The 41,231-nt window shown below is 59.7% G+C and carries 46 protein-coding genes and 1 pseudogene; 11 read left to right on the plus strand and 36 right to left on the minus strand.

Annotation, left to right across the window (positions count from 1 at the left end; genetic code table 11):
* Positions 1-114 precede the first annotated feature (114 nt).
* Complete coding sequence (locus tag FB009_RS24030; protein ID WP_011975935.1) at positions 115-774, plus strand: dihydrofolate reductase family protein; 660 nt, start codon at positions 115-117, stop codon at positions 772-774.
* Positions 775-885: 111 nt separating this feature from the next.
* Here FB009_RS24030 and FB009_RS24035 read toward each other — a convergent pair whose 3' ends face one another.
* Positions 886-1,149, minus strand: coding sequence for a hypothetical protein (locus FB009_RS24035; RefSeq protein ID WP_018012378.1), 264 nt, complete (start codon positions 1,147-1,149; stop codon positions 886-888).
* Between the two features lie 316 nt (positions 1,150-1,465).
* On the opposite strand from FB009_RS24035, the gene FB009_RS24040 reads away from it, so the two are divergent.
* On the plus strand, positions 1,466-2,104 hold the full coding sequence (locus FB009_RS24040; protein WP_011975937.1) for a TerC family protein: 639 nt from the start codon (positions 1,466-1,468) through the stop codon (positions 2,102-2,104).
* A gap of 145 nt (positions 2,105-2,249) precedes the next feature.
* Here the strand turns inward: FB009_RS24040 and FB009_RS24045 are convergent, their stop codons facing one another.
* The 4 genes from FB009_RS24045 to FB009_RS24060 all read right to left on the minus strand — a co-directional run bounded on the left by FB009_RS24045 (position 2,250) and on the right by FB009_RS24060 (position 8,095).
* Positions 2,250-4,829, minus strand: coding sequence for a mechanosensitive ion channel family protein (locus FB009_RS24045; RefSeq protein ID WP_011975938.1), 2,580 nt, complete (start codon positions 4,827-4,829; stop codon positions 2,250-2,252).
* Between the two features lie 129 nt (positions 4,830-4,958).
* On the minus strand, positions 4,959-5,420 hold the full coding sequence (locus FB009_RS24050) for a GFA family protein (protein WP_011975939.1): 462 nt from the start codon (positions 5,418-5,420) through the stop codon (positions 4,959-4,961).
* Between the two features lie 193 nt (positions 5,421-5,613).
* Complete coding sequence (locus tag FB009_RS24055) at positions 5,614-6,177, minus strand: DUF924 family protein (RefSeq protein WP_011975940.1); 564 nt, start codon at positions 6,175-6,177, stop codon at positions 5,614-5,616.
* A 142-nt stretch (positions 6,178-6,319) separates the two neighbouring features.
* Positions 6,320-8,095, minus strand: a complete 1,776-nt coding sequence (locus tag FB009_RS24060) for an SLC13 family permease (protein ID WP_145161997.1) — start codon at positions 8,093-8,095, stop codon at positions 6,320-6,322.
* A gap of 532 nt (positions 8,096-8,627) precedes the next feature.
* Here FB009_RS24060 and FB009_RS24065 point away from each other — a divergent pair.
* Both FB009_RS24065 and FB009_RS24070 read left to right on the plus strand, forming a co-directional pair.
* The gene (locus FB009_RS24065; RefSeq protein ID WP_011975942.1) at positions 8,628-8,909 is read left to right on the plus strand and encodes a membrane protein; all 282 of its coding nucleotides are present in this window, start codon (positions 8,628-8,630) and stop codon (positions 8,907-8,909) included.
* A gap of 37 nt (positions 8,910-8,946) precedes the next feature.
* Positions 8,947-9,231, plus strand: a complete 285-nt coding sequence (locus FB009_RS24070) for a membrane protein (RefSeq protein WP_011975943.1) — start codon at positions 8,947-8,949, stop codon at positions 9,229-9,231.
* 110 nt (positions 9,232-9,341) lie between these two features.
* On the opposite strand, the gene FB009_RS24075 is transcribed toward FB009_RS24070, so the two are convergent.
* From FB009_RS24075 to FB009_RS24095, 5 genes are all read right to left on the minus strand, one after another.
* A complete protein-coding gene (locus tag FB009_RS24075) occupies positions 9,342-9,680 on the minus strand; it encodes a DUF1515 family protein (RefSeq protein WP_018012371.1) in 339 nt (112 codons plus the stop codon).
* Positions 9,673-9,924 carry a hypothetical protein gene (locus FB009_RS24080; protein WP_024311624.1) on the minus strand — a complete coding sequence of 84 codons (252 nt, stop codon included), beginning with the start codon at positions 9,922-9,924 and terminating at the stop codon, positions 9,673-9,675. The genes FB009_RS24075 and FB009_RS24080 overlap by 8 nt, the downstream gene beginning before the upstream one ends.
* A 119-nt stretch (positions 9,925-10,043) precedes the next feature.
* Entirely contained in the window at positions 10,044-10,853 is an 810-nt protein-coding gene (locus FB009_RS24085; protein WP_024311625.1) for a lysozyme family protein, read from the minus strand.
* A gap of 362 nt (positions 10,854-11,215) precedes the next feature.
* Positions 11,216-11,917, minus strand: a complete 702-nt coding sequence (locus FB009_RS24090) for an FkbM family methyltransferase (RefSeq protein ID WP_011975947.1) — start codon at positions 11,915-11,917, stop codon at positions 11,216-11,218.
* Between the two features lie 79 nt (positions 11,918-11,996).
* Entirely contained in the window at positions 11,997-12,389 is a 393-nt protein-coding gene (locus tag FB009_RS24095) for an acyltransferase (RefSeq protein ID WP_018012368.1), read from the minus strand.
* 498 nt (positions 12,390-12,887) lie between these two features.
* On the opposite strand from FB009_RS24095, the gene FB009_RS24105 reads away from it, so the two are divergent.
* On the plus strand, positions 12,888-13,757 hold the full coding sequence (locus FB009_RS24105) for a capsular polysaccharide synthesis protein (RefSeq protein WP_153423751.1): 870 nt from the start codon (positions 12,888-12,890) through the stop codon (positions 13,755-13,757).
* Here FB009_RS24105 and FB009_RS24110 read toward each other — a convergent pair.
* The 12 genes from FB009_RS24110 to FB009_RS32825 form a co-directional block, all read right to left on the minus strand.
* Entirely contained in the window at positions 13,746-14,261 is a 516-nt protein-coding gene (locus FB009_RS24110) for a hypothetical protein (protein ID WP_011975951.1), read from the minus strand. The two genes, FB009_RS24105 and FB009_RS24110, sit on opposite strands and share 12 nt — an antisense overlap.
* Entirely contained in the window at positions 14,262-15,761 is a 1,500-nt protein-coding gene (locus tag FB009_RS24115) for a hypothetical protein (RefSeq protein WP_145162003.1), read from the minus strand.
* Positions 15,762-15,841: 80 nt separating this feature from the next.
* Positions 15,842-16,948 carry a hypothetical protein gene (locus tag FB009_RS24120; RefSeq protein ID WP_011975953.1) on the minus strand — a complete coding sequence of 369 codons (1,107 nt, stop codon included), beginning with the start codon at positions 16,946-16,948 and terminating at the stop codon, positions 15,842-15,844.
* Positions 16,948-17,301 carry a hypothetical protein gene (locus tag FB009_RS24125; protein WP_011975954.1) on the minus strand — a complete coding sequence of 118 codons (354 nt, stop codon included), beginning with the start codon at positions 17,299-17,301 and terminating at the stop codon, positions 16,948-16,950. The genes FB009_RS24120 and FB009_RS24125 overlap by 1 nt, the downstream gene beginning before the upstream one ends.
* A complete protein-coding gene (locus tag FB009_RS24130; RefSeq protein WP_011975955.1) occupies positions 17,298-18,896 on the minus strand; it encodes a tail fiber domain-containing protein in 1,599 nt (532 codons plus the stop codon). Before FB009_RS24130 ends, FB009_RS24125 begins: the two co-directional genes overlap by 4 nt.
* Before the next feature lie 3 nt (positions 18,897-18,899).
* Positions 18,900-19,361: a hypothetical protein gene (locus FB009_RS24135; protein ID WP_018208176.1), complete on the minus strand. Its 462-nt coding sequence runs from the start codon at positions 19,359-19,361 to the stop codon at positions 18,900-18,902.
* A complete protein-coding gene (locus FB009_RS24140; RefSeq protein WP_011975957.1) occupies positions 19,361-20,977 on the minus strand; it encodes a hypothetical protein in 1,617 nt (538 codons plus the stop codon). Before FB009_RS24140 ends, FB009_RS24135 begins: the two co-directional genes overlap by 1 nt.
* Positions 20,974-21,576: a phage adaptor protein gene (locus FB009_RS24145; RefSeq protein WP_011975958.1), complete on the minus strand. Its 603-nt coding sequence runs from the start codon at positions 21,574-21,576 to the stop codon at positions 20,974-20,976. Before FB009_RS24145 ends, FB009_RS24140 begins: the two co-directional genes overlap by 4 nt.
* On the minus strand, positions 21,573-22,934 hold the full coding sequence (locus FB009_RS24150) for a hypothetical protein (protein WP_011975959.1): 1,362 nt from the start codon (positions 22,932-22,934) through the stop codon (positions 21,573-21,575). The genes FB009_RS24145 and FB009_RS24150 overlap by 4 nt, the downstream gene beginning before the upstream one ends.
* Positions 22,931-23,533, minus strand: a complete 603-nt coding sequence (locus tag FB009_RS24155; RefSeq protein WP_011975960.1) for a phage adaptor protein — start codon at positions 23,531-23,533, stop codon at positions 22,931-22,933. The genes FB009_RS24150 and FB009_RS24155 overlap by 4 nt, the downstream gene beginning before the upstream one ends.
* On the minus strand, positions 23,530-23,853 hold the full coding sequence (locus tag FB009_RS24160; protein WP_011975961.1) for a hypothetical protein: 324 nt from the start codon (positions 23,851-23,853) through the stop codon (positions 23,530-23,532). Before FB009_RS24160 ends, FB009_RS24155 begins: the two co-directional genes overlap by 4 nt.
* The gene (locus tag FB009_RS32825) at positions 23,850-24,026 is read right to left on the minus strand and encodes a hypothetical protein (protein ID WP_164497527.1); all 177 of its coding nucleotides are present in this window, start codon (positions 24,024-24,026) and stop codon (positions 23,850-23,852) included. The genes FB009_RS24160 and FB009_RS32825 overlap by 4 nt, the downstream gene beginning before the upstream one ends.
* A 272-nt stretch (positions 24,027-24,298) precedes the next feature.
* Between FB009_RS32825 and FB009_RS24170 the strand changes: the two genes are divergently transcribed.
* Positions 24,299-25,042 (plus strand): hypothetical protein, encoded by a 744-nt coding sequence (locus tag FB009_RS24170; protein ID WP_011975963.1) that lies wholly within the window; start codon positions 24,299-24,301, stop codon positions 25,040-25,042.
* A 593-nt stretch (positions 25,043-25,635) separates the two neighbouring features.
* A complete protein-coding gene (locus FB009_RS24175; RefSeq protein WP_162304059.1) occupies positions 25,636-25,980 on the plus strand; it encodes a hypothetical protein in 345 nt (114 codons plus the stop codon).
* A 66-nt stretch (positions 25,981-26,046) separates the two neighbouring features.
* Here FB009_RS24175 and FB009_RS24180 read toward each other — a convergent pair whose 3' ends face one another.
* From FB009_RS24180 to FB009_RS24205, 6 genes are all read right to left on the minus strand, one after another.
* A complete protein-coding gene (locus FB009_RS24180) occupies positions 26,047-26,733 on the minus strand; it encodes a hypothetical protein (protein WP_011975965.1) in 687 nt (228 codons plus the stop codon).
* A gap of 137 nt (positions 26,734-26,870) precedes the next feature.
* A complete protein-coding gene (locus tag FB009_RS24185) occupies positions 26,871-27,530 on the minus strand; it encodes a L,D-transpeptidase family protein (protein ID WP_011975966.1) in 660 nt (219 codons plus the stop codon).
* Positions 27,531-27,817: 287 nt separating this feature from the next.
* Positions 27,818-28,531, minus strand: coding sequence for a hypothetical protein (locus tag FB009_RS24190; protein WP_011975967.1), 714 nt, complete (start codon positions 28,529-28,531; stop codon positions 27,818-27,820).
* 265 nt (positions 28,532-28,796) lie between these two features.
* A complete protein-coding gene (locus FB009_RS24195) occupies positions 28,797-29,792 on the minus strand; it encodes a DUF5309 domain-containing protein (protein WP_011975968.1) in 996 nt (331 codons plus the stop codon).
* An 84-nt stretch (positions 29,793-29,876) separates the two neighbouring features.
* Positions 29,877-30,845, minus strand: a complete 969-nt coding sequence (locus FB009_RS24200; RefSeq protein WP_127581740.1) for a hypothetical protein — start codon at positions 30,843-30,845, stop codon at positions 29,877-29,879.
* 124 nt (positions 30,846-30,969) lie between these two features.
* Complete coding sequence (locus FB009_RS24205; protein ID WP_011975970.1) at positions 30,970-31,209, minus strand: hypothetical protein; 240 nt, start codon at positions 31,207-31,209, stop codon at positions 30,970-30,972.
* A 146-nt stretch (positions 31,210-31,355) separates the two neighbouring features.
* On the opposite strand from FB009_RS24205, the gene FB009_RS32830 reads away from it, so the two are divergent.
* The gene (locus FB009_RS32830; protein ID WP_018208164.1) at positions 31,356-31,583 is read left to right on the plus strand and encodes a hypothetical protein; all 228 of its coding nucleotides are present in this window, start codon (positions 31,356-31,358) and stop codon (positions 31,581-31,583) included.
* 102 nt (positions 31,584-31,685) lie between these two features.
* Here the strand turns inward: FB009_RS32830 and FB009_RS24215 are convergent, their stop codons facing one another.
* The 5 genes and pseudogenes from FB009_RS24215 to FB009_RS24240 form a co-directional block, all read right to left on the minus strand.
* Positions 31,686-32,117 carry a hypothetical protein gene (locus tag FB009_RS24215; protein WP_011975972.1) on the minus strand — a complete coding sequence of 144 codons (432 nt, stop codon included), beginning with the start codon at positions 32,115-32,117 and terminating at the stop codon, positions 31,686-31,688.
* A complete protein-coding gene (locus tag FB009_RS24220; RefSeq protein WP_011975973.1) occupies positions 32,114-32,806 on the minus strand; it encodes a DUF6973 domain-containing protein in 693 nt (230 codons plus the stop codon). The genes FB009_RS24215 and FB009_RS24220 overlap by 4 nt, the downstream gene beginning before the upstream one ends.
* 844 nt (positions 32,807-33,650) lie before the next feature.
* The gene (locus FB009_RS24230; protein ID WP_011975975.1) at positions 33,651-34,280 is read right to left on the minus strand and encodes a hypothetical protein; all 630 of its coding nucleotides are present in this window, start codon (positions 34,278-34,280) and stop codon (positions 33,651-33,653) included.
* Positions 34,277-36,328 carry a portal protein gene (locus tag FB009_RS24235; protein WP_102045529.1) on the minus strand — a complete coding sequence of 684 codons (2,052 nt, stop codon included), beginning with the start codon at positions 36,326-36,328 and terminating at the stop codon, positions 34,277-34,279. The genes FB009_RS24230 and FB009_RS24235 overlap by 4 nt, the downstream gene beginning before the upstream one ends.
* Positions 36,328-37,761, minus strand: a pseudogene (locus tag FB009_RS24240) (terminase large subunit domain-containing protein). Before FB009_RS24240 ends, FB009_RS24235 begins: the two are co-directional and overlap by 1 nt.
* Positions 37,762-37,903: 142 nt before the next feature.
* On the opposite strand from FB009_RS24240, the gene FB009_RS24245 reads away from it, so the two are divergent.
* Entirely contained in the window at positions 37,904-38,245 is a 342-nt protein-coding gene (locus FB009_RS24245; protein ID WP_011975978.1) for a GFA family protein, read from the plus strand.
* Positions 38,246-38,272: 27 nt separating this feature from the next.
* On the opposite strand, the gene FB009_RS24250 is transcribed toward FB009_RS24245, so the two are convergent.
* Complete coding sequence (locus FB009_RS24250; RefSeq protein ID WP_010969642.1) at positions 38,273-38,428, minus strand: DUF3309 family protein; 156 nt, start codon at positions 38,426-38,428, stop codon at positions 38,273-38,275.
* 336 nt (positions 38,429-38,764) lie between these two features.
* On the opposite strand from FB009_RS24250, the gene FB009_RS24255 reads away from it, so the two are divergent.
* A complete protein-coding gene (locus FB009_RS24255; RefSeq protein WP_024311637.1) occupies positions 38,765-39,169 on the plus strand; it encodes a hypothetical protein in 405 nt (134 codons plus the stop codon).
* A 2-nt stretch (positions 39,170-39,171) separates the two neighbouring features.
* On the opposite strand, the gene FB009_RS24260 is transcribed toward FB009_RS24255, so the two are convergent.
* The gene (locus FB009_RS24260) at positions 39,172-39,531 is read right to left on the minus strand and encodes a hypothetical protein (protein ID WP_024311638.1); all 360 of its coding nucleotides are present in this window, start codon (positions 39,529-39,531) and stop codon (positions 39,172-39,174) included.
* Between the two features lie 195 nt (positions 39,532-39,726).
* Between FB009_RS24260 and FB009_RS24265 the strand changes: the two genes are divergently transcribed.
* Positions 39,727-40,164, plus strand: coding sequence for a hypothetical protein (locus tag FB009_RS24265; RefSeq protein ID WP_011975981.1), 438 nt, complete (start codon positions 39,727-39,729; stop codon positions 40,162-40,164).
* A 171-nt stretch (positions 40,165-40,335) separates the two neighbouring features.
* On the opposite strand, the gene FB009_RS24270 is transcribed toward FB009_RS24265, so the two are convergent.
* Complete coding sequence (locus FB009_RS24270; RefSeq protein ID WP_011975982.1) at positions 40,336-40,911, minus strand: hypothetical protein; 576 nt, start codon at positions 40,909-40,911, stop codon at positions 40,336-40,338.
* Positions 40,912-41,231 lie beyond the last annotated feature (320 nt).

Here is a 41,231-nt window from a genome sequence, read left to right on the forward strand (position 1 = left end):
CCGCTGAACGTTGTCCCTTTGGAGCAGCTTGGCGCCTGCGAGTCTTACGCCCGATGTCGGAACCGGCCCGACTGCTGCGTCCTAGGCTGGGTAACACAATCGAGGAGAACCCGAATGAGAAAGATCATCGTTGGCGCATTCATAAGCCTCGACGGCATCATGCAGGCACCCGGCGGACCGCACGAGGATCCCGTCGGCGGCTTCTACCATGGCGGCTGGGCAGCCCCGTATTTTGACGAGACCATGGGACAGGCGGTGGGCGAGATGTTTTCGAACCCGTTCGATCTACTGCTTGGACGGAAGACCTATGACATCTTCGCCGCACATTGGCCCTATGCGGGCTCCGGCGATCCGATCGGACCGCTCTTTGACCGGATCACCAAATATGTCGCAACGCGCAACCCCAGTCTGAAACTCGATTGGCAGAATAGCCGCCCTCTCGGCTCCGATACGGTTGCAGCGCTCGGTGAGTTGAAAAGTGAGGAAGGCGCCGACCTGTTGACGCAGGGATCGACCGATTTCCTGCAGACCTTGTTTCGCAATGATCTCGTAGACGAGCTGCACATCTCATGCTTTCCGATCGTGCTCGGAAAGGGCAAGCGGCTCTTCGGTGATGGCGCCGTGCCGATGGCTTTGAAACTCGTGGGCTCGAAAGTCTCCGGGACCGGCGTCACGATCAGCAAATACGTCCGCAACGGCCCGGTCGTTACGGGATCGTTTGAGTTCGAGCAGCCGACCGCGGCGGAACTGGAGCGGCGAAGAAAATTGACCTGATCTGGCCACTCCGCCGTGCGGTCGCGGATCGTCGACGCGGGGCTTCGGCCCCGCGGTCTTGCGGCACGGCTCAAGCTCGTCCGACTGACGCAAACGCCTTTCCGGGCGAAGCTATTTCACGACGACGGAGCCCTCGACAATTTCCACTGTCTCGTCGCCTTGAAGGCCAACCCGGTCGCCGCTTGGAGTGGTGAGGAAGCAGCCGCTCAGGCAGAACGTTTCCGTCGCGCCCGCATTGAGTGCCATCTCTACTCGGCTGTCCCCTTCGACGATCACCAGAACAGCAGCCTCGCCGTCCTTGTTTGTCACGGTCGCCGAATTGGCGCCGCCGGCTGACAGCACGGCGGACGCAATAATGATAGCAGATGTTTTCATTGCATTTCGGCGCGCAAGCGCGCCGTCCCCATTTTGGCCGGCCGCCTTCCATTCACGTGAAGACGCCAGCCACCCCTCTAGCCGCAACCAGCCTACCGCAGAAATTCGCGAGGCGTAAACCTCACGGGGAAAAACAATGCAGAGCCCCGATCCGCTTCAGAGGGCACGCGACAGAGCGTAATCGATCCTATGTGTTGCGATGTGCTGCCTGTGCGAAAAACCTATTAGTTGTCCCGGCCCACTTGATCCGTCGATTGTTCACGGTCTATGCGTTTTCGACGCCGCCGGCGTCTCGGTACAAAAAGGGTTACCAGATATGGAGATTTTCACTTCCGCCGGCCTGACGGCGTTGCTGCAGGTCATTGTGATCGACCTGGTGCTCGCCGGCGACAATGCGGTCGTCATCGGCCTTGCCGCAGCCGGCTTGCCGCTGGAGCAACGCAAGAAGGCCATTCTCGTCGGCATTCTCGCCGCCACCGTGCTTCGCATTGTGCTCGCCATCTTCACGGTCCAGCTTCTTGCAATCATCGGACTTCTGCTTGCCGGTGGCCTCCTTCTGCTTTGGGTCTGCTGGAAGATGTGGCGCGAGCTTCGCTCAGGCGGGCACGAACTTGGCGACCTCGAGAACGCGGACAATTCGGGCCCTAGAAAGACTTTCAGACAGGCGGCAACCCAGATCGTCATCGCAGATGTCTCCATGTCGCTCGACAACGTTCTTGCCGTCGCCGGGGCCGCCCGCGAGCATCCAACCGTGCTCGTCTTTGGTCTTGCGCTCTCCATCGCAATGATGGGTATCGCCGCGAGCTTCATCGCGCGTCTGCTCGGCCGCTATCACTGGATCGCTTATATCGGTCTGGCGATCATTCTCTACGTCGCTCTTGATATGATCTACCGCGGCGCGCTGGAGGTCTGGCCACATGTCGTGCCGGTGGCGCAGGCGCTGGCTGGTCTCTAGATCACGTCTGTAAGCTGAGCCGCGTGCAAACAAGAGGCGGCTGGCCGGATCCAGGCCGGATGTGCAGGGAGAAGCGGCATTACCGCTCCTCCCTCACTCTATTGAGCAGTCGAAGTTTCGGGGCGCTGGCGTCCTGCGCTTCGCTTCAGCCAGATCGGACCTTCTCTTCGTCGACAACCGAAGGTTCTTCGTTCGCGCCTTCGACTTCTTCTTCAGGCGTAATGTCCTCGATCTTCATCGGGAACGGCGCCCCTATACCCTCGTCGCGAAAGCGCTCGTAGATCGAGACACGAAGATCGTTGCGCACGCCACCGGCCGTCAGCACGTCAGCGACATAGATGCGCAACTCAAACGTCATTCGATCGTCGCCGAAGGCGGTGAAGCCGACATTCGGGGCTGGATTTTTGAGCACCATCGGATGAGCCGCGGCGATGTCGTGCAGCAGTTCGATTATCCGCCGCGGGTCGCTGTCATAGGTAACCGTTACTGCAATTTCCGACCGGCCGAGCTTGTTCCGATGAGTCCAGTTTCCGACCGAGGCGTTGATGAGCAACGAGTTCGGCATCATGATCGACTGGTGTTGAAAGGTCTCGATTTCGGTTGCGCGGACGGAGATACGCCGCACGAAGCCTTCGGTCGTGCCGCTGACGATCCAGTCGCCTACCTTGAAGGGACGCTCCACGAGAAGGATCAGACCGGAAACGAAGTTGGAGACGATGTTCTGCAGGCCGAAACCGACGCCGAGGGAGAGAGCGCCGGCCACCAGGGCTAGGCTCGAAAGATCAATGCCTGCGGCGGACAGGCCGATAAGCCCGGCAACGCCCACACCCATATAGCCGATTCCGGTACGAATGGAGTTGCGCACGCCTGCGTCGACCCGGCTACGCGCCATGACATTGCGGTCGATCCAACGCTGAACCCAGCGTGTGACGAGAAATCCGAGTGCGAAGAGCAGTATCCCCGCGAGAATGCCAACCAGCGAAATCGTGATCGTACCGACCCTGATTTCCGTCAGCACACGGTAAGTCCAGGATTCGATGTCGGCGGTCTTGAAGCCCCACTGCAACAATATGAGCGGGATGAAGAACGCCAGAACGAGCACATAGATGCCGAGGCCGGCAAAGAGGCCGAACTGATCGAGCGCGACCGGCTCCAGCTGGAAGCGGCGTTCCAGATACCGCCCGGCAACCGTTTCGGCGAAAGCGCCCTGTCTGGACACCGACTTCCCCGTCAGGAGACCGATATAGACAGTGACCAGGATCGCGCTTGTCACTGTGATCTGCGTCGCGATGAAGCGTGCCAGGCCGACATAGCCCGACAAAGCGGTCGCGATGAGGGCCGCACCAAGCAGAAGGAAGGAGAACGAAATCACCCGCGGCCAGGGATGTCCCGGTGCATCATAGGGCTCATCGCCCCTTAGCACGGGCCGGATCCACGCCATCGACATCAGAATGAGACCGATGATGATAGATGCCACGAAGCTCTTGGCAATCGTCAGCACCACCGGAGAGCCGAGAGACTCGCTGATGCTGCCGAGCAGATAGTCGAGGCCGTTGACGAGCGCCATGGCAAAAATCGGCACCATCAACATCTTCGCGCCACGGTCCGAAACACGTACAAGCCGCCAGCTCGACCGGCTCGGCGACAGAACGGCGCTGGCAAGCCTGGCTATGAAGAACAGTACGACGCCCATGGCAAGTGTGATCGCGATAATGGGCGCGATATCAGGACGCAGGATATTGAAGCTGCTGAGGAAGAAATAGCTCGACATGGCAAATGCGGCGAGTGCCACGGTCGGAATGAGCGTCGACCAGAACGCCAGCGAAAGCCGCCGGAAGTAGGTCGGCTCGTCCGCCTCCTCGGGACGCATCAGCACTGGCGAAAAAAGCCTGTAACCGCCAACGAGAAAGAGCAGCGCCGCGCATAGGGAGAGAAAGAGAGCGCTCAGCAAAGGCACGCGTTTGTAGTTCCAGGCGAATGTCAGCCACCCGCCGATGCTTCGCGACAGGGCCATCGCTTCATGGAGCGTTGCCGTGGCGGCCTCGCTCAACATCTCTACCGAAACATCGGTATGTCTCAGCAGGGTATTGGAGAAGATCGCCCGGCGTGTCGCGGTAATTCTGTTGGCAAGTTTCCTCGCCTCGATCGAGAGATTCTCCGCCCTCCCCGTCAGAGCATTGATCGCGCCACGCTCGGCAAGGAGACGTTTGCGTTCATCGGTGATGACCGCGTCTTCCGGCGGCTGTCCCTCACCGGGCGGGTCGCCGAGCTCCGTCAGCCTCGCCTTTATTTCATCGAGCCTCGGACGGGTGGGAACAGAGGCCGCAATGATCTGCTTTGAAAGCTCGTCGACCTGCGCCCTGAGTTCCGCGAGCATGGCATCGTCGTCTTCGACGGCGTTGGTCCGCTCAGTGATCCGCTTCAGCTCTCGATCCGCCTGGGCAAGCTGATCCTCCGCCTGCTGCAATACCGGCGATGCGGCGGCAGACGGCTGATCGCCTCCGGTCCCCGCAGCGGGTCCTGTCGGTGCAGCTTGCGGCGCGGGCTGGGAGGACTGGGCCGGCTGGATGGGTACTGCCGGTTCTGCTGGCCGGCTTTGCCGAGCGCTCGGCTCGGATTCCTGCGCAACCGCGGGTCCGTCGGCTGCGAGCGTCAGCGCACCGAGAGCCAGCAAACCGAGAAATAGGGCGATTGAAAAAGCCCTCACATTTTCGAGGAGATGCAATTTCCTATCCTTCGACAATCCCGCGCGATCAGAACCGCTCCAGGCTCCGCCAGCTCACTGATCTGGGCACGCATAACGGCAAAATGATGCAAACTCTGCGAGACTGGGCGGACCCGGCCGCTCGGCGGTTCAATTCTCTTCGAAATACCTGGCATAGTCCGCGAGCAACTGTTCGAAATCTTCCAGCGGTGGCAGCGCCTTGTAGCTATGAATGGCGGATGTGTTCGCCCAGGGGAGTTTCTCGCATGTCCAGGTCTCGATGAAAGGCCTGTACCAGCGGGCATCATCGAGCAGAGTTGCTCGAAGATTCACGAACCAGTCCATGCCTTCTGGGCGCGTGAACATCCAACTCATGCAGTGAGGGCAAAAATAGTGGCGAGTCGCACCGTGAAGGCCACCGATGACCGGCTCGCCGCTCGTGACCTCGAACCCTTCGCTCGGTATGGCAATGCTCAGCGAGAACGCACTGCTGGTCATTCGCTGGCAGCCCGTGCAATGACACGCCATGGTGACCAGCGGCCGCGCATTCACTTTGATGCGCACCTGCCCGCAGCGACACCCCCCATGCCAGGGCAGTTCTCCAGCACTCATGGCTTCCTCCTGTTACGCAGATGTCCGTCGCGATGCATGTCAGCCCGATCGCCGTTAAGCGGCAAACCATCTCTCACATGGAGAGAGCTCGCATCTAGAACAATTTCAACAAAACTGTGTAGCGGTTTTGCGTCCGGATTGCGTAAAAACAATGGGATAGGCGGCTTTGGCGATACGGAAAGGGCGGAAATACCTAGAATCCGGCGCCTGGCTGGGCGAGATATTCCTCCTCGGCCGCTGAGGAAGTGCGTGCCACGATTTCGTTCCGATGGGGAAACCGGCCGAAACGCTCGATCACGTCCCGATGTCGGATCGCATAGTCGAGGTAGTTGGCGTCTCCAAGTTCGGTGAACAACTTGACCGACATGGTCTGGTCCGTCAGATTTTCGGAGTGCTCGAAGGGCATATAGAAGAAAGTTCGCCATTCCCTGGGTACCGCCATATCGGCACTCGCGCCGATGGCGAGCTTCGCCTCGCGTAAGGCAAGGCAATCCGTGGCAAAGGCCAGCGGCGACCCGCGATACATGTTGCGCGGCAACTGATCGAAAAGGATGACGGCGGCGAGCCAGTTATGCGGCGTCTCGCGCCAGGCATGGTCGAGCTTTCGGGACAAGGCCAGATGCGACGCTTGAAATCGCTGTGCGCATCGCTGGTCGATCTCTGGATCCGGCGTGAACCAGTGGTCGTAGGACAGTTCCGTAAACCAGAACTTCAGCACCTCTTCCGGCGTGCATATCTCGGTTTCGCCAACCACCATCACGCTCTCGCGCCTCCCTGCTGCCTATGCAATTTCTGGTCCGATCATGCCGTTTCCACCGGATACTTGCAACTTGGCGAGAGCCTGGCCTCGGACGTGCTCACGACTATAGAAAAACCGCGCGCAGTTTTTCTATCCCCTTTTAGCGCAGGGGCCAAATCCACATCAGCATCGGCACCGCGACGATCACGATGACGATAGAGAGCGGTAGCCCCAGTCGCGGGTAGTCGCTGAAGCGGTAGCCGCCGGGTCCCATCACCAGCGTATTGCACTGGTGGCCGATCGGGGTGAGGAAGTCCGAGCCGGCGCCGATCGCAACTGCCATCAGGAAGGCGTCCGGCCTGTAATCGAGCGCCGTCGCAAAACTGGCCGCTATGGGGGCCATGACGAGAACCGTAGCGGCATTATTGAGGAAGGGGGTGACCGCCATGGCAGCCACGACCATGATGGCAAGCGCCCCGGCAGGAGGGAGATCAGCAGCCATCCCGCTCAGCCACCCCGCGATCAGATCCGAACCGCCTGTCGTGCGTAACGTGTCGCTGACCGGGATGAGCGCGGCAAGCATGACCAGGATCGGTCCGTCCACCGCACGGTAGACGTCGCGTAGCGGAATAACGCGAAACACCACCATGGCAAGCGCGGCAGCAAAAAATGCGATCTGCACAGGTACGATGCCCAGCGCGGTCGCGCCCATCGCGGTCGCCAGCACAAGCAGGGGCACGGTGGCACGGCGGATGGTGCCCAGCAGGATTTCCCGTTGCGCGAGCGGCAGGCAGCCGAAGTCCTGAAGAAACGAGGGCAACTCCCTGCGGGTGCCCTGCAGCACGACGATATCGCCGGCGCGCAGCCGGATGCTGCCAAGCCTCTGTTTCAACCGTTCGCCCTGGCGACTGACGGCCAAGAGGTTGATGTTGTGATTGTTGAAGAGCGCCAGGCGCTGCGCCGACATGCCGATAAGGGGGGAACCGGTGGCGATCACCGCCTCGATTGCTTCGGTATCGGCTTTCGCCTTGTCGTTCGGCATCGGCGAGCGATCGCCGGAAATCTTGAGTTTCGCTTGGGAAACGATGCGATCGAGCGCCGCAGGACCACCTTCGAGCAGTAGAATATCGTCCAGCTCGATGACGACGTCGGGCAAGGGCGCCAGATGCGTGCCGCGACGGAAGACGGCGATCACGACCGCTCCTCCGTCGCCGATCTTGACCAGATTGCTGAGCGGCTTGCCGATGACAGGCGAACCGGCAGGAACCACCGCCTCGGACGTATAGTCGGTGATCTCGACCGCCTGATCCATGCCGACCTGCTGACTCTTCCGCTCCGGCACCAGCTTGTAACCGAACAGCAGGAACACCGCGCCGACCAGAGCCAGCGAAGCACCGACGGGCGTGAAGTCGAACATGGTGAAGCTCTCACCCGTGAGATCCGCACGCACCCGCGACACGACCACGTTCGGCGATGTGCCGACCTGCGTCATCAGCCCGCCGATCAGCGATCCGAACGCCATCGGCATCAAAAATATTGAAGGCTGCACTTTCGAGCGACGCGCGAACTGGAACGCGACCGGAATCATGATCGCAAGCGCGCCTATGTTCTTTATGAAGGCTGAAAGAATGGTCACCGTGACCACAAGAAGAGCAAGCTGCGCCCTCACGGACTGCAGCTCCGGCAGAAAGCGCTGGATGGCGGCATCGACCACCCCCGAACGCGCCACGCCCGCGCTGACGATGAGCGCGCTGCCGACGATGATGACGATATCGTCGCTGAACCCGTCAAAGGCGTGATCGAAGGGAACGATGCCGACGGCAACGGCGAGCATCAGCGCCGAGCAGGCCACGATATCGTAGCGAAACCGCCCCCACATGAAGAAGATCATCATGATGCCGAGCACGATAAACGAAAGGGACTGTTCGGCGGTCATAGATCGTACCTAAGCAGCGACTCGTCAGGGAACCGGGTAGTGTTTGCGGACCCACGCACCAACGCCGAACCAAGCGCGCGATACCCTCGGAAGGTACGCATGAGTTCCCGCGGGCATGGGCAGGGCTCGGCCATTACATCCTTCAAAGATTCCTGCCTATGCAATCGAAAAATCGCAAAATCCCCCGCGAAACGCGAGAGGTCGCCGCAAGCACGCGGAATGTCCTGCTTTTTCTTCTCGTCGTCGAGTAAGGTCTAAGCCGATGTAACTCATATGGGCCAAGCATGTACATGATCTGTCACGCGATGCAATCCGCAGCCTACCGCATCTTTCTTCCGGTCGGAACAGATTTAGGAAATCCGCAAGGATTGAACGGGCCGGCGCGTTCATGTGCGTGGTAGAGTTGCGTCAGCGCGCAACGGTCTTCCATTCAAAATTGCTTGGAAGAAACATTCGGGCAGCCCGCCTTCGGAGAAACGGATAAATGCTTTAACGGAAAATGCTCTGAAAGCCGTCGTGCTGGAGGTTTATGATGAGAATCGCTTTACTTCCCTTCTGCGTAGTCCTGGCGCTCGGCGCCTGCACATCGACGCAAACGGTCGGCTACGGCCCCAACCTGGAACCGATGCCGGGCAGCATCACCTATGGTGGTCAGCCGCGCACGAAGCTGACGAAGGCCCCGGTCGGCAGCATGGTGCCGCATCAGTTCTTCGACACCTATGGTCATCGGGTTTACGAAACCTATGTCATTAATCCGGACCGTTCGCTGCGACTGACCAGCCGCCGCATAGATTACGACATCTTCAGCGACTGAACGGCGGCGTGCATACACACAAGTGGCGAGGATCGTCATGAAATACGCTCTTCCTGTCCTGTGCGCGCTCATGCTCTTGAGCGGCTGCGAATCGACCTCGGTGGGCTATTCCGCCTATCTGGAGCCGATCCCCGGCAGCATCACCTATGGTGGCCAGCCGCGCACCAGGCTCACCAAGGCGCCCGTCGGCAGCGTCGTACCGCACCAGTTCATCGACCGGTTCGGCCGCCGGGTCTACGAAACCTACGTCATCGAGCCGGACCGGTCGTTGCGGCTGGTAAGCCGCCGTTACCGTGATCTCCCCCTTTTCGGGGACGACTGAGTTGGTGGCATTTTTGGCCCGGAGCGCTTCTGGTTCTGTGTCCCGGTTTCGGGACGCAGAGCGTCGGAAGGTGCGAACGCTTGATGTTTCAACGAAATGCCGGAAATACTCTAACCAGCTTTCGTCAGCATCAGCACGCGTCTTGCCGCATCGGCAAAGGTGACACCGAGCGCGGCTCCAGCCATGCCAATGACGCCGAGAGCGCCCATCCCCATCAGTTTCCATTTGCGCACGTCGTCGGTCACCGGCTTCATGGAGGCGATATCGTCCTTGACGAGCATCATCGATCCCTCGAGCGTTCGCATTCGCTCGACCACTTCGTCCATCCGGCGCGTCATCGTCAGGCGCCCCGCATCGGATCTGTCTTCCGAGCGGCGCAGGTCCTCCCGCAGGTTCTTCACCTCGGCGACGAGAGTGCCCAGTTGCTGGTGAACGCCTGCGTCAATCATGGCCGCGCTCCCCATGCTTGACACATTCCGAACGCGTCCAGACCGCGGCGGCGCAGAGGCCCACCACGGTGCGGTCGATCCTGCGCTGATCAGCCTGCGTGGCACCGCGCACGCCGGCAAGCTCAGTCCCCACGATGCCGCGAAGGCCGCTCACATCGGCCGGTCCCGAAATTCCACAGCCCGCCAGTAGTAGAACAGGTATCAAAATCAAGGCGCCTGGCGTCAGCGTTCCTCTCTGCTTCATCGTTCTGCCTTTCAATTGAGGTGCGGATCGCTTGCGCGGCATCCGAACGAATTTCGTGCACCGCCCAGGAAATTGCGGCGAGTATCAGCGCGCCGCAGCCAGATTGCCCCACGGGATCATCATCGCGTGAGGCCCAGTGCATCGCGAACCGCCGGCATGGACCAGATGGCGTAAACGGCAAAGCCGATGATCGCTGCGAGAATGGCAAGTTGCACCCGCCAGTCCAGCGCCACCAGGTTCAGTTCCTTCAGCGCAGTGAGGATCGTACCGCCGGCGGTCAGCAACCAGGTCCAGAAGCGTCCGGAGCGGGAAACCGGCTTGCGCGTCCGCACCGGAGCAACAGGCGCCGCCTCGATCTCCCGGTTTGCCTCACCCAATTGCTTTGACGCCGCCAGAGCCGCGCCAAGAACCCCTTCCAGCCTCTCCGGCCGCACCAGCGCCCTGTTCTGCCCGTCACCGGCATAATAGGACTGTCCGCGCCTCACCCGCTGCCGGCTTCCCTTGCTATCGGTCAGCACCGGCAGCGACGCCCATTCCATGGCTAGGCGCCTGGCAAACTCCGCACGTCCTATTTCGCCCGCGAGGAAAGCGGCAAGACCGCGGCGGTTCAGAAGGTGAAGGGCCAGCCTGTCCTGAAGCGCGGCATCGAACCGATGATCGCCGCGCAGCCATGCCACCTCCTTCAGGAGCCCTGCCAAAGTGGCCCGCATGAACTGATAAGCGCCCGCAGCGCCCGAACCATGCGCTTTGGACCATCCCTTCTGCGCGGCAAGCACCTGCGCAACCGTCATTGCCGTCAGCGGCTTCGCCAGCCCTCCCTGATTGTGTCCGTAGATCACGTCGTAAGACGCGCGGCCGCTGCTGCCGACTTCCGCCTCGCGGATAAACTCGAGCAGCATCGCCGCGCCTTGAGGCACGGTGTTTGTCATTGGGTTACCTTTTTTGCTTAAAGAAAAACCCCGCTCATGGCGGGGTTTTGAGGCCGTTCGTTTATGAAGCCGTAGGCCAACAGTCACAGTGACTTTTCGCCGAGGATCGGCGGGTGAGCGATGTAATCGATGCGCGGAGAGCCAGGCTCTGCGCCGAAGAGGTGCGAGGGACGGGGCATCGGGGGAATGCAAACGTGTTGTCTTTTCGAACGAACTCGGGTGCCCACGGATCGGCTAAACGCCGCGCGAGCAACAAACGGTCGCCGTCGCAGCGGTCAACGGCAATTGCTGGCGACAAGAGGAAACGCGCGTCGTCGCCGACCGGGTGACGGGGGCGAACGGTTAGCTGGACCGTTAGCCTGTTAGATCCTATGAAAATGAAACGTCTTTCTGTCTTGGGTTTCGGCAACAAATCCCTTGGAAACAAGATGGTTTCTGATTTCATCCACCTTCTCCTGACCGATGATATGCGGGTGGAGCTCCACGAGAATATGTCTGATCGCAGCCAGACCATCCGACATCAGCAGCTCATGCTCGCCACCCTCGACGTCCATAACCAACACGTCCGGTGAATGGCTTCGCAAGACATCGGCGAAAGGTATGCTTTCGATCTCTATCATTTTTCCGCTAATCCCCCGGTCGAAAGCGCTTGACGAAATGATGTTGTCCGAAGCGTTGAATAATAACCGGCGACCGTCACGTGTCACAGCAGCCATGTGAAGGCAAGGATTAACGCGGTTGAGTTGGAAGTTCTCTCGGATAAGAGCCTCGATAGTGGGATTGGCCTCGTAAGTGTTGACCTTTTCTGGACCACAAATTTTTGCTGCCAAGAGCGAAATAAACCCGAGACCGGTGCCGAACTCCACAACTCTGTGCCCCGGCTTTAATATCTTTAGGAGAACGTTTCGCTCTGTGTCCTCATACACTTCGCGGTACATCAAATCCCGGAGATAGTGCGGTATCCGTCCTTTGTCCGAAATAAGAGTAACGCCATCAATTGTGACGGTCCTGGCGTCCACGAGATAGCGATACTTCTTGCGCAATGAGCGTGCGAGCCTTTTCATCGCGCCCTCAAGGTGGCGTTGCTAGCGTGACTGTCCAAAGTGGAAGCGTCATTTCGGACGACACTCAGAAGCAAATTTCTCATTGCGCGACCTCCCTCGTCTCGATTCTTCCGCGTTTCCTGATGAGCTTGGCCGGGACACCGGCGTAGATGCCCAAAGGTTCCGTCTGGCCCCGGACGACGGAGCCGGCGGCAATTACACACCCGCGAGAGATATGTGCTCCATCCAAAATAGTGACGTTGGCCCCGACCCAGACATCGTCCTCAATGACGATGCCAAGCTTCGTCAGCCCCTGAGCGCGAATGGCCGTGCCAGGGTCACTGAAAACATGATTGGCCGGAATGATGACGCACCCCGCTGCGATGCGCACACTGTTGCCAATACTCAGGCCGCCATGCCCGTACAGCACAGAATAGGGGTTTAAGCTGAAATCGTCTCCGATGCTGATAACTCCGCCATACGGAATGAGCATGGAGCCCCTCCGTAGGCGACATTTCCGACCAACCGTGATCCTCCCCGCCTCACGTAAATCCAGAACAGCCCCGCGCTCGATACGACATTTGGGGCCGATTGAAATGCGCCCGCGCGACCGGACCCAAAGCCACAAGCGGAAAAAATCACGAACCTGCATGAGCATCCAGGGGTGTTAGAGAACTCCCGCGCACGTTTACAAGGTTGCGAGGCGCCTTGGCAACCGAGAATACCAAGGCCATCGGCACCTTATCGTTGCGGGTCGCCTCGATTTTCGCACATCCCTTCGAATCGAATTTGAAAAACATAGTGGTGAACTTTTCCGGCAAAAACCTGACAGTGTCAGGCTTATAACAGGAAGTTTTTTCATTTAATGTGACAAAAAGTTACCTCGCTAAGATAAATCGAAAATACAGCTGCCTCCTTCGTAGACTCAACTAACTTGATGTTTTACTAGAGCTAAAATGTCTGAAGCCCAACAAAATATCATGGATGAAACATGCTTCTTTTTGATTTATTCTTAATATTGAAAAAATTAAGTCATTCTATACGCCGAAGCATCGTAGGAAAACAGAAGCTTCATGAAAGAAATTATCGAATTTCATTTGACAAGATTCCTAAAAAGATTCCTCACATCATTTGGATCTACTGGGATAAACCAGTAGCGTACGCCCCTGAAATAGTTCTATATGCGGTATCTTCCTGGAAAAAGAAGAATCCATCGTGGGATGTACGAGTTCTGAGTGACTCAAACGTGGGCGAATTCGTCGACCTTCCGCCGCACCGAAATGACCGCAAAATTCAATGGCGGGCCGACCTCATCAGAATCGCTCTTCTCCGGAAGTATGGTGGGGTATGGGTCGATGCCACCACGTTTTGCGTCAAGCCCCTGGATGAGTGGCTTCCAACGTTGATGGGTAGCGGCTTTTTCGCGTACGTCGACAGCTATCCTGGCCGAGCTGTGACCATATCGTTCCTCGCCGCCGTGCCGCAGAACTATCTCGTTGCGAAGTGGTCGCGATTGATGCTTCGGTACTATTCGAAGCGCGGTAAGCTGCGTCACTATTTTTGGGTGATGTACCTGTTCGAGTATATCATACGAACGGACCGCAAGGCCTGCGCCATATGGGAGGCCACACCGAAACTCACTCTCAAAGGGCCCGTCATTTTAAAGCGCTTGCTCACCCAGCCAAGCCTGGTGGAGCGGATCCCTGAAGATATTGATGAGACCGCCATTCCATGGCTGAAGATCAGCTCCGGTACCAAGGTGACGAATCAGGAAATCCTTGAGGCAATAGAGAGCCGCAGGGACTTCGATTTGCGCAGGGTAGCTGAAATCGAGTGCCAGAAGCACCCATCAGAGCTCTAGCGCCGCCGTCCACATGGCGTCGATCTGCTCGTCTGTCAGATCGAGCGCTGCACCCACCGTCGCCACGAGCGGATGCGTCCGATGGTAAGACGTGGCGTATTCCCACTCGATCATAGCGGCTTCTTTCTCAAGTCCGTCTGGCAGTCCTTCAAGGGCGGCTGTCACCTCGTTCGGCGAGACGCCCGCGCCGACAAGGCCGAGCCGCATTTGTCGCGCAGCGAGAGCCGGCATGTTCGCGCGGATTTCTTCGGACGTCGGTGGTTGAGGAGGAACATAGACATGCACCGGCGCATCCGGGTTTTCGCTCAACCATTTGCGGATTTGCGGGTTAACCCCGTGCGGATCGTTTAGACTGGAGCGATATGAGACCAGCTCAGGTTCCGTATTTTCAAACCACTGTATTTTTACTTCAATATCGTATGTTCCAGCCCCGATTTCAGTATCCGAAATTTTGAGTATCTCGGTAACCCTTGGGTATTCAACATTACTGTTCTCAATAACCATCTACGCGACCCTCTGAAATATCTGTCGATTTTCGGAAGCAGCCCCTCGTGCTCTCCACGTTCCTGTAAGAATAGAACCTGTCCCTCCGAGGTCGTAATCGACGGTGTTGTTGTACAACCTAATTGTCGTTGTCGCGTTGCGGTTAATTGCACGAGAGAAGAATACGGAAATTACGTGACCTATCGGGAGATTCGTATCGTTGACACCGGTGCCCTGGTGAACTTCCGCGGCCGTAAACCCCAACGCGTGCGTATGGCTCGTGCTCGTAACGGAGTTGCCGGTCGAATTGTTGATATTACCCGGCGTTCCCAGCGTAAGCGTCCGGTTTGCCGAAAGGTCGCCGCCGCCCGTGAGGCCGTTGCCGGCGGCTATGCTGCGCGCTTCCGGAGTGATCCCCAGCCCGTCGTAATTGCCGGCAGTAATGATTTGGCTTCCGAACAGGTAGCCGACGTTGGAGCTGGCATTGAGCTCGAGGGCATGTGGGGTTTCCCACGTGCCGGAATTGTCGCGGTCGGCGAGCACGTAGAACCTGTTGCTGTCGACGTAGGCCCAGAAATCATAGGCATCCGTATTGGTGTCGCTGAATCTGACGCGAGGGCTACCCCCGGAGATCTCTATTTCATTGCCGGTTGTCGTGATCTTCCCGCTGGTGCTCAGCGTCGTGATCCCGTCATAGGCACCGGAAATCCGGGCGTTGGGGAGCGTACCCGTCGTCAGGTTCGAAGCGTTGTTCGCCCCAAGGTTCGATCGCGCCGTTGCCGCATCCGTTGCCCCTGTACCCCCCTCGCTGACGGCCAGTGCCGTCTCGAGCGTCAAGGCGCCGCTGGAGGAGATGCGGGCGACTTCGTTCGTGCCGGAATGAAAGACGTGCTCGGAAGCGGAAACATAGTTCAGCGTGTTGCTGGTAATGGAGAAGCCGTAGTTCGTTCCCCAAAGGGCAAGGTGTCGTGACAGATCGGTTGAGGATGCCGCAACCGCCGATCCGAAGTCGACTCCCTCTGTGAACTGCACGTCCCCGGTGAAGGTCTTGCCTCCCATCGAACTCGGCAAGCGCGCATCGGCGATCGTGCCGGAGCCGAGATCGGCCGCCGAACCGGAAGATGCGATCGCAGCCAGCCCGAGTGTCGACTTCACTGCCGCGGCGTCCGAATCGTCCAGAATGGTCCGCGCAAACGGCGTCAGCGCAGTCGTCGCATAAGCATCGGCTGCCGTCGTATAGATCATGCGATCGGCAGCCGTCGTCAGGCCGGCAATCGATTGCAGACCAGCGTCATGCGCCTGCACGTTCGTGCCGATCGCGAGGCCGAGATTCGTCCGCGCGACACTCGCCGAGGTCGCCCCCGTGCCGCCTGCCGTGATCGGCCGCGCCGCATTGGCGTCGGCGGTCAGGTCATCTACAAGCGCGTTATACGGCACGGATTGTATCGTGGTGTTGGACACACCCTTCGTCCCCGCAGGCGGGGAATAGACTCCACCAGTTCGTGGCAATGTAGCCTCCATGGAAAAGGTAATGTGGGCGAAAAGCAGCACGTCCGCTCAACCTGCGGCGGTCCTCTGCGATCTTGATCGGGCGGAACGGTCTATTCCCACCGCGGGTTGCGCCGGGCCTCTGCTGACTGCACCTGCTGCTCGTAGAGCCTGTGCAGAACCGCCCTCTCCTCGGGCGAGAGCCAGGGATTGCCCATGGCCTCGAGCAACGGCATCAGATCGGCGGCTTGCGCCTGTGCCTGTTGCCGCCGGCCGATCGCCTGCGCCTGCGCCACCTGCTCGGGCGAGGCAGGCGTGCCGTCCATCAGCGCCGGCATGATGCCGCCCTGGGCATTGGCGAGCTGCCGAGAACCCTGGAACTGCGCCGGAATTGCCTGTTCCGGGGGACGCGCATTCGGCGGCGTCAGGGAGGGAGCCGCTATCCGGTCGTCCGCTTCCTTGCCTGGGAACGAAGGCACGAAGGGCGAGTGGGACGCCGGAGGCGGCGGAGGCATTCCTGCCGGCGGCTCGGCTCTGCCGGCCTCTGTCGGCTCACCCCGCGGGCCGAGCACGTTCATGAACTTGCGGCCATAGGTGCCGACATCGGTTCCCAGCGCGTCCTTGCGGCTCGTCTTGCCGACGCCGCCCGGACCGGCAAACCATGCCTGCGCGGCGCCTTCCGGTCCGAATTCCTGCACATAGGCATTGAACTTGTGGTCGAAAATGGCGTCCTGGATTTCGGGGCTCGACAGGAACTCTTCCGGCGTCACCTCGCGCCCCAGCGCCTCGCGGGACCAGGGTCCGATATTCGCTTCCATGATCTGGTATCGCCCGAGCGGACGCCCAAGTTTCGGATGCATCGGTCCGATAGCCGTATAGTCCCCGCTTCCTGCGCTCTCCAGCGAGGCGATGGCGTCGCGATAATGCGAGGAGTTTGACGGAGCCGCTGCGGATGCGCTCGCATTGGAGACCTGCCGGTCCGGCATGCCGCCAAGAGCCCCGTCATAGGCGGCGCGGGCAGCGCTGCGGCCCTCGTCTTCCGCCCTGTCCGCCCGGCGGTTCATGATGCCTGCGACGATGCCCGAGCCCAGTGCGTTCAGTCCCTCGCCGATGTTTTTCGGTGCGGCCGTCCCCATGATCGCCATGGCAAGTTGGCGCTTGCGCCTGACGGATTCGGGTGTCTCTCTCGTATTGCCGCCGAACAGGTAGGAATTCGCCATCAGTACAGACCTCCGTTTCGGCCCTGGTTGAGGAATTGAGCGGCCCGGCCGAGCCCTTCGCGGGACCAGGGCCCGATTGCCGTCACCAGGTCCTGGAAGCGGTTATCGCCCTGCGCAGGTCCGGCCGCATTGTAATTTGCAAGTCCGGGCTGCGACGGGCGCCTTTCGGGCGCGGGAGGGAATGCTGCCTGGCGCTTGGCATACCCTGCCGCAAGGCCTGCGCCGAGCATGCTCATTCCGCCCCCGATCGTCTGTGCGAGGGGCTGCCCCAGGATTTTCTCCTGAAGCCGCTTCGCAAGCTGCTCGCGCGCTTCCTTGGGCATCGCGCCCCGATATCCGAAATAGCCGTTCATTTGCCTCTCCCTGCGTTGAAGAGCAGTCCGTAATCCACGCGCCGCAGGCCATCGGCGCCCTTGGCGACAGCGTCGGGGCGCACTTTTTCCACCTCCTGCGCCATCACGCCTATCCGCTTGGGAGCGTTCCTGCCTTCACCTTTGTACCTGTACTCGTAGAGGCCGCCGACTTTCTTGATGTCCTTCTTCGCGCGCTTGTCCGAGAGGCTGGCCAGTTGCCCGCCGAAACCGAGCATGCCGCCAAAGAGGTTCTGCATCGTGCTTTGCTTCTGCTGGTAGGCGCCCATCTTGTTGGCATAGTCCTGTTGCACCAGCCCGGCATAATCGACGGTCGGCATGGGGTTGCTCTGGGTCGGCACGAAGCTCGGGCTGTCGACCTGCGCCCCGGACATCAGCCCGACGATCTCGTTGATCGGCTGGTTGCGCTGCGCGTAAAGCTCGTTCAGATATTGTGCCCGCTCCTGGTTTTGCAGGTTGTACTTCGCCTGCTGAGAATTGAATCTCTGATCCGCCAGAGCATTGTTGCCGCCCGTCGCCGTGTTCTGGTTCTGGTACTGCTGCTGCAGGGCGTCGTTTCCGAACTGCGCCGCGGTCAGTCCCTGGTTGAATTTCTGCTCCTGACCTGCATTGTTGGCCTGCATCTGCGCCTGGTTCTGCGAAAACTGCTGCTGCTGAGCGGCGTTTCCCATCTGCATGTCGTTCGCGTTCTGCGCGTATTGCTGTGCCTGCGCCGAATTGTAGAACTGGGCCAGTCCGGTCATCTGGTCGTAGGCTTGCTGCTGTGCCGAATTCTGGAACTGCGCCTGGTTCTGCGCCAGACCGGCGATCCGCGATTGCTCCTGCCCGGCACTCAGGGTTGCCCCTATCCGGGCGTCGTTCGCCGCGCGGTTCGCCTCGTCCATCGCACGGTCATAGGCCTCGGAGCCCGGCTGCAGTCCCTGGTTGGTCAGCTTCGTTTCAAGGGCGGCGCGGTCCCGCTCGATCTGCGGGCTGAGGCGGTCCATCAGCGCCTGTTCGTATTTCGACGTGTCGATGTCGAAATCATAGCTCTCGGTGATGTTCCCGGCATTGCCAAGCGAAGTCTGGATCTTGCCGCTGTCCGCAACCTGGCTCTGTATGGAACCGGCACCTGCAATCGAGCTTTGAACGTTGCCGGCATTTGCGAGGCTGGTCTGCAGCTTCGGACCGCTCGTGAAGCTCTGATACTGCGGCAGCCCGATCGCGTCCGACTTTCCGGCCGCTGGAGCGCCGGATATGTCGAACTTACTGGCGAGAAGGCCGTTGAGCTTTCCCGATTGGGTGTTGGCAAGCGTCGCCAGGTTCAGCTGGGCGGCGTCCTCCTGGTCCTTGATCGCCTGCTGCGCGGGCGAAAGTGTCTGTGTCGCCGTCGGAACCTTGAGGTCGTATTCTTTCCCGCTGAGAGGATCGGTCCACTTCTGAGTGTTATAGGTATAGGTCAGGTTGCCGTCTGGCGTGACCTGGTTGGCGTTGCCCATGACGTTGTTGGCAACCGCGGTTCCGATGTTCGTCGCAGTCTGCGCGGACGCCGTTTGCTTCGGGTCCGGTGCTTCCGGAGCGGATCCGTAAAGGCCCATGATTCAATCCTTTATCCAATCTTCGACGGTCTCTCCCGAGCCGGCATGGCAGAGGTCGAAAAAATCTTCCGTAGTGGCTTTGGCGTGATCGTAGCCGCCGGCGATCGCGGCAACGGCGGTGACGATCGAGCCCACCGCTTCGCGCATGACGAAGCCGAATTGCCGCTTTACCGGATCCCGGGCGGACCGCCATTCGTCGCTCAACTGCCATTGCACGATCACGTTGTTGATGACCGGCGCCAGGACGGCGGCGTGCTCGATGAAGAAAGAATTCTGCGGCAGCCGCGTCAGCGTCCGAACCAGGAGCCAGCAGACATTCCTCTGGCGGTTCTCTTCCTCATCGACGATGTCGTCGGCAAGCCGTGCGATCGCGGCGATCTCTGCCAGGAATTCGGCGGCCGCCCCGTCACCGCGCGTCCAGCGCAGAAACGCCGCGCGGATAGTCTCGGGATCGTTTGGAAGCATCAGGCACTGGCCTCGCCCACCGAAACCTGAACCGTTGCGAGGTCGACCTCGATATCGAGCTTGAAATCCCCGCCGGAGGTGATGACGCAGCCGACCCCGATCATGTCGCCCGTCGCGCGGACATTCTGCCGGAAGTCGTAACGCTGCACTTCGGATACGCCGTCCCAGATGGCCCTGTCCCAAAGTCCGACGTCCCATTCCGACGAACTTGCTTCGCCTTCCGTTGACGTGGTGAATGTGGGCGTCGACCGATCGTAATCGGCACGGGCGAACAGCCGCACCTTCGGCGCGGACTTCGCCCGGAAATACATATGCGCCATCGTTGCCGTCGCCCTCTGCCCGAATTGCGTTGCCGGCGAGAACTGCGAAAGATAGGTCGCCGAGAAGCTCAGCCCGTCATCCGTACCGCCCGCATCGCCCTGCCACATGTAACCGTCGAGCGAGCCGAAGAAGAGGCCGCCCTGCAAGGTCTCGTAGCAGAGCGCCTGCCAGTTGCTGATCGTCGACCAGCGCCCGGTCAGCACGTTCAGGACAAAGGTCGTGTCCGCAACGACGGTGTTTTCGGGAAAGGCCACGAAGACCAGGTTCTGCTCCGGCCACTGCTTCAGCGTCCAGCCGGTTCCAGTGGCGTTGGCTGCCCTGCGCCAGTCGTCCTCGATCGGCCGCGAGACGGAAACGAGCGACAGGGCCTGCCGGTCGCGCTGGAAGACCTGCGACATCGGCGTGAGCCCGTCCGTCGTGGCAATCAGGATGTCGGCCCCTGCCCTGATCCACCCGTTTTTGCCGAGCGGCCGCCCGATCTGGTAAACGCCCTTCAGTGCGAAATCCGATGCGCTCGAAGGGTCCGACCCTGCATAGACGGCAATTTCGCCCTCGGTCGAAAGGAAGACACAAAGGTCCGAAAGGCCGTCGCCGCTTTCCAGCGACCAGGAGAAGCCCGTCAGCAGCGAGCCGCCCTTTTTCATCACCCCGCCAAGGGGGAAGACGACGGCGGCCCCGCCGACGGCGTTCACCGGCAGGTAATAGGCATCCAGCGTGCCGTTCTTGAGGAAAAACTCCCTGTTCTTGAACAGCCAGCCGTAATTGAGCTGCGCCATAGTGGTGCCGTCGGTGAACGTGATCGCCGGGGCCGTCGTCCAGGTGGTACCGTTGTAGAGCCGCCGGTCGTTGGCGCCGTTCAGGCAGACGAGCCACGACGTGCCCGCATTGCTATGCTGGAAGGCGCACCAGTCACCGCCGCTCATCCCCGAAACCTCCGCCGCCGTGGTGGCGGGAGGGGTGGCCGGAGCGGTCATGTTGTAAATGCCGGCATTCGTCGCCATGAACAGCTTTTCATTGCTGCCATATTTGTATTTGAAGGCGCTCCTGATGTCGCCGCCGTCGGCCGCCAGTCCTTTCCTCTGCGATCCCCCACGGATCTTGCAGCCCATCAGGGTCGGGAAGAAGTTGCGCAGCACCGTTGCCGAGCCCGGCTGCTGCGATGCCATGTCGGCCGTGGTGACGAGGCCGCCCCTGGGGGCAGGAAAAGTCACCGGCTGCGAAGTCTGCTGCCGGCCGAGAGAGACAGGCCCGCGATTGGATTGCCCTATACGGGCCGGTCTTGGCTGAATTCTCATCCTGCCCCCCTGTCGGCATTGATCTCCTGCGCGAGGTCGGCTTCGAACTCGGCGAGATTGTCCTCATAGGCGAGCCCCTTCTGCCGCTTCCAGCGCCAGACGATGCCCTTGAGCAGGAGGCGCTCGGGAAAGAGCGTCGTGTCGTCATCCGCCGTAAACGTCGCCTGCGGCCCGTCCGGATCGTGCAGGACCCAATTCTTCGAAACATAGTCGATGACGGCGCCCTGAGCCGCCGATGCGGGCGAGAACTGCACCTGCCCGGCCCTTATGAAGAAATAGGGCTGCATCGAAGGCATCCCGGCGATGACCGCCCATTGACCGCCATTGGTGACGGGTCGGACGAAGGCTTTTTCGGCGGTCCGCACAGAGCCGCCGGGCGTCAGGCGCTGGAAATCATCGGGAAGGTTCTCGGAAGCAACGGCAACCCTGTGCTGCCGCAAGGTCTTCTGCCAGTCTGCCCGCCGCGCGATCTCGTCGCCGGCTTCCTGCGCGAGCGCAACCATCGTCATCGCGTTAGGCTCGGCGGACCCATACACGTTATCGAAAGGCGAGAGCGAGACGACGTCGCAGACCTGGTTGATTGCGGTAAGCAAGGTCATAGCTCGCCCTCCCGCGTCCTTTGTCCGTTGGCGCCGTATCCGGCAAGGCCGTTGGTCCCGGCGGCAATCCCGGTAACGCCAAAACCGCCGATGCTGTTGAACTGTATGGTATTTTTCAGCTTCGGATGGGTATTGACATACTGGCGGATGCGGGCTGCTGCCTTCGGCGCAACTGTCTTGATATAGTTCGGAGCGGCCATATAGGCCCGGATCGCCTCAGCCACCAGCTCATTGCGCACATGTTCGCCCCAGTACTTATTCTGCTCGGGGCCAAACCTCTTGCCATAGCTCTGTGGGTTGTTCAGGTCGTTGTAGATGGTTCGAAGTTCTTTATCGATACCATCAGTTGGCATTTTGCCGGCAATGGCATCGATTGCATGTGCAAGCTCATGCGCGACAACGCGCCCGGCTTTGTCTGCCGGCAGGGATTTATCGTAAAAGATATCTTGACTCAGTACGTCCCCTGATCGTCGATCTCTGTCGACCACGTACCGTCCCGCATCGCCTGCGATCGCACTCTTCGCAACCGCCTTAGGGCGTCCGCCCGTTCCTGCCTTTCCGATTTCGTCATATGCTTCCGCTGATAGGCCGGTATCGCCTCCGCCAACGACCGTTCTACCGGCGACATATCTTGCGGTAAGCGGTCTTCCGTCCATGTCCAGGCGGAGTCTTCCGCTTTCGTCCGCAATGCCTCCCGCTGCTTCATGTCGTGGATCTCCCGGCCTGTAATCAGCCTCGAATGGCCGAGGCTGTTTGACTGGAGGATCATATATTCGTGCGCTGCGAGAGGCAAGAAAACCAGCGTCCTGCGTCTTCTCTGCCGTCATGCCCAGCGCCTTGTCGACCGGGGGCGCCATGACAGTATCTGCTCCTGCGATCGCCGAACGCCCGCCTTTCACAGCCGCGCGGAGTGCCGGTGCCGGCAACATCCCCAACGCCTCGATAACCGCCTCGCCGTAATTGCCATCCGCAACGGAACGTCCCGTCTCTTCCGCCGCAAAACCCATGCCTAGCGGCGTGAAGTCAATGCCGGAGAGCCCCTCACCGCCCAGACCCGCCGACCCTATAAGATCAGTCACAAGCCGGCGCTTATAGACGGAGGGGCGTCCGTCTCCGAGAATCCAGTCGGCAAGTTGATCGCGCAGCGTCGGATGATAGGTGCGCAACACGGCACCGCCGCTGAGGCTTCGCGGCATCGCCGCCAGGTCTTCTCCGGAGAAAGCAGTGGCCGCCGCCCGCGACGGAGAGCCGTAGGGAATGTCGACGGCAAATTGCCGCGCTCCCCCTGCGCCTCCCGGCTGCGGCGGCATGCCGCCGAGGATCATGGAAACGATCTGCTTCTTCCTGGCTTCGCTCATGGCGTTACTCCCCCGACGACTGTCTGCGCATTGCCCCAGCGGCTGCGCTCGTCTTCGATCCTGAGCCCGCTTATTGCGAGCATCATCAGCTGCTGCGCGGCGGTAGCGCCGTCGACATCCTTGCCCCAGATGGCGATCTCGTTGACCAGCGCGAAAAGGTAGACGTCTGGCGCCTTCTCCAGCAGCCAGTTCGTCGGGTTCGACGGCGTCAGGGCCGGAATGCGGGCGTAATAGGTAATGGTGAGACCCTGGTCGGACACCGACCGCACCTTGATCCTTCTGCCGACAATGGAGTAGCCGGCCGGCTGCACGCCGTTGCGATCCCTGTAGCCGTTCGTGAGCTGCTGCAGCGGGACCGCACGAATGGAGACTCCGGCCCCGCTCCTGACCTCCCTCGCCTCGAGGAAGTCCGCCGGAAGCGTACCGTCGCCATCGGCCAGCGGGATTGCGGCGGTCACCTCCATGTCGGCGACGCGAAGCCCGCGGTTGAGTTTCAGCTCCGCAAGTCCGAGAAAACGCGGGAAATTGTGGGCGATATCCTCGCGCCCCGAATATTCGCCGGCATCCACCAGGAGGGAGCCGTAGTCCGAAATGGTCATAGATGGCCTTCCTTGGTACGCCAGGCGCGGTTGTCGGAGTTGTTGAGGAACCGCTTGACGAAGCGGTCGTCGCCCTCGCTATGCGCCTGCACGAGGCCGGCCCCATGGGCGACGTTGAGGGGGATCGAGGCGACGCGATGCCAGTCGCCTTTCCAGGCACGTTCGGCGCTGTTCCGTATTCCGGCATTCTCACTCATGAGATTGTCGACGGGGTAGTCGACGCGAAAAACGTCCTTCTCCCCGTCGAAATAATGCCAGACCGACCGGCCCGTCATTTGGTCGTAATCGTAGAGCGACCACGAACCATCACGGATGATCATTCGGTATCTCCGGGCAGCGGGTCCGCTCTCGAAGCCTTGCCTTGCTGGATAAGGGCCTTCGCCGCCTTCACCGGAAGGTCGAGAACCGTCCCCTTCGATACCCGTCTGTCGCCGGCCGCCCACACGTCGTAGAGCAGCTTGACGGGCGTGGTCTTCTCTTTGGCTTCTGCCATGTTCGTCTCTCCTGAAACGGAAAAGGGCGAGCCGAAGCCCACCCCTGGTTGATGATTCCGGTCGAAGCGATCCGCTTCCGGTGCTAAGGCCGCGGGTCGTCGACAGCCTTCGGCTCGCATGGGTACAGCCGCAGCTCTACGGCCTGTTTGTCTACGAGGGATAAGCTTGCCTGCGCGCGCCCGCCTCGACATAGACGCAATCTATGCGATAGTTAAGGATAGATTCAACCTTCGGCGAATCGCTGTTACCGCACACGGCAACTGGGAGCACGATGAAACGCGAACATTCGTTTTTACTCGGCGCCACTGGCGCAATCGCTTTGGGCTTGTCGCCCGATTATGCCGCCGCGTTAGCATATATTACCTCGGAATTCGTGCCGTTCGAATGGGCCATCCTCACCGCCATTTGTATCACCTCGCCATTGTTGCCTGTTGCTCTGGTCGCCGCCCATATCTTCACCGGCATGCGCATACATTGGCTTCTTGCATCGTTTCTCTTTGGACTGATCGTGCTCTTCGGCACTCTGGCATCGCTGGTATGGGTGGCGGTCACTTTTGTGCTAAGCCTTTCATTGGCGCATGGTATGACGCTCACGCTGGGTCTCGCCTCTTCCCTTTTTCTCGTTTCCTCGGTCAGTTCGGCAGACGCGCGGTTGTGCTTCGGCTGGGTCCCGATAGGCCTTGCCGGCCTCTCCGGCCTCTGGTCTCTCCTGATGGCCGGGCTGGTCGTCTTGAGCTCCATTGTTATTGCGGATGGCAAGCCCTTCTGCGTCGCGCAAGCCTCAGGAAACAGAGTGACGGGCGTTGCGGCTGTGCGTGGATTCGCGCTATACGCGACAGAGGCGACGCACGGCCTGACATTCGAATATCATGCTGTGCTGGTGGTGGAAGGCAGCGAGCAGAAATATAACTGGTCATACGCGAAACATCGTTTCGTCGAGACCGGCTACCCTACGTCCGCCATGGAAAAATGCACGCCCGTAGAGGGTTTTTGGATCACCGCGGGGCTGTTTTAGTTTCATGCACGTTCCGAACTCAACTCGGGAATGAAGCTGCCGGTTCCGCCAGCACCGAGGGACCGCCGAAGCGGCAGTTCATTCGGTCCAATGCGCAAGAACATCCTGCAGCGATGCGCGGCCGCGAACAGCCTTGTCCCAGAATGGCAATGCGTTTGGCGATTCGCTTGAACCCGATCCGATCGCTTCGACCCGCCGCTCGCTCTTCCGTCCGCCTATTGGCTGCCGTGGCGCTGGCGGGGCCGGCGGGGGCCTTGCGCCGACCGGAGACAAGCCGGCAGACCCCTCCTCCGCTTCAAGACTCAACCCCTTAGCCCATAAGCGCTCGTGCGGGGTATCGAACCCTGTATGGTTCTCGAGCCTGTCCTCGGATTTCAAGGCATGCGGATACATTCGCTCGCCGCATCGACCCTCTACCCACTGATCGTCCTGCTCGGCACATTGATCTCGCTGGTAACGCCCTGGTCAACAGCGCGGTGCCGAGCCTCTCGATGTGGCACGGTATGGCTCTCTCGTTTGGCCTGGCATCTTCCATTTGTCTCGTCTCCTCCGCACAATCGAAGGACGTGAGGCTGTATTTCGGGTGGGTTCCGATGGGACTCGCGAGCCTCGCCGGTCTTTGGTCTCTCCTGACTGCGGTGCTGGTCGTCTTGAGTTCCATCGCGACAGTCGGCGGCCAACCGTTCTGTATCGTGCGGGAAGAGCAAAGCGGCGAAGTGGCGGGCATGGCGGACGTGCGCGGCTTCTCGCTCTACGCTACGCATACGGAGCGCGGTATCATCCATGACTTCCATGCCGTTCTGGTGGTGGAAGGCAGGGAGCAAGATTATAACTGGTCGTACACGAGACTTCGCTTCGTCGAGACCGATCACCATACGGCCGCTATGAAACGGTGCACGCCCGTACAGCATTTCTGGAGCGACGTGGCGCCGTTTTAGAGCAATCCCGGAAACGCATAGGCGGTCCTTGCGTCCGCGCGCGAAGCGGGGGGATTGCGAAAGGAATCACATTCCAGTCAGCTGAAAAAGACTGGAAACCGCGGGGAGTTTACCCAAGCTCGCCGAAACCTCTTCTCCGGCCTTGCACTCGAGATACGTTCCCGGGAAGGGCTCATTTCGATGGAAAACAATGCTGAAGCTGGCCGGCGCCGTAAACGCACTCTCTTGTATCCAGGCGCCAAAAAATTCCTTGAACTTTTCGATCTGCGGATGCCGCATTTCGATTGCACGCGCGGCCTCCTCCGGCAGCCCCGTCACCTGGAACCCCCAGGAGTATCTCGTCGGCTTCCATATGAAAGCCGGAATGCTGGCAGAATGCGTATACCCTGTCAGGCGAAGACCATAGGCTTCGATCGGCTGCCGAAAAATAACATTGGTTTCGCGATGCTGACCATCACCATAGCTGTTGACGCGGAAAACCTTCCGAACGTGCAGGAAAGCAGCCTTCTCCTCCGTCAAAACATCGAAGAAATCGATACCGCAGGTAATCAAGGCGTCCAGCACCTTGTCGGCGCTTTCGGGCATCGCACATTCAGGCGCCGTACCCCCGCTTTTCTCGCAAATGACCGCTCGGCTGGGATCCCGATCATCATAAAAGCGGTAGAGGAAAAATGCCGCCCCGCCGAACAGCACGCCACTCAGGCTCGACAGGGCGACGAAAAGATAGAGGCCGCCCAGCAACCAGTTTTTCATTCTTCGCCGTCTCCTCGTAAATTCAACCTTTACGTGCTTTCATAAATTTAGATAAACCAAAGAGAGAAATGGCGCAAGGAGCATAGTCGTAGCATGGCCTCAAAACCGGAGCATTGGTGCCGCTAAAGATGCAGACGTCACTCGAAAGTTCGAAGCGCATCCCCGAGCGAAATACCGCCTAAGGGGTGCCGGGTACGGCCCGACGACGCATCCGGCTCCCACCGGTATCCCTCGCTGCTCTCGCTCATTGGCGACTGCTCCCTTGCCCGCTTTTCAAGTAAGAATTGCAGCGCCTGATCCAATTCCGGCTCGTACCCGGGATATGAGACGATCAGGTCGGCGGATTGCCCGGTTTTCCTGTATAAATCAGCGAAGTCGTCCATCTGGTCCGTCAGATCGATACACCCGGCAGAACCAGCTTCCGCGCCGCCGTGAATTGAGAAGCCGCTTCTTGTTTGAAGGAATGGGCTGCCCGATTTAGGCGTCAACCATGCCCTCGAATTTCCCCATGACTCTTCGAGCCCCGGCCAAGTGCCTCGTCCGGCATGGCCCAGCCACCGCTCCATTCCCCCCTCGGGCGGATATTGAAGCTCTTCGACCGAAAATACTCCTTCCGGGATCGGCCCCTCTCCTTTCACATGTTGCTGGTAAGGCGCATGTTTCTGGTTCGGCGATTGAGAGTTTTTCTCACCGCTCACCGCTTTCCAGCCACCGGAATAGCGGCCGTTCTCGGTCGCGTTCATGCGCTCGCCGTCGAAATGCAGCATGATTCTCTTTTTGTCGTGTTTTCGGCCCATTTAAATGCCTTCTGTTAAGCTGCGGACACGTTGTCGTCTTGATCCCGGAGGCGCGTGTACTCTGGCTTGGCCCGCTCGTCAGGGCCAAACAGGAAGCGCGATGCCTGGTCTTCTTCTGGTTCTTCACCTGAGCTCGCAAAAATGGCGCCGTCCGCCCTTGCTTGTTCGGCTCTCTTTAACATCGCCTAGGTGAGTTTTTCCGACGCGCGCGGCTGCCCACCAAGGGCTTCGCGATAATCAACAACGCCGAATGACCACTTGCGCCTATCGAGGTTGCGCTTCTCCAATCACCACCAGAGCCGCGCGATCGTCTTTTCAGCTGACGCGACAAATAAGTCGAAGCTCTCTGCAAATTTCGTCCCAATGGATTGCGAAAGGAACAGATCTAGCACGTGGGGCAGGTCTTCCATCCCGTTCGTCTCCCCTGCGACCGAGCAGCCAATATATGTCCCTGGAAGGCTTGCATCTTGCTTCGGCACGATCGTAAATGCCGCATCTGTCGATTTTCCATTGCTCCGTTGATGCGCTTCGATCGCCCTTTCGATGTCGTCCGGCCGCCCAATGACTCGAAATCCCCACGTGATTTCCTTAGACCCGGCGCCACTTGGCTGAGACCAGGCCTGCGTGTAACCAACGAGACGCAGCGCGCGGGCTTCGACAGGTTTATCGAAGGTGACCACGGACGTTCGGGGTTCCTCCGAGTCCAGGAGGTCGTAAGGGAGCAACCTGACTTCCGCACGACCGAACGCCGCCCTTTCCTCCTTAAGGACCTGGAAAAAACGCGGGCTGCAGGAAAGAAAGGCGTCCACGACCTTGTCGGCACTTTCGCGCGGCAGTGAACATTGCGGCGCCACGTCACCGCTTCTCTCGCAAATGCCTCCCCGGCTCATATCCTCGAAGGAATAGGGGTCGATCGTAGCCAGAACAACGCCGCCAAGGGCGATGGCGACACCGCACAGGCCAAAGGCGAGATAAAGCGCAACGAGCACAAACGTCTTCATGTCTTGTTATTTTCCGAGATGTGAATGCGGCCATCGCGCTCATAGAACATAACGGAAACAAATGCAAGCATTACGAGCGCTGACGACATTCTTCAATCAATCGGCAAACCCTGATATCAGTTCTCGGAGTGAACCGCTTCCGGGGAAAAGCCAATTCCAGAAACCTCCAGCGTTCAGTGGTCGTTTTGATGACGGCACTTGTGTTGCGGGTTCGCAATTCCCACCTCGGTGGTAAATGGGCGAGCCGAGACTCGCCCATTTATATTCAGCCTGCCTCGCTCAGCCCGAAGAGGTCGGCAGCGACGCCGAGGCCCTTCTCGTTCTTCACCTTCAGCGTGCCCTCGCCTATGATCACACCCTTGTCGGCGTCGCCGGTCTTGGCAACGTCCTTGTCTTCCTGGATCTTTCGCAGCCAGAGGAATTCCAGCATGTCGGTATCGAGGAAGAAGGCGTTGCGCGCCGTCGCCGCCGTCGCCGCCTGAACGCGGTTCGGGTGGATCATGACGGTGCCGAACGGGCCTTCGTAATAGTCGGCCGTGGCAACGATGGTGTTGCGCTCGCCGCCTTGCGAGACCGCGTAGCGGAACGGCGCCACATTGCTGTCCGACATGAAGGTGACGAACACGCTCTTGACGTAGGGCGATACCGAGACGTGGCGGAAATTGGCGCCGCTCTGATAGCCCGCCTGCATCACGCTATCCAAAATGGATTTGGTGAATGCGCGCTGCTCGCCATCGGTCGGGGCCACCGTAAGCCCGGTCGCATTGTCGAAACCGCCATTGGCGCCGCCGGCACCGCGGGAAACATTGGTCTCGATCCAGGTGTTGAGCGAACCGAATTCGCGCGTCGCGCCGGCGACCGAGGCGTTGGTGTCGACGATGGCATATTCGACGTCCTTGCGGATTTCGATGCCCTTCTTCAGCTTCTGGTATTTGCGCTTCTGGACGTTGCCGGCCTCGGAAACGACTTCCTGCGTACCGGAGATGATCCAGTCCTTGCGCATGATCTGGGTATAGTTGCCCAGGCGCTCGGGCGGGGTGATGGCGCCGAAGGCATATTCGTCACCTTCGCTCTTGATGTTCTCCCCCGGAGCAGCAAGCTCGTCCGTTTCCCATTCGGGGTGAATGGAAACGCACTTGCCCTTTTCGATGAACGAATAGATCGGGGTGTCCTCGGGCGTGATGCGCGAGACCACATCGGAGAGTTCTTCGCGGTTGCCCACGGCTTGAGTGGTCATATAGGTATTGGCAAGAGCTGCCATGTTCTGATCCTTCGAAAGCGTTTGCAGGACAAGTGGCGATCCGGTTTTCCGTCCGCAAACGCGACAAGTGTTTGAAGATGGGGGTTATTCGAAATCGATCAGGAGCGCGTCCTTGATCGAACCTGTTTTTGCCAACCTCTTCATCGCATCCTGGTTCTTGCGTGCCTGAGGGTTCGCCGGGCCCTTCGGCTTGCTTTTCGCTGTGGCCGGGGGCGCGTTTGCCACCTTCGTCAAGGCCTTGCTCTTCGCCTGTTCTGCCCGAAACCCGAGCATGGCGTAGTGCATGACCTTGAAGTAGCGGTGGTCGGTGAAGCCCTGCATCTCGTCCTGGGAAAACCCGAAATCCTCACCGGCCTTGAAAGCTTCGGCAAAAAATCTCTCTCGGGCATCCTCCCTCGCGAGGCGCGGGAAGGCTTCGAGCAGCTTCGCGTTCTCGGCCGCAAGGGTTTCCTGCGTTGCGGCCTGTTTGAGTTCGTCGCCCACCCGTTTCGGCTCGGCGCTCACTTCGATGAGGCGCTGAACCTGTTCCAGAGCCCCGTCGTAAACAGCCTTCTGGCGCGTGTACTCGGCCGGATTCTGGATCGCCAACATTCGCGTCGGCTCGGCCGGCAGCTGCTGGATCAGGAATTCTGCGATGGCGTTCGCCGTTGTGGCGACGCGGGTTGTCATGGTCTCGAGATTTCGGCCCTTATTGCCGAGTTCCTGAGTTTTGTGGCGGTAGTCGCGCTCCCGCAAATAGCCGAGCTTCAGTTCCTCCAGGGGAACCTGCTCGCCCCCTTTCAGGGTAATGATCGTGTCCGGGGCTTCGTTGGACTCCTCGCCCTCTTCGCCGGGTTCGGTTGTCTCGTCGCCCTGGTCTGCGGGTTCGCCGGTCTCTTGGCCCTCGTCTTCCGGGGCCTCATCCGTCGCATTCGTCGATTGCCGCTCTTCCTCTTCCCGTTCGTTGGTCTCGGAGGACTCGGCGAAGTCGAGGTCGACGGCGTGATCGAAGCTGAGTGCGGGGCGACCGCTATCACTCTCCCCGGACGGGAAGTTGGTGGCTGCGTCTGTCATGTCTGGCTTTGCCTTTCAGAGCACTTCAGGAAGACCGCGATGGTTCTCCCGGGAGGTGCGTAGTTTCGAGAGGTCGATGGTTCGGTGGTTCAACGAAGGGCTGAACCCAACGAGGTTTAGCCGCCTAGGCCGGGGCGCCCTTTCCGCAGGCAGAGGATTGTTCCTCGGCGAGGAACTTGATCTTGCCTTTGAAATTCCGGATAGCCCGCACTTCGGCCGCAAAGGCCGCGCGGGTCTCGTGATCTGTGTGCCTTGCGTTGACGCAAGCATTGACGGCCGCCGTTTCGAGCTCGCCCATCAGCAGGTGAAACAGCGGCATGTCGAGCAGCGCCTGCGCCGCTGCGATCCGTTCTTCTGGCTTCATGGCAGGCTGTCTCCTGTGCATTGTTAAGCGGTCCATCCTCGCAACCAGCGAAAATTTGCACGCAATGATTGAGTTTGACCTTGAACTACGTGCCGGCTGTGGCACTGTCTCAACATCTTGTGAGATGCAATTCATAGGGGAACATCATGGACAGGAATGAGAGCGCGGCGAACGCGCGCAAACCGAGATCATCCGCCTGGATCACAATGCTCATTGGCTGCATGTCAGCCGCGATCGGGCTGGTGCTCGTTGGGCACTTCCCGGAGTATGGTTACTGGGCCAGGACGGGGCTGTTCGCCGCGACGGTCTTCGTCTCCATATGGCTCCTCAGCCATGCCCATGCAGCTATCCACAGACGCCGCAATCGTGCATAAATGACCTGTGGCGTGATGCACCCGCGGTAAGCAGCGTAGCCGGGGCCGGCAACAGGCCATGCCATGCCCCGGGTAGGAATGCCGTCAAGCTCAAGTCTGCAATTAATATAAACTGGGACGTAGTGTCTTGATGACGCCCGAACCGCTGTAAACCACCGTATATTTCTCCAGGTAAAAGAAGCTCCCCATTCCAAGGAGATATTGTCCATAGTCCCAGTATTCGTTCGGCCCGTCTCGCACTGCCGTGCCGATGTTTCCCCCGCCATCGGCCGGCAGCAGGAGACGTTGGAGGGCTTCGCCGGGCTCCAGATTGAAGCGCAACAGGTGGCGTACCGGTTCGTCGCCATAGTCACGCATGTTGGGCTCCCAAAGCACCACTTCGACGGCGATTACATTGCTGGATCTGTTCTCGACATAAACGATGACTTTCCTCGAAAGCAAGTTACTCAACATGAAGACGACGAGCAAGGAAACTATAAAGAACAGACCCAGTACGTATTTGGCAATACGCAGCAGCGTGTTTCTTTTAATCATCGTTTTAGTGCCTGAAATGGACTTGTAATTAGCCGGCGTTTTTCCAGCTCATCGGCGACTAGGTCGAAGATCTGCTCGCCGCTTGCATCTTTATTGGCCGAGCCGATCCGTCGTCCGACCCTGTTGTTGTAAAGGTCCATGTAGACTTCGGCATACGGCCCTTTAGAAGACCGTTCATAGGCGTCACCCAGCATGGCGGCGTCCTCCTCGTCGCGTTGGGCCATCAAGGCGCTCCAGTAAGCGTGCCGGAAGGCATCGCGGCAATCGTTATGCGGACGCTTGTTGGCGCGGGCATAACCGTTGCCCGGAGCGCATTCGGGCACATTCAACTCAGGCGCCACGGCGCTGGCGGTTCGAGAATCCCCCCATGCCGCAAGGCCGTTCAACGGTCCGGCGCGCAATGCGGCCTCGTATTTGCCCATGCCTGCGGGAGACCATCCAAATTCCGCCGCCAGTTTTTCCCGTTGGTATCCGGCGAGCCCCCCCTGTCCCTTCTTGAAATAGCCCGGATACTGGTAATATGCGGCTCCGAGCGCGTTTGCGGCGTCAACCTCCGCCGCACCCAAAGGGCCGCTCCCGCTCGATGGCTGGGTGTCCGCCGCCTGCCTTGCTGGCGGCATTCGGGCCGGCGATTGTTTCGGCTCGCCCAACATTTTCTGGACTATTTGGTTGCGTAAATATTCGCTCATCCGTCCCTCCGACAATGACCACCGGACACGGGGTGCCACCGGGCAAAAGCTCGGCGACACTGCTCTGCGTTCAACTATGGGCGACTATGGGTCGCTGTGCGAACCGCCAGCTTTTTCACAAAGAAGTATTCCAGTAACGTATAAATCAACAAAAACAGAGGATAGTGCCAGTTAATCCAGGTAACTGCAAATGACACCAATACAAAAAAATGTATGCTTTCCATATCAACAGTGTAATTCGCTGGATTTACGAAAAATATATATACGAAATGTAGCGCAATAATGGGGAATATCGACAAAGTTATATATAACAACCTCAATGACAAACGAACGTTTGGCAACGGAGCGAATGCAAAGACGTAGCATGTCGAGGCGAATTTCGCCCGTTCATAAGAAAAAAGATTGCCGTAGTACCATTCGGCAAACGTAAGCATGACGGCATAGCAAAGCAGGACTCGTATTGTATTGAGTGCCGCATAACGCATCCGATATTCCCCAATTTGCCTTCTCGAACGCTTTTGACAAAATTCTCGTTCGCTTTCCTTTACATCTCAGGCGATTGTGGCGCATTTATGCCACCTTAGGTAGTTCATTCAAGACAATAGGGCAAGATCCGCTTCGCCATCCCGCGAGGCGATGGGCGCTTCCCTCCATCGCTCGCACGCATCAGTCAGCCCCTGCGCCGGAGCGTGTTGAAAAGACCGCCCAAGCGGGGTCACGCCAAGGGAAGAAACTCATCGAGCGCGGGTCTGCATTCACCAGATCTCGGTCCTCGGCAAACTGCACCGTAGCTGCAACGCGCAACCGCCATGCCGTTCGCCGTTGGTTTGATCCCCAAAGCCTCTCATTTGGAAAGGAGTTGCTTGAGGCTCTCCAGGTCATACGCTTCCCCGACCGCGCGCTTCGACTGTCGAAGTTGCCGGTCAAGTTTGGTCGGCCACATCGTTTCTTGTATTTCGGCAAAGGGACCGACCCCGTTTATTGCCCGCGTTACGTTGGTTGTGCAGTCAAAGAATCCGCCGCCGCCGATATCATCGGACCGCTTGATTATTTCAGCCTCCTCTTCGGGCGTTGTTGCATATTTGCGTATCGTCACATTTGGACCATCCAGCAGTTGATATTTGAGGTATTCCTCGGGTGACACATCGGGCCCGTAGAGGGCGCGCCCGCTTCCCATTTCCCGGTTCATATAAGTGCCGGAAGGATCATAGAGGAACTTTCCCTCCCGATCGCCGTCGTCCGGGATAATGAAAAGGCCGCTATGCATTTCGTTACCGAACCAGCCCGTCGGATTCGTATTGCTCACTACATATGTCGCGGCCACCTCCGTGCCCTTGCCATCCGGCGGGCGCGGGCTCGCCACGTTCGGCGAGAAGCTGTTCGCCGCCTCGCTGAAATCGCGCAGTTCCAACGCGAATGTCGTCTTTGGAATTTCATTATAAACATCCTGCAATCCACGAATTTGCCTTCTCACCCCGGCAACCCTCCTATATGTGCCGCTGCAAGCGGCTCGCCGCCCATGATTTCCACGGCGTTCTGCTGTCGTTTCAGGTTCAGTTCGGCGTCGATCTGGTAGCGCTTCAGCGCGACCTTCCGCTGGATTTCGGCAAGCTTCAGCTCGCGTCCGATCTCCAGCTTCCGCCGCTCGTTTTCCGCCGTCAGCCGCGCCTTCTCGGCCTCGGCCTGCGCCTGCATCTGCAGTTTCTGCATCTCGGGATCAGGCTTGGAGGCAGCCGCCTGCATCCGCTGCCGGAGCTCTTCCGGCGCCGGCTTGGTGAAATAGAGGTCGGGCGATTTCAGCCCCGCCGCCTCCACCGATTTGGCGATGCCGTTATAGAGATTGTCCGGCGAGACATAGGGATTGTCCGGTCCGAGCGCCATCAGCAGCTTTTCCTGCAATTGCAGGATCATCTGGATCATCATCATGTCGCGCTCGCGGGTGCCTGCCCCCAGCCCGGTATTGATCGTCGCGTCCATCTCCGCATTCCAGTGGCGCGGATCGAAGGTCACCCACTGTCCGCGCAGGCGCACGGCGCGTGGCCGGTCCTGATGCTTGACGACAAGGCGCAGCAATCCGCGAAAGACGCGCCTCAGCCCCTGCGCAAAGGTGCGCACCATCAGTTCCGTCTGGCCGATCCCGGCCTGCTCGACCAGTGCCGTCGCCCGCGCCGTCATGTTCTGCAGCGCGTCCGGCGCCATGCCGCTCGATGCGTCGGAAATGCCGGTGCGGTCGGTCGCCTCCTGGTCCAGATAGGAAAGCATCGCGAAGGATTCCTTGGCGACGAAGGGCACCATGGTGTAGCCGAGCGCCGCGCGCGCATCGATCCCCTGGCTCACCCGGATCGGCTGGCCGAATTTGGGATTGAGCACGGCTTCCGGATTGGCGATCGCGCCTTCCTGGACGATCGGCTGCTGGTTGTTCTGCCAGTAGAGATTGTCGAGCGTCTGGCGCATCAGCACCGTCTTCACCCGCTGGATCTCCGCCATGTCGTCGGTCACCGAACCGCCCTCGCGCTGGTGCGGCCGGCGTTCGACGGTGAGGTCGGCAAAGGGCACCTCGTCCCATTCCTCGTTGGAAAGCAGGTTCTCCTCGCTTGTGCCGCCGGCAAAGACGAGCCGGCGCAGCTCCGCAATACCGTCGTCGTCGGCATCCACTTTCACGTAGAGCTCGTAATAATCCACCTCCTCGAGCGCCTTGGGCACCGCATCCTTCGTCTCGAAGGCGTCGCGCCTGCGTGTGGATGCCTCATCGTCGCGGCCGCCGGCCTCGGCTGCCGGGAGGCCGTCGATCAGGTCCCGGTCATGTCCCATTGCCACGAGGTCCGAACGGCGCATCCGCATGGCAAAGCCGGTGATCGGGCTGTCGGCGATCGAGATCGCATCCGGATGAATCAGAAATTCCTCGAGCGGCACCGCCGCCAGTCGCGGCGTCCCCCGTTCGGCCCGGCGGCGGATCTTCACGCTGTAGCTCGGCTGCTCCACCACGCCTTGCGGCGTTTCCATTCTTTCGACGGTTTGCGACTGTTCCAGCACCTCCACCTCGTCATCGCCGACGAGCTGGATGAGTGACGCCTCGTCGAGCCCGCTATGGGTCGAAACCGAGACCGACATCTGCTTCTCGTACCACCAGCGGATAATGCCGTTCCTGAGCTTCAGCGCATCATGGGCGGCATCCTGCACCGCGTCGTAGCCGTCGCTTTCGGGAAAGACGACATAGTTGATGTAGTCGGTCGCCTGGCTTGCCGCCGCCTCGTCCCCCTCGTTGACAGGGGCGTATTCCACCACCTTGTCATTGCCGAGGATCGTGCGGATCAGCGAGGGCAGCACCTTCTTGATCGCCGCCCGCACGTCGCGTGAGACCACCTTGGACCGGTTGGCGTCTGCGGGCACGTCCTTCATCGTCCCGTCGTAATATTCCATCGCCTTGATGCGATCGACCGCGAGCTCGTCGCGATAGTCTTCGCAGTCCTTCACCAGCTGGCTGACGAGTGCGGACAGGCGTTCATCGGTCATTGCGGCCATCAGAGAACCTTTCGGGCGGTGAATTTCCAGTTTGCGTTGCCGCCGATTGCCCGTGCATGGCGCTTCATCATCAGCGCGTAGCGCGAGGCGGCGAGGAGGTCGTCGCGCTCCTTGACGATCCTGCCGTCCTTGCGGTGATACAGGCGGAATTCCTCGAACCATTCCGTGCAGGTGGAAAACACCTTCCAGCGCCCGGTCTGCATCCGCTGCAGCATGTCGGAAAGCCCGGCTTCGACGCCGTTCGTGCCGTCGTCGAAGGTCGCCCTTTCGGGAAGAAGCGCCAGCCCCTGTGCCCGGTACTGGGCCGCCAGTTGCTCGCCGCTGCCCTTGTCATGCTGCAACCCGTCATGGGGCCACGCCCAGGGCAAGGTTCCGCCCCAGGGTTTGAGGGCTGCCGCGTGGATGATCGGCGTCGATTCCCGCTCGCGATAGAGCTTGGTCACATAGAAGACATCAGCATCCCGGTCCCAGGCGCAGCCGACAGCCGCGAAAGGATGGTCCCAGCCGAAGTCGAGTCCGCCGATCTGGACCCAGTGCTTCGGTATATCGAACGGATCGGCACGAATGCTCTCCTCGGTTACGGGAAAGATCCGTCCGGAGCCGAGAGCCGGCACGCCCTTGGTGCGCGCCTCGCGCTCATGGGCGGGATAGCTGTCGATGATCCGCCGGCGCTCCTCGGGCGTATAATGTTCCGCATCCTCGATCGTCATGGTGGTGACCTAGCGGTCCGCCGACTTTTCCATCAGGTATCTGGCCACCACGGCGCTCAGGCCCTTCAGCGGCGTGAAGGTCACGGCGATGGAACCGCGGGTCGCATTGGTGCGGGTGATCCCTTCGAAATAGACGTCCTCAGGCGGCTCCTCGTCGAACCAGACATAGTCCACCGTGTTGGCCTGCCACTTGGCCCGTCCCTGCTCGTAAGCTTTGAAAAGCAGCGTCGAGGCTCCGCCTGCAACGTGCCGCACCGTTACGCTGTCGAGAGCCCCGGAAGCGCCGGAGCGGCGCGTCGTCGCCTGGATCGTTGCCTTGGGCACGAATCCGGTGCCCCATTCATCCTCATTCAGAGGCGGGCCTATCAGCAACCGCTGCACCCCGTCGCGTGTCAGCTCATAGGACTCCGAGCCCGCGAGCATTGCGACGGGCCGGTCGAACCGTCTTCCCTGCCACCATTCGGGATAGCGGCCGGTCAGATGCATGGCTGCCTCCGCCGCGCCCGCAAGCGTCTTGCCGAGCTGGTTGCCCGCCATGAACAGCCTCTCGCGAAAGGTTGCGCCGGCGGCATGGAACTCCCGCTGCTTGGCATAGGGCTGATAGCTGGAAAGGATATTCGTTCGTTGCCGCCGGTGGAGTTCCGCCATCAGCGACATCTGTTCCCTGAGCATCGCGGAGAGGCCGAACGCAACGGTTCTTTCGGATGGGTGGGGTGCGCTCATCCGTGATCCTGTCTTTATTTGAAATTGCGGCGGCAGACGCGGAGCAGCGAGTTCGCCGCTGGACTGCGGGGCGAGAAGCTCAATAATGCTCGGTCATGATCAAGGCGCGCCGTTATACATGCGCCGCAACAGGAGAAAGATCATGATCGAAGGTCATTGCCATTGCAGGGCGGTCCGCGTCGCGGTCCCCGTCCGCCCCGAGACGCTCGGCGATTGCAACTGCTCTCTCTGCAGCAGGCTCGGAACGCTTTGGGGTTACTATCCGTCAAACGAAGTCGCCGTCACCGATCCGGAAAGAAAGCTGGTCGGATATGTTCAGGGAGACAGGACCCTGACTATGCACCACTGCAGCGTCTGCGGCTGCACCACCCATTATTCGCCCATCGGCGGCAACACGTCCCGCATGGCGGTTAACATGCGCATCTTTGATCGTTCGGTCTGGGAGGACATTCCGCACCGTCTGATCGACGGCGCGAGCTGGTAATCAGCAGTCTTTCTTGCTTCGTGGCCTTCAGATTCTGCCCATCAGAAGCAGTATCAGCAGAACCACGACCAGAACGCCAAGAATGCCTGAAGGGCCGTAGCCCCAGCCGGACGAATAGGGCCAGGCGGGAAAGGCGCCGATCAGAAGCAGGATCAGGATAATGAGCAGGACGGTGCCAAGCATATCACGGTTCTCCCTTGCACAATCGAACTTTCCGAGAACGAAATAACGCGCCAAATCAAGTTTCTACAGCGACTTTTGCGCGTCTCGAAAGAAGTTGGAGCGCTACAAAGCGCATCGTTCATCCTAACGAATGCGAAAATCCGGATTATGTTCCACGCCCCTCGCGATGCATTCAGGGTGAAGCGCAATCAGAAGACGCAATTTCCTCCGCCCGACCCTGGCTTTTCGAGCTGTCACGCCGGGAACAGCAGTACCGCACGAATGAGCCCTATATCGGGATATTCTCATATGCGTGAGAACATGCTAATTTTCTTGTTTTTATCGGAGGGGAGCCCGATGCCACGTATTGCAAACCTTTATTTCAAAACAGCGATTGTCTTTTTGATCCTTGGCATTTCGATCGGCCTGCATATGTCGATCTCAGGAAACCATGCCGCGACGGGCGCTCATGCTCACGCCAACCTGCTGGGCTGGGTCACGATGGCGATTTTCGGCGGCTATCATGCGCTCAACCCCCAAAAGGCGGCGAGGCGGCTGGCGATGATACAATACGCCGTCTACACCTTCGGGGTCGCGGTCCTCATTCCGTCTCTATACCTGCTGCTATCAGGCAATACTGCGGTGGAGCCGATCGTCGCCGTCTCTTCGCTCATTGCCTTTGCCGGCGTTCTGCTCTTTGCCGTCATCATCTTCTCGAGCAGCGAAGCGCCTGTTTCGGCAAGGGTGGCGCCGACCCATTGATGCTATGCCCTTGCGGGCGGCGGGCGCTTCCGCATGCCGCCTGCCCTCTTCTTGCCGGAGATTAAGGGCCGGATCGCCGCATCCAGGGCCTGGATGCGCTCGATGAGCTGTTCGTCGGACAGCTCGTCCGCGCAGCCGGTTGCGGCACTCAGATCCTTCGGCAGGATCGACGAGACGAGCTTCAGATAGGTTTCCGGCTTCTCCTCGCGAATGCGGGCAAGCACGCCGACGCCATGCTGTGCGAAATCCGCCTGCACGGCGCAAAGAAAGCTGCTCCCCAAGGGGTCGCGCGACCCCGCGGGCGCCAGGCCCGCAGAGGAAGACCTCGCCGCCGCTTCGGCCCGCGCCGCGATATCCGACATGGCGCTTTGATCTTTGGACATTACGCTCTCCCGCTTGTCTTCATCGCTTCCCTTGCGCAACGGCTCGTCTTGTGAGGCGTGTACTCCAATTTTACTGCTACCCCTAATTGCGCCAAAATCTCAGATCAGATTGCGGCCGTAATGGGCGGCACCGCCCGGATCTCGACGAGCCGCCGTCACACCGCAGGGGGGAACATGAATCAAATCTTCGCCACGATATTGCTGGCCGCCGCTTCGACCCTCCCCTCCATCGCGGCAGAAACCGGCGAGCCTCGCTATTTTGTGAAGGCTTGGCTTGAGAAGGCCGACAGAAGCTTCGAACACACCACCGGCTGGTGCGATGAGAAAGACCGCTGCTTCGTGCCGATTGCCGAACATATCATCGAGCTGCGTGACCTGACCAGTTCGAGCTACAGACTCAAATTCTGGTCCGACCCCTGGGAGGAGGAGCCCTGCTGCATCTCCCGCACCGGTTCCTCCGAACTGGATCTCTGGAGCGGGCACCCCCGCGTGGTCCCTCTTTATTACACCCCTAAGGCAGGCGATCGAGGGGTGATCCCCTTCGGCAAGCTCATCATCGCGGTCGAGGACCTCGACGCACGAGATAAAGCGCCTGAAACGCCTCGCCTGTGACTGGCTCAGTGAGGAGAACGGTGCGCAGTGATCAGGCAACCTGTCGCTTACTCTCTCCACCCGGAGACCGCTTGTTTGAGGGTCATCCTGGGACCCCAACGATAACTAACCTGCCCTTGCAGCCAAGATCCGCCGCTTTTTCTGATCAGGTCGTTGTCGGGTAAGCCGTACTTATCGAATGTTGTTTTTTTCGTCATAAAGATTCGGCTGATTACTATATGGATCCTCGTAAACACTGTTCCGCTCATAATCGTCAGCGCGATTCTGCGCCTCTTGAATCGAAGAAATTATGCTGTTCAGCTGCGCCACTCCATCTTCGTTAGACACCTTCGGCAACAGAAACTTCAACTCGTTCTTCACGTCTTCAAGGTTCTTCTGCAAACCGCTTCGGCCTACTCTCGCTCCGGCCGCGTTGGCATCCTCGTCCCGTGGATCCTTGGAGAGGCCTCCCAAAGGCTTCCGTGGCCCTTCAGGCAAATAGGCGTTGGGGCCGTATAAAGCTGCCTGGAGCAGATCTTCGGCATACGCTTTGGCATCTTCAGGGCTGAGCGTCGAGGGGTTCTTCGCCGTCAGTCTGTGTCGTTCGATCTTCCCCACCGGTGCGGCTCCATCAACCGGGCTTTTCCGTTCACTCATAAGCCTCTCCTCAAGGTTGGTGATGTCGCGATGTTGTCCGGGTGCAAGAATTTCATTGCGGCCGACGATGGCGCCACTTGCTTGAGCGCCGCTAGTTGGCGCTTGGGTCATGCAAGTTTGAATCGACGCGTCTCCAATCCGAAACCGCCTGGCGGGTTCGGGGAGACGCGGAGGCGCATCGCCGGCCGCACACGGCGCCGCAGCGTCTTGGGACGCGCTGGATCGCCGTGAGCCTTGATTTCAATATGACGAAGAGTTCCGCCGAAAGGAGCAGCCTCCAACCGTGACGCCGCGGCCTGAGCGCGGCCTCACCTCCGCGCCTTCATTCCTGTGCCTGTCACAGGAATCCTGTGTGTCGAAACTGTGCTTATATGGGTGCGGGCGGAAGGCCGTCGGAATCCTGGTCTTTAAAGACCGTGTGCTGGCCTCTG

The organism is Sinorhizobium medicae, from assembly GCF_007827695.1.
Classification (GTDB): Bacteria; Pseudomonadota; Alphaproteobacteria; order Rhizobiales; family Rhizobiaceae; genus Sinorhizobium; species Sinorhizobium medicae.

Coding starts and splice junctions, on each gene's coding strand:
- FB009_RS24065 (WP_011975942.1), top strand. CDS start 8,628: ATGAGAATCGCTTTACTTCCCTTCTGCGTAGTCCTGGCGCTCGGCGCC.
- FB009_RS24265 (WP_011975981.1), top strand. CDS start 39,727: ATGAATCAAATCTTCGCCACGATATTGCTGGCCGCCGCTTCGACCCTC.
- FB009_RS24110 (WP_011975951.1), bottom strand. CDS start 14,261: ATGGTTATTGAGAACAGTAATGTTGAATACCCAAGGGTTACCGAGATA.
- FB009_RS24070 (WP_011975943.1), top strand. CDS start 8,947: ATGAAATACGCTCTTCCTGTCCTGTGCGCGCTCATGCTCTTGAGCGGC.
- FB009_RS24155 (WP_011975960.1), bottom strand. CDS start 23,533: ATGACCATTTCGGACTACGGCTCCCTCCTGGTGGATGCCGGCGAATAT.
- FB009_RS24185 (WP_011975966.1), bottom strand. CDS start 27,530: ATGGGCCGAAAACACGACAAAAAGAGAATCATGCTGCATTTCGACGGC.
- FB009_RS24250 (WP_010969642.1), bottom strand. CDS start 38,428: ATGCTTGGCACCGTCCTGCTCATTATCCTGATCCTGCTTCTGATCGGC.
- FB009_RS24130 (WP_011975955.1), bottom strand. CDS start 18,896: ATGGGCCTTTACGGATCCGCTCCGGAAGCACCGGACCCGAAGCAAACG.
- FB009_RS24245 (WP_011975978.1), top strand. CDS start 37,904: ATGATCGAAGGTCATTGCCATTGCAGGGCGGTCCGCGTCGCGGTCCCC.
- FB009_RS24195 (WP_011975968.1), bottom strand. CDS start 29,792: ATGGCAGCTCTTGCCAATACCTATATGACCACTCAAGCCGTGGGCAAC.
- FB009_RS24050 (WP_011975939.1), bottom strand. CDS start 5,420: ATGAGTGCTGGAGAACTGCCCTGGCATGGGGGGTGTCGCTGCGGGCAG.
- FB009_RS24145 (WP_011975958.1), bottom strand. CDS start 21,576: ATGACCTTGCTTACCGCAATCAACCAGGTCTGCGACGTCGTCTCGCTC.
- FB009_RS32830 (WP_018208164.1), top strand. CDS start 31,356: ATGGACAGGAATGAGAGCGCGGCGAACGCGCGCAAACCGAGATCATCC.
- FB009_RS24035 (WP_018012378.1), bottom strand. CDS start 1,149: ATGAAAACATCTGCTATCATTATTGCGTCCGCCGTGCTGTCAGCCGGC.
- FB009_RS24215 (WP_011975972.1), bottom strand. CDS start 32,117: ATGATTAAAAGAAACACGCTGCTGCGTATTGCCAAATACGTACTGGGT.
- FB009_RS24115 (WP_145162003.1), bottom strand. CDS start 15,761: ATGGAGGCTACATTGCCACGAACTGGTGGAGTCTATTCCCCGCCTGCG.
- FB009_RS24075 (WP_018012371.1), bottom strand. CDS start 9,680: ATGATTGACGCAGGCGTTCACCAGCAACTGGGCACTCTCGTCGCCGAG.
- FB009_RS24140 (WP_011975957.1), bottom strand. CDS start 20,977: ATGAGAATTCAGCCAAGACCGGCCCGTATAGGGCAATCCAATCGCGGG.
- FB009_RS24080 (WP_024311624.1), bottom strand. CDS start 9,924: ATGAAGCAGAGAGGAACGCTGACGCCAGGCGCCTTGATTTTGATACCT.
- FB009_RS24085 (WP_024311625.1), bottom strand. CDS start 10,853: ATGACAAACACCGTGCCTCAAGGCGCGGCGATGCTGCTCGAGTTTATC.
- FB009_RS24160 (WP_011975961.1), bottom strand. CDS start 23,853: ATGATCATCCGTGATGGTTCGTGGTCGCTCTACGATTACGACCAAATG.
- FB009_RS24150 (WP_011975959.1), bottom strand. CDS start 22,934: ATGAGCGAAGCCAGGAAGAAGCAGATCGTTTCCATGATCCTCGGCGGC.
- FB009_RS24105 (WP_153423751.1), top strand. CDS start 12,888: ATGCTTCTTTTTGATTTATTCTTAATATTGAAAAAATTAAGTCATTCT.
- FB009_RS24200 (WP_127581740.1), bottom strand. CDS start 30,845: ATGACAGACGCAGCCACCAACTTCCCGTCCGGGGAGAGTGATAGCGGT.
- FB009_RS24095 (WP_018012368.1), bottom strand. CDS start 12,389: ATGCTCATTCCGTATGGCGGAGTTATCAGCATCGGAGACGATTTCAGC.
- FB009_RS24175 (WP_162304059.1), top strand. CDS start 25,636: ATGGGACTCGCGAGCCTCGCCGGTCTTTGGTCTCTCCTGACTGCGGTG.
- FB009_RS24260 (WP_024311638.1), bottom strand. CDS start 39,531: ATGTCGGATATCGCGGCGCGGGCCGAAGCGGCGGCGAGGTCTTCCTCT.
- FB009_RS24205 (WP_011975970.1), bottom strand. CDS start 31,209: ATGAAGCCAGAAGAACGGATCGCAGCGGCGCAGGCGCTGCTCGACATG.
- FB009_RS24040 (WP_011975937.1), top strand. CDS start 1,466: ATGGAGATTTTCACTTCCGCCGGCCTGACGGCGTTGCTGCAGGTCATT.
- FB009_RS24120 (WP_011975953.1), bottom strand. CDS start 16,948: ATGGCGAATTCCTACCTGTTCGGCGGCAATACGAGAGAGACACCCGAA.
- FB009_RS24055 (WP_011975940.1), bottom strand. CDS start 6,177: ATGGTGGTTGGCGAAACCGAGATATGCACGCCGGAAGAGGTGCTGAAG.
- FB009_RS24180 (WP_011975965.1), bottom strand. CDS start 26,733: ATGAAAAACTGGTTGCTGGGCGGCCTCTATCTTTTCGTCGCCCTGTCG.
- FB009_RS24090 (WP_011975947.1), bottom strand. CDS start 11,917: ATGAAAAGGCTCGCACGCTCATTGCGCAAGAAGTATCGCTATCTCGTG.
- FB009_RS24135 (WP_018208176.1), bottom strand. CDS start 19,361: ATGCTTCCAAACGATCCCGAGACTATCCGCGCGGCGTTTCTGCGCTGG.
- FB009_RS24220 (WP_011975973.1), bottom strand. CDS start 32,806: ATGAGCGAATATTTACGCAACCAAATAGTCCAGAAAATGTTGGGCGAG.
- FB009_RS24170 (WP_011975963.1), top strand. CDS start 24,299: ATGAAACGCGAACATTCGTTTTTACTCGGCGCCACTGGCGCAATCGCT.
- FB009_RS24235 (WP_102045529.1), bottom strand. CDS start 36,328: ATGGCCGCAATGACCGATGAACGCCTGTCCGCACTCGTCAGCCAGCTG.
- FB009_RS24190 (WP_011975967.1), bottom strand. CDS start 28,531: ATGAAGACGTTTGTGCTCGTTGCGCTTTATCTCGCCTTTGGCCTGTGC.
- FB009_RS24125 (WP_011975954.1), bottom strand. CDS start 17,301: ATGAACGGCTATTTCGGATATCGGGGCGCGATGCCCAAGGAAGCGCGC.
- FB009_RS24030 (WP_011975935.1), top strand. CDS start 115: ATGAGAAAGATCATCGTTGGCGCATTCATAAGCCTCGACGGCATCATG.
- FB009_RS24270 (WP_011975982.1), bottom strand. CDS start 40,911: ATGACCCAAGCGCCAACTAGCGGCGCTCAAGCAAGTGGCGCCATCGTC.
- FB009_RS24255 (WP_024311637.1), top strand. CDS start 38,765: ATGCCACGTATTGCAAACCTTTATTTCAAAACAGCGATTGTCTTTTTG.
- FB009_RS32825 (WP_164497527.1), bottom strand. CDS start 24,026: ATGGCAGAAGCCAAAGAGAAGACCACGCCCGTCAAGCTGCTCTACGAC.
- FB009_RS24060 (WP_145161997.1), bottom strand. CDS start 8,095: ATGACCGCCGAACAGTCCCTTTCGTTTATCGTGCTCGGCATCATGATG.